This is a genomic window from Streptomyces sp. NPDC029041, assembly GCF_040637515.1.
Lineage (GTDB): Bacteria > Actinomycetota > Actinomycetes > Streptomycetales > Streptomycetaceae > Streptomyces.
Genome location: NZ_JBEZWO010000007.1, coordinates 115344 through 171144 on the forward strand (window position 1 = coordinate 115344; position 55801 = coordinate 171144).

The following is a 55801-nucleotide window of genomic DNA, read 5'->3' on the forward strand; positions in this document are numbered from 1 at the left end:
CCGCGGTGCTGCTCGGCGGCGTCGCCCTCACCGGCGGCTCCGGCTCGATCCTCGGCGTCCTGCTCGGCGTGCTTTTCCTCGGCGGCCTGCAGAACGGCCTGACCCTGCTGAACGTGCCGACGTTCTGGCAGCAGATGGCCCAGGGCACCGCGCTGGTGGCCGGCGCGGCCCTGGCGTACTTCGCACCCCGCACCGGCCGCTGATCCACCTTCCCCCTGAAATGAGGTCATCCGTGAGCGACACCGCGTCCGTGGACGCCACCGCCCCCACCCTCGTCCTGACCGGCGGGCAGGTCCTCACCGTCGACGCCGGGTTCACCGTCGCCGAGGGCGTGGCCGTGCGCGGCCGGGACATCCTGGCCGTCGGCAGCGACGCGGAGATGCGTGCCCTGGCCGGGCCCGGCACCCGGGTCGTCGAACTGGGCGGCAGGACCGTGCTGCCCGGCATCAACGACTCGCATCTGCACGGCGCCGCCTACGGCATGACGAAACCGCCGTTCGCCCTCGACGTCGGCCACCCGGCGGTCGCGTCCCTCGCCGACATCGCCGCGTCGGTCGGCCGGGCGGCACGGGAGACACCGGCAGGCGAGTGGATCATCGGCCTGGGCTGGGACCCCGGCTACCTCACCGAGTGCCTCGCCGATCCGGGCCGCTTCCCCCACCGGCGGGACCTCGACGCGGTGGCGCCCGAGCACCCGGTCTGCCTGACCGACTTCTCCTCGCACATGGTGTGGGTCAACTCCGCAGCCCTGCGCCGCTGCGGCATCGACGCCCGCACCCCGGCCCCGCCCGGCGGTGTGATCGACCACGACCCCGACGGCCGGCCGACCGGCATCCTGCGCGAAGCCGCCGGACGGCTCGTCCAGGCCGAACTCCCCGCACCGACCCGCGCCCAGCGCCGCCGGGCCATCCAGGGCGTGATCAGCGAACTGCACTCCCGCGGCATCACCAGCTACACCGAGCCCGGCCTCGGCCCCGGTGGCGCCGGCTCCCTCTTCGGCGGCCTGAGCACCGACAACTGGAACGCCTACGCCGACCTCGCCGCGAGCGGCGAACTCCAGGCCCGCGTCAGCGTTCTGCTCCTGCCCGCGCCCATGGGCGGCTCCGCCGCGGACGTCCGCGCGGGGCTGGCCGAACTGCGCCGCCCCCAGTCCGCCGACCCCCGGATGCTGCGGGCCATCGGCGTCAAGATCTTCGCCGACGGTGTCCCGCCCAACCGCACGGCGTTGATGAGCGAGCCGTATCCGGACGGCGGTCACGGCGCCCTGTGCGTGCACGGCGACACGCCCGCGCTCCAGGTCCACGAACTGAGCGAGATGATCAGGCTGGGCCACGAGGCCGGCTTCCAGCTCGGCGTGCACGTCACCGGCGACCGGGCCATCGACCTCGTGGTGGACGCCTTCCTCGCCGCGAACACGGCCGCGCCCCGCCCCGACGCCCGCCACTACGTCATCCACGGCGACTTCATCAGCCCGGGCAGCCTGGCCAAGCTCGCCGCGCACGGCTACGGCGTCAACATGAACCCCGCCATCAAGTGGACCATCTCCGACCTGATGGACGAGCTCGTCGGCCCGGAACGCTCCGCCTACCAGTGGCCGGTGCGCTCCGCGCTGGACGCCGGCGTACGCGTGTGCGCCAGCTCCGACGCGCCCATCACCGAGCCCGACTGGCGCCAGGGCGTGGCCGCGATGATGCTGCGCGAGTCCAAGGCCAGCGGCCGTGCCAGCGGTCCCGAGCAGTGTGTCCCGCTCGCCGACGCCCTGCGCGCCTATACCGCTACCGCCGCTTGGCAGGACTTCGCCGACGGCTGGAAGGGCACCCTCGAAGCCGGCCGGGTCGCCGACCTGTGCGTCCTGGACCGGCCGCTGCTGGACCTCGACCCGCACGACATCACCCGGGCGCAAGTGGATCTCACGGTGTTCGACGGGCGGGTGGTCTTCGAGCGGTGACGCGCACTCGGGGGCGAGCCGTGAGGCCCGGTCAGGTGCGAGCGGTGACACCCGCTCGGGTCGCCCGCACCGCCGCGCGCCGCGCCCCCCACCGCCGCTTGCGGTACCGGCCGGCCGCCCGGCACACCGCGTAGACGGTGAACGAGATCGTCGTGACGTAGGGGCTGATGGGGATGCTGCTGCCCAGGGCGAGCAGGATGCCGCCCTCGATGGAGACGACGGCGAACAGCACGCTCAGCGCGGGCAGCAGCACCGGCGACGCGGTGACGCGGGCGGCAGCCGCGGCCGGGGTGACGACCAGGGAGAGCACCAGCAGCGCGCCGACGATCTGCACGGAGAGAGCGACCGCGAGCCCGAGCACCAGCATGAACGCGAAGGACAGCGCACGCACCGGCACTCCGCGGGCCTGCGCCACGTCCGGATCCGTGCTGGCGAAGGCGAGCGGGCGCCACATCACCGCCAGGGCTGCCAGGACCAGGACGGACGTGCCCAGCAGCCAGGACATCTGCGGGGTGTCGACGGCGACGATCTGCCCGGTGAGCAACCCGAACTTGTTGGCCGCCCGGCCCTTGTACAGGGCGAGGAAAAGGACGCCGAGCCCCAGGCCGAACGGCATGATGATGCCGATCACCGAGTTGCGGTCCCGCGCCCGGGATCCGAGGACGCCGATGGCACCGGCGGCCAGCAGCGAACCGGCGATCGAGCCGACCACGATGTTCGCGTCCAGCAGCAGGGCCGCCGAAGCGCCCGCGAACGACAGCTCGCTGATGCCGTGCACCGCGAACGGCAGGTCCCGCATCAGGACGAACACCCCGGCCAGCCCGCCCACCAGGCCCAGCGCCACGCCCGCGACGAGAGAGTTGCGGACCAGGGCGAGGAGTTCGCCGTAGTCGGTGAAGTCGAAGATCTGGTGCCAGATCCCGTCGGCGAGTGTCATGCGCGCACTCCGTCCGTCTCGTGGGCCTGCTCGGGGTGGTGCGGCGGGCCGGCCGTCTCGTCGGGAGCTCCCGCGACCACCACCCGGCCCCGGACGCGGAGCACGTCGACCTGTGTGCCGTAGAGGCGGGACAGCGACTGTGAGGTCAGCACCTCGTCCGGGGTCCCGGACCGGTGGCCGCCGGGGGCCAGGTACAGCACGCGGTCGGCCATGCCCAGCACGGGGTTGATCTCGTGCGTCACGAACACCACGGCCGTGCCGTGGGAGCGGCGCCGGGCGTCGATGAGCCCGGTGACGGCCCGCTGGTGGTGCAGGTCGAGCGACAGCAGCGGCTCGTCGCACAGGAGGAGCCGGGGGTCGGTCGCCAGGGCCTGCCCGATGCGCACGCGCTGCCGTTCGCCGCCGGAGAGCATCCCGAGCGGGACGTCGGCGTAGGCCGTGGCGCCGACCGACTCGAGGATCTCGTCCACCCTGCGGCGGACGCCGCCGGTGCGCAGCCGCAGCCCGAAGCGGTGGCCGTCGATGCCGAACCGGACGAGGTCGCGGGCACGCAGCATGGCCTGGGCGGACAGCGCCGCCTGCTGCGGGACGTAGCCGATGTGCCGTGCGGCCTCGCGCGCCGGCCGGCCGAGGACGGTCAGCGTGCCGGCCGACAGCGGCCGGCGGCCCAGCAGCGCCCGGACGAAGCTGGTCTTGCCCGCGCCGTTCGGCCCCAGTACGGCCAGGAACTCCCCGGGCCGCACGTCGAGATCGAGACCGCTCCACACCTCGCGGTCGCCGTAGGACAGGGCGGCCGCGCGCAGGGTGATGACCGGCGTGCCGTCCTGCCGGGGTATCGGGGTCACTTCGCCAGCGCGCTCGCGAGCGCGTCGAGGTTGGAGGTCATCCAGCCGAGGTAGTCCTTGCCCTTCGGCAGGGTCTCGGTCACGGGCACGACGGGGATGCCGGCCGCCTTGGCCGCCGCCTCGGCCTTCTCGGTCTGGGGGCCGGAGGTCTGCTCGTTGTAGACGAGGGCCTTCACCTTCTTGTCGCCGAACAGCGCGAGGCTCTCCTCAAGGACGCGCGGGGAGACGTCGTCGCCCTCCTCGATCGCCTCGCTGAACTGCGCGGGCGTCCGGTTGACCAGGCCGCTCGCCTCGGTCATGTACAGCGGTACCGGCTCGGTGATGGCGATGCCCTCACCGCCGTGCGCCTTCTTGATCCGCGCTTCCCTGGCCTCCAGGGGGGCGAGTTTCGCCTTGAAGGCGGCGGCGTTCTTCGTGAAGGCCTTGGCGCCGCCCGGGTCGGCCTTCGCGAGGGCGGCGGATATCCGGTCGGCGACCTGGGCGACGGTGGGGAAGTCGTACCAGACGTGCTCGTTGAGCTCGCCGCCCTTCGGCGCTTTCTTGCCGGACACCTCGACCGCGTTGATCACCTCGGCCGAGTCGTTGTGGCCGCTCTTGAGCATGCGGCCGACGAAGTCGTCGTAGCCGCCGCCGTTCTCGACGACGACCTTCGCCTTGGACAGGGCGAGCTGGTTCTGCGGGTCGGCCTCGTAGGAGTGCGGGTCCTGGTCGGGGTCGCTGATGACCGAGGTGACGTCGACCCGGTCGCCGCCTATGCGCCGGGCGATGTCGCCCCAGACGTTCGTGGAGGCGACCACGGCCACGCGCGCCGGTGTGCTCGTGCCGCCGCCGGAGGCCGACCCGGAGTCCGACGAGCTGCCGCAGCCCGCGAGCAGGGCCAGTGACGCGCTGGTGAGCAGCGCGATGCGGCGGGACGTGGACAGGGACATGGCTCCTCCAGGACGGGCGTGCACAAAGGTCATCGGCAGGCATCACGCTAGATGGGGATGAATGTCAGAAGCGGGCCGCGGTCGAAGTCATGTGAAAACCATTGCCAACTGTTGGCGATTCTCTGGACTGCCTATCCAAGCGCTGGACTCCTGGTCTAAAGTGAGGGGTGTGAGAGAGGTGGGCATGGGCAACGATCCGAACGCCGAGCGGGACGCGATCCTCGCCGCACTGAAACCCGTCGTGGACGGGATCGCCGCGACCTTCGGGCCGGTCTGCGACGTCGTGCTGCACGACTACCGGGATCCCGAGCATTCGGTGGTCGCGGTGGCCGGAGCGGTGACGGGGCGCGCGGTCGGCGGCGCGATGAGCGAGATCGGCATGCGCGTCCTCGCCCGCGGCGACGAGGCGTCCGACGAACTGAACTACGTCACCCGCACCCGCAACGGCGCGGTGACGAAGTCCTCCACGATCGTGCTGCGGGACTCCACGGGAGCCGTGTTCGGCGCCCTGTGCGTCAACGTGGACGTCGGCGCGGTCACGCAGGTCCACGGCCTGCTCGGCGCACTCGCCGGAGTCGGCGCCGCCGCTCCGGCGGAGCTCCCGACGACCACCTTCGGCAACGACATCGACTCCGTGGTCGACGCCCTCGTCGACGCCCACCGCTCGCAGCAGCGGGGCAGCTGGGCGGAGCTCGACCGCGCGGAGCGGGTGGAACTGTTCGGCGGCCTGGACACCCGCGGGGTCTTCGCCGTGCGCGGCGCCGTCGAACAGGTCGCCGCCCGGCTCGGCATCTCCCGTGCCTCCGCCTACAACTACCTGTCCCGGGCCCGGGCCGCCCACGACACTCCCACCGGAGGATCCGCGTGACGACCACCACCCCGCCGGTCACCCTCGACGACGTCCGGGACGCCGCCGCCCGGCTCGAGGGCGTCGCCCACCGCACACCCGTGCTGCGCTCCCGCACCCTCGACGCGCTCGCCGGAGCCGAGGTCTTCCTCAAATGCGAGAACTTCCAGCGGGTGGGCGCCTTCAAGTTCCGGGGCGCCTACAACGCCGCCTCGCGCCTCACCCCCGAGCAGCTGTCCCGGGGCGTCGCCGCCTACTCCTCCGGCAACCACGCCCAGGCCGTCGCCCTGGCCGCCCGGGAGCTGGGCACCACCGCCGTCATCGTCATGCCGGAGGACGCCCCGCCCTCGAAGCGGGCCGCCACCGCCGGCTACGGCGCCGAGATCGTCACGTACGACCGCTACACCGGAGACCGCGTCGCCGTCGCGGAGGCCCTCGCCGCCGAGCGCGGCCTCGTCCTCATCCCGCCCTACGAGCATCCGCACGTCATGGCCGGGCAGGGCACGGCCGCCCTCGAACTCCTGGAAGAGGTGGGGGAGCTGGACGCGTTGCTGACGCCGGTCGGCGGTGGCGGGCTGATGGCCGGCAGTGCGACGGCGGCCAAGGGGCTGCACCCCCGCATCCGCGCCGTCGGTGTCGAACCGGAGGCCGGGGACGACACCAAGCGCTCGCTGCAAGCGGGCCGGCGCGTCAGCATCCCGGTCCCGCACACCATCGCCGACGGCCAGGCCCTGCACACGCCGGGAGAGCTGACCTTCTCGGTCAACCGGCGGCTCCTCGACGAGGTCGTCCTGGTCACCGACGACGAGATCCGGGACGCGATGCGTTTCGCCTTCGAGCGTCTGAAGATCGTCGTCGAGCCGAGCGGCGCCACCCCGCTGGCCGCGCTGCTCACCGGCCGGGCGGGCCCGCTTCCCCCTCGGGTCGGCGTCGTCATCTCCGGCGGCAACATCGACGCCGGACGCTTCGCCGAGCTCTGCGGCGCTGTCGCCCCCTGAATGGCGCTGCCCGCGGGGCGGACGGACGATGGAAGCAAACCCTCACCGAGGAGGAGCGTCATGCTTGAGGTGAAGACGCTCGACAAGCCGGACGAGCGGCGCGATTACCCCCGAGGCCACCTGGAAGCCGTCCACATGACGGGACTGGACTTCGCCGTGGCCACCTTCGAACCGGGCTGGCGGTGGTCCGAGTCCGTGGCCCCGATCGCGGGGACGGACAGCTGCCGGATCCACCACAACGGCTATGTCGTCTCGGGTCGTATGCACATCCGCATGGACGACGGCGCGGAGAGCGAAGTGGGACCCGGCGACGTGTTCGTCTGCGCGCCCGGCCACGACGCCTGGGTCGTCGGCGACGAGCAGTGCGTGGTGTACGACTTCGCGGGCAGCATGGCCAAGGAGTACGCCAAGAAGGACTAGCGCGGCCTCCACCTCCACCTTCTTCAGCCGGCCACCCGGCCTCCCTTGCCCTTGGAAACCGATCGGTTTACGCTTCCCGACACGGGAAACCGATCGGTTTCCAAGCTGTGCGACAAGGGAGATCCCATGACCGCCATCGAAGGTTCCGTCGCCCTGGTCACCGGCGGCAGCCGCGGCATCGGCCGGGCGCTGGTCGAGGCCCTGTACGAACGGGGCGCGCGGAAGGTGTACGCCACCGCCCGCGACCCGCGCACCGTCACGCACCCCGACGCCGTGCCGCTGGCCCTGGAGGTGACCGACCCCGCGTCCGTCGCGGCGGCGGCCGGGCGGGCCGGGGACGTCACCCTGCTGATCAACAACGCCGGCGCGTCGGTGAACGCGAACTTCCTCGACTCGCCCGTCGAGGACGTCCGGCGCGAGTTCGAGACCAACTTCTACGGGCCGCTCCTGGTGACCCGGGCCTTCGTCCCCGTCATCGAGGGCAACGGCGGCGGCCACATCCTCAACGTCCACTCCGTGCTGTCCTGGATCGGCCTGGCCGGGTCCTACAGCGCCTCCAAGGCAGCGTTCTGGTCGCAGACCAACTCGCTGCGCCTGGACCTGAAGCCGCGCGGAATCGACGTCACCGGCCTCCACGTCGGCTACGTCGACACGGACATGACCGCCGGGGTCGACGCCCCCAAGTCCTCGGCCCGCTCCGTCGCCGCCCAGGCCCTCGACGGCATCGCGTCCGGCGCCTACGAGGTCCTGGCCGACGACCTCTCACGGCAGGTCAAGGCCGGTCTCGCGGCCGACCCGGCCGCCCTCTACCCGCAGCTCGCCGCCGCCTGATCACACCGGCAGCAGCCGGGCCACCAGGGCGCTCAACTGCCGGGCGTTGCGGCACTCGTGCATCTCGACCAGCTCGGCGTAGGCGGGCGCGACGGAGTCGCCCGTGCCCCAGCGGGAGCGTTGCTCGGGGTTCAGCCAGTGGACGCGGCGGGCCCGCTCGGCGATCTGCCGCAGGGCGGGCAGATTCGGGTCGCTCCGGTTCGTACGGGCGTCACCGAGGACGAACACGGTCGTGCGGGAACCGGCCGCGTCCGCGTACCGCTCGGCGAACTCGCCCAGGGCCATGCCGTAGTCACTGCTTCCGTGATAGCCCGTGACGGCCGCCTCCGCCTGGATACGGGTGCCGAGCCCTTCCGGATCGGCCCGCCCGTGCTCCAGCAGACCGGTCACCTCGTCGATCCGGTTGACGAAGGCGAACACGCGCACCTTGCTGAACTGGTCGTGCACCGCCTGCACCAACAGCATCGTGAAGTCGGAGAAGCCGGAGACGGACCCCGACACATCGCACAGCAGCACCAGCTCGGGGCGTGCGGGGCGCCGTGCGCGCAGCACCGGCTTCATCGGCACTCCGCCCGTCGACAGCGAGCCGCGCAGGGTCCGCCGCAGATCGATCGCACCCCGGGAAGCGCGACGGCGCCGGGCCGCCAGCCGGGTCGCGAGCTTGCGGGCCAGGGGCTGCACCGTTCTGCGCAGCTCGGCGAGCCGGTCCTGCCCGGCGAACAGGAAGTCGACCCGGTCCGCGGTCGGGGCCACCGCCCGCCGGGCGATCTCGTCCCGGCCGCGCCGCTCGGCGACCCGCCGCCTCGCCTCAGCGGCCACCAGGGCGCGGAAGGCGTCGATGCGCCGCCGGATCTCGTCCTCCAGCAGCCGGTCCGCGAACCCCTGCCTCCCGCCCTGGCCCCGCATGTCGTCACGCACCCGGGCCAGCAGGGTCTGCGGCCGCAGCCGTTCGAGTGCCTGGTACGACGACCAGCCGTCCGACTCCGGCGAGGAACCGTAGCCGCCGAAGCCGTCGACCGCCTCGATCGCCAGCCGGCCCAGCATCGCCCGGTCGTCGGCGGCCAGCGCGTCGGCCAGCCGGTCCCGCAGGTCCTCGCGGCCCGCCGCCCGCTGCTCCGGGCCGCCGACACCGCGCGGGAAGTACAGGTCGAAGACCGGGTCGAACACCTGTCGTTGCGCGGGCCCGTGCAGCAGCGTCGCCGCGAGCCCCTCGCGCAGCAGCTCCCGGTCCGCGAGGCCGAGTTCCGCGACCGCCCGTGCCGCGTCGACCGTCTCGCCGGTGCCGATCCGCACCCCGTGCGCGCGCAGGGCCCCGACCAGCGACGTCAGCCGCTCGGCGACGCCCGCCGACGTCGTCACAGGGCGTCCAGGTCGAGCTTGGCGGACGCCTTGAGGACGTCGTCCTGATGCTTGAGGAGCACGCCGAGCGTGGCCTGCACGACCGTCTCGTCCAGCGACTCGGCGCCGAGTGCGAGCAGGGTGTGCGCCCAGTCGACGGTCTCGGCGACCGACGGCACCTTGCGCAGGTCCATCGCCCGCAGCGCACCCACGACCCGGACGACCGAGCGGGCCAGCGTCTCGTCGAGCCCCGGCACCTTCAGCCGTACGATCCTGCGCTCCAGCTCCTCGTCGGGGAAACCGATGTGCAGGAAGAGGCACCGGCGGCGCAGCGCCTCGGACAGCTCCCGGCTCGCGTTGGAGGTGAGGACGACGAAAGGCCGGCGCGTCGCGGTGATGGTGCCCAGCTCGGGCACGGTCACCTGGAAGTCGCTGAGCACCTCCAGCAGCAGGCCCTCCACTTCGACGTCGGCCTTGTCGGTCTCGTCGATCAGCAGCACCGTCGGGTCGTCACCGCGGATCGCGGTCAGCAGGGGCCGGGTGAGGAGGAACTCCTCGCTGAAGATGTCCGTACGGGCCTCGTCCCACGTCTCGTCGCGGCCCGCGCTGATGCGCAGCAGCTGCTTGGCGTGGTTCCACTCGTACAGCGCCCGGGACTCGTCGACCCCCTCGTAGCACTGCAGGCGCACCAGGCGGGCTCCGGCCACCTCGGCGACGGCCTTGGCGAGCTCCGTCTTGCCGACGCCGGCCGGGCCCTCCACCAGGAGCGGCTTGCCGAGGCGGTCGGCGAGGAAGACGGTCGTGGCGACGGCGGGGGAGGCGAGGTAGCCGGTCTCGGCGAGGCGTACGGAGACGTCGTCGACGGATGTGAACAACGGTGGCCTCCAGGACGGCGGCGGGGGTGGACGGGCAGGGCACTATCTAAGCGCTTGTTCACCCACGCTGTCACGGGGTTCCTGCCCGGGACCGACGGTAAAACCGATCGGTTTCCCGCAGGCGCGCGGCGCGCTACTCTCCCTCTATGGCCACAACCGACAAGGCGTCCACCCGGGACCGGCTCCTCGACGCGGCGGGCGAGCTGTTCTACCGCGAGGGCGTCTCCCTCGGCGTCGAGACCCTGTGCCGCAGCGCCGGGGTCTCGAAGCGGTCCATGTACCAGCTCTTCGGAAGCAAGGACGAGGTCCTCGCGGCGAGCCTGGCCCGGCAGCTCCCGGCGTACGAGGAGCGGCTGGCGCCCGGACCGCAGGAGGAGAGCGGCAGCCCCCGTGCGAGGATCCTGCACGTCTTCGAACGGCTGGAGAAGGCCTCGGCCGAGCCCGCCTACCGCGGCTGCCCCTATCTCGCCGCGCTGGTCGAGCTGAAGGACCCCGAGCACCCGGCGAGCGCCGTCGCCCGCGGAGCCAAGGAGGGGCTGCTGGGCTTCTTCCGTACGCAGGCCGCGGAGGGAGGGGCGCGGGACCCGGAGTTGCTCGCCCGTCAGCTGATGCTCGTCTTCGACGGGGCCAGCGCCCGGGCCGGGGCGGGGATCGAGACGCTGGACGGCCTGACCACGACCACCGTGACCGCCCTGCTGGACGCCTCCGGCACCGGCTGACAGGGCAGGACCGACAGCGACCCGATCCTGCCCCGAGCCCGGAGGCGGGGGTCAGTCCTCGCCGACCAGGATCACCTCCAGTGTGCGCGGACCGTGCACCCCCTCGACGCGGTCCAGTTCGATGTCACTGGTGGCCGACGGCCCGGAGATCCACGTCAACGGGCGCCCCGGATCGAGGCGTTCGAGCCCCTGCGGCACGGACGACACGACCTGGCCCGGCACCCGCACCACGCAGATGTGATGGTCGGGGACGAGAGTGATGCGGCGGCGGCCCTGGTCGGGCGAGCCGTCCAGCACGATGGTGCCGGTCTCGGCGATCGCCACCGCGCAGGCGGTCACCACGCTGTCCACCCGGTCCAGTTCGTCCGGGGTGCTCTCGGCCCGGTCGGGCACCCGCCTCACCCCGGTCGCCGTCAGCCACTCCTCGTCCAGCCCGGGCGGCACCAGCACCGACGCCGACCCGTGCTGCTCCAGCAGCCCCGCGATCAGGGCGGCCAGCCCGCCGGCGTCCGTGCGGTGCACGAGCGCCCGGTAGTCCGCCAGGTTCTCGGCGAGCAGCTCCACCGTCTCCGCGACGGTCCGCCGCCCGTGCTCGCGCAGGTAGTCCCGCGCGATCGGCGCCTCGTCCGCCGGTGCGTCCGCGAGCGCGCGCCGCACCCGTCCCAGGATCCGTTCCCTGCTGTTCACCTGTCCCCGTCCTTCCCGCCGTGAGTCCGCTGCCACCAGTCCCGGAACGGTTCGGCGGGCACCGGCGGCAGATCCCGGGTCCCGCTCCAGGCCCGGCCCGGGCCGGGCAGCGTCCGCGGGTGGAAGCGGCGGGTCCGGGAGGCGGCGCGCTGGCCGGCGCGCAGCGCCCCCGCGTGCGTGAACGCCCAGCGTGCCGCACGCATCGCCGCCCGCTCGGCGGCATGCCCCTTCGCGGGCCGCAGCACCACCTTGTTGCCCTGGCGCGTGACCTCGCCGCCCTGCACCACCCGCTCCCGCAGGTGCACCAGCACCTCGGGGATGTCGATGGCGACCGGGCACACCTCGTAGCACGCCCCGCACAGCGACGAGGCGTACGGCAGTGAGGCGTCGATCTCGCTGCCCGTGCCCCGCAGCTGCGGGCTGAGGATGGCACCGATCGGACCCGGATAGACCGAGCCGTAGGCGTGGCCGCCGGCCCGTTCGTACACCGGGCACACGTTGAGGCAGGCCGAGCAGCGGATGCAGCGCAGTGCCTGCCGGCCCACCTCGTCGGCGAGGGTGTCGGTGCGTCCGTTGTCCAGCAGCACCAGATGGAAGGTGCTCGGGCCGTCCTGATCGGACGTGCCGGTCCAGGTGGACGTGTACGGGTTCATCCGCTCCGCCGTGGAGGAGCGGGGGAGTGTCTGCAGGAAGACCTCCAGGTCCCGCCACGTCGGCACGATCTTCTCGATGCCGACGACCGAGATCAGCGTCTCGGGCAGGGTCAGGCACATCCGGCCGTTGCCCTCGGACTCCACGACGACCAGGGTGCCCGTCTCGGCGACCATGAAGTTGGCGCCGGAGATGCCGACCTTGGCCCGCAGAAACTTCTCCCGCAGGTGCAGACGGGCGGCCTCGGCGAGTTCGGCCGGTCGGTCGGTCAGGCCCTCGGGGGCGGGGCGGCCCCACTCGCTCATCTCACGGGCGAAGATGTCCCGGATCTCGCCCCGGTTGCGGTGGATGGCCGGGACCAGGATGTGCGAGGGCCGGTCCTTCCCCAACTGCACGATCAGCTCGGCCAGATCGGTCTCGTAGGCGTGGATGCCCGCGGCCTCCAGGGCCTCGTTGAGACCGATCTCCTGCGTGGTCATCGACTTGACCTTGACGACCTCCGACTCGCCGGTCATCTTCACCAGCCGGGTGACGATCTCGTTGGCCTCGTCCGCGTCGGCGGCCCAGTGCACGATGCCGCCCGCGGCCACCACCGACTCCTCCAGCTGCACGAGGTAGTGGTCGAGACGGCGCAGGGTGTGGTCCTTGATCCGTTTGCCCGCCTCGCGCAGCTCGGCCCAGTCGGAGACCTCCGCGACGGCCGCGGCCCGCTTGGCCCGGATGGTGTGCGTGGCGTGCCGCAGGTTGCCGCGCAGGGTCGGGTTCCCGACGGCCGCCCGCGCCGCCTCCGGAAACGCCGGCATACCGAGATACGTCCCGCTCATACGACCGGTTCCTCCTCCGTGCTCGCCAGGATCTCCGCGAGGTGCACCGGCCGCATACCGGTCCGCAGCCGGGTCATCGTCCCGCCGATGTGCATCAGGCAGGAGTTGTCGGCCGCGCACAGCACCTCGGCGCCCGTCGACTCGGCGTTGCGCACCTTGTCGGTGCCCATCGCCGCCGAGACGTCGGAGTTCTTCAGGGCGAAGGTGCCGCCGAACCCGCAGCACTCCTCCGCGCCCGGCAGTTCGACGAGCTCCAGCCCCTTCACCGCCTGCAGCAGCCGCCGCGGCCGCTCGCCGAGTCCGAGTCCGCGCAGCCCGTGGCAGGTCGGGTGGTAGGTCACCTTGTGCGGGTAGTACGCCCCGACGTCCGTCACGCCCAGCACGTCGACCAGGAACTCCGTGAGCTCGTACGTCTTCGGCACCACCGGCGCCAGCGTCGCCGCGAGGGTGTCCCCACGGCCTTCCGCCCGGGCCCGCTCGCCCATCCGCGGATACAGCTCCCGCACCATCGCCCCGCACGACCCGGACGGTGTGACGATCGCCTCGTACGCGCCGAATACATCGGAGAAATGCCGGGCGAGAGGCTCGGCCTCATGGCGGTACCCGGTGTTGTAGTGCGCCTGCCCGCAGCAGGTCTGCGCCATCGGGAAGTCGACTTCGACACCCAGCCTGGCCAGCAGTTTCACCACGGCGCGTCCGGTGGACGGATACAGCGTGTCGTTGACACAGGTCAGGAACAAGGCGACACGCATCGCGGCTCCTCGTGCTCGGTCATCGGATGAGTGCAGCGTAACCCGGGTGGGGAGGCCCACGGGAGCCCCCTCAGTTCGTGGTGAGCCGAGCCTGTGCGGCGCCCCACCGCTCGGTCCCGCCGCGCGGTTCGTACCGGGTGAGCGGCTGCGTGTTCACGAGCAGCCGCCGCATCCCGGCCAGGTCACCGACCAGGCCGTGCGCCCGCGCCTGCACCAGGACGTTCCCCAGGGCCGCCGCCTCGGTGGGTCCGGCCACCACCGGCAGGCCGCACGCGTCGGCGGTGAGCTGGCACAGCAGGGCGTTGCGCGTGCCGCCCCCGACCACGTGCACCACGTCGACCGGGTGCCCGGCGAGCCGCTGGGCGTCCTGGACGGCCCTGCGGTGCGCGAGCGCGAGGGAGTCGAGGATGCAGCGGGTCACCTCGGCCGGCGACTCGGGCACCGGCTGCCCCGAGACACGGCATGCCCCGGCGATCCGCTCCGGCATCCGGCCGGGCGCGAGGAACGCCGCGTCGCCCGCGTCCACGACCGACCGCAGCGCCGGAACCCTGGACGCCTCCAGCAGCAGCGCGCCGAGATCCGGGTCGCCCCAGGCCCGTACGCACTCCTGGAGCAACCACAGCCCCATGATGTTCCGCAGATAGCGGACGGTGCCGTCCAGCCCCAGCTCGTTGGTGAAGTTGGCGGCCCGGCTCTCCTCGGTCAGCACCGGCGCTTCCAGCTCCAGACCGGCCAGCGACCAGGTGCCGGTGCAGATGTAGGCGAACCGCTCACCCGCCGCGGGGACGGCGGCGACCGCCGACGCGGTGTCGTGCGACCCGACGGCCGTCACCGGCACGGGACCGCTCAGCCCGGTCTCCTCCAGCACCTCGGGCCGCAGCAGGCCCGCCGGATCGCCCGGTTGCCGCAGTGGAGCGAACAACTCCAGGTCGATGCCCAGCCGTTGCGCGATGTCGTACGACCATGTGCGGGTGCGGGGATCGATCAGCTGGGTGGTCGAGGCGTTGGTCAGCTCGGTGCCCTGCTCGCCCGTGAGCCAGTACGTGAGCAGATCGGGGATCATCAACAACCGCTGCGCACCCCTGAGTTGATCGGCGGCGAGCTGGTAGAGCGTGTTGAAGGGCGCGTACTGCAGGCCGGTTGCCGCGTAGAGCTCCGCTGCGGGGACGGTGGCCCAGACCTTCTGGGCGATCCCCTCGGTCCGGGAGTCCCGGTAGTGCACCGGGTTGCCGAGCAGAGCGCCGTCCGCGTCCAGCAGCCCGTAGTCCACGGCCCAGCTGTCGATCCCTACGGAGTCGACCTGCCCCGCGGCCCTCAGCCCGTCCAGGACACCGCCGTACAGCGAGAGGATGTCCCAGCGCAGGCCCTCCGGGACTTTGACCGGGCGGTTCACGAACCGGTGGGCCTCGGTCAGCTCCAGGCTGTCGGGTCCGACCCGGCCGACCATGACGCGCCCGCTGGACGCGCCGAGATCGACCGCGGCGTACGCCTTCACGGCCGCGCTCATCGCAGGAACGCGGCCGCGACGCCGGCGTCGACCGGGACGTGCAGACCGGTCGTGTGGGTGAGGTCCCCGCCGGTCAGCGCGAAGACGGCGTTGGCCACGTGCTCGGGGAGCACCTCGCGCTTGAGGAGGGTCCGCTGGGCGTAGAACTCACCCAGCTTCTCCTCCTCGACCCCGTACACGGCGGCCCGCTGGGCGCCCCATCCACCGGCGAAGATCCCCGAGCCGCGCACCACGCCGTCCGGATTGACGCCGTTGACGCGGATGCCGTGCTCGCCCAGCTCGGCCGCGAGCAGCCGCACCTGGTGGGCCTGGTCGGCCTTGGTGGCGGAGTAGGCGATGTTGTTGGGCCCGGCGAACACGGCGTTCTTGGAGGCGATGTAGACGATGTCGCCGCCCAGCTGCTGGGCGATCATCACCCGGGCCGCCTCCCGCGATACCAGGAAGGAGCCGCGGGCCATGATGTCGTGCTGGAGGTCCCAGTCCTCGGCGGAGGTCTCCAGCAACGGCTTGGAGACCGAGATGCCCGCGTTGTTGACGACGAGGTCGACTCCGCCGAAGGCCAGCACGGCCGCCCGGAACGCCCCGGCGATCTGCTCCTCGGAGGTGACGTCCACCGTCACGGCGACGGCCTTGTCGGGCCCGCCCAGCTCCTCGGCGACGGCGGCGGCGTTCTCACCGTTCAGGTCGGCGACGACGACACACGCGCCCTCCGCCACGAGCCGGTGCGCGATCGCCTTGCCGATTCCGCTCCCGGCACCCGTCACCAGCGCCACCCGGGTCGCCAGCGCCTTCGGCTTCGGCATCCGCTGCAGCTTGGCCTCCTCCAGCGCCCAGTACTCGATGCGGAACTTCTCGGACTCCTCGATCGGCGCGTAGGTGGAGACGGCCTCCGCCCCGCGCATCACGTTGATGGCGTTGACGTAGAACTCGCCCGCCACCCGGGCGGTCTGCTTGTCCTTGCCGAAGGAGAACATGCCCACGCCCGGCACCAGCACGATCGCCGGGTCGGCGCCGCGCATGGCGGGGGAGTCGGGCAGGGCGTGCCGCGTGTAGTAGGCGGCGTACTCCTCGCGGTACCCGGCGTGCAGCTCCCTCAGCCGGGCGATCGCCTCGTCGAGCGGCGCGCTCGGCGGCAGGTCCAGCACCAGCGGCCGGACCTTGGTGCGCAGGAAGTGGTCCGGGCAGGAGGTCCCGAGCGCGGCGAGCCGCGGGTGCTCGGCGCGCGCGAGGAAGTCGAGAACGGCCTCGGAGTCGTCGAAGTGCCCCACCTGAGGCCGGTCCAGGGAGGCGATCGCCCGCACGTACGGGGCGAGAGCGGCGGCCCGCTCCCGCCGCTCCGGGGCACTCGGCGCGGCATAGCCCTCGATCACCGGCCCGAAGGGCTCGGCCTTGCCCCGCTCGGCCAGGAACTTCTCGGCGGTCCGGATGATGTGCAGCGAGTTCCGCTCGCACTCCTCGGAGGTGTCACCCCATGCGGTGATCCCGTGCCCGCCGAGAACACAGCCGACGGCCCGCGGGCTGGCCTCCTTCACGGCGGCGATGTCCAGACCCAGCTGGAATCCGGGCCGCCGCCACGGCACCCAGACCACGCTGTCCCCGAAGCACTCGGCGGTCAGCTTCTCCCCGTCGGCGGCACAGGCCAGCGCGATCCCCGAGTCCGGGTGCAGATGATCGACGTGCGCGGCCCCGACCAGTCCGTGCATGGCGGTGTCGATGGACGGAGCGGCCCCGCCCTTGCCGTGCCGGCAGTAGTCGAACGCGGCGACCATCTCGTCCTCGCGTTCGACACCCGGATAGACGTCGACGAGCGCCCGCATCCGGTCCAGCCGCAGCACGGCGAGCCCTGCCTCGGTCAGCGTCCCGAGATCACCCCCGGACCCCTTGACCCACATCAGCTCGACGTCCCCACCGGTGACGGGGTCGGTCCCGGTGCCCTTGGCGGAGGCATTGCCCCCGGCGTAGTTGGTGTTCCGAGGATCGGAGCCGAGCCGGTGCGACCGGGCGAGCAGAGCGTCTGCTTCGGGATGAACAGCCATGAACAGTTCCTTTGCAAGGGAGAGTGTGTGTCTCAGGGGCGCGGGGAACTGCGCGATCGACCACGGTCGACCCGCACCCCGCAGGCAGCAGATCCAGGCGGACGCCTACGCGCCCCACCCCGCCTGCTGCCCGCCGACCCGCTCGGCAACGATCTTCTCGGCCCACCCGGACGCCTTGTACGCGGCGATCGGGTTCGCGTCCAACCCCATCTCGCCCCGGACCTCCGCGAGCAACGGCCGCACGTCCGTGTTGTACGCGTCCATGATCACGGCATTCGCCCCGAGCACGTCACCGGATGCCTGTGCATCGGCCAGAGCGACGCGGTCGATCAGCAGCGCCTTCGCCGTCGCCTCCTGCACGTTCATCACCGACCGGATGATCGCCGGGATCTTCGCCTCGATGTTGTGACACTGGTCGAGCATGAACGCGACCTCGGGCGAGAACCCACCGCCCCGCACGACCTCGTACATGATCCGGAACAGCTGGAACGGATCCGCCGCCCCGACCATGAGGTCGTCGTCCGCGTAGAACCGCGAGTTGAAGTCGAACCCGCCGAGCTTGCCCTCCCGCAGCAGCGTCGCCACGATGAACTCGATGTTGGTCCCCGGCGCGTGATGCCCCGTGTCGACGACGACCTGCGCCTTCGGCCCGAGCTTCAGGCAATGGGCGTAGGCGGTACCCCAGTCCGGCACGTCCGTCGTGTAGAACGCCGGCTCGAAGAACTTGTACTCCAGCAGCATCCGCTGCCCGTCACCGAGCCGCTCGTAGACCTCGGCCAGGCCCTCGGCCAGCCGGTCCTGCCGCCCCCGGATGTCGTCCTGGCCGGGATAGTTCGTCCCGTCGGCGAACCACAGCTTCAGATCCGTCGAGCCCGTCGCATCCATGATGTCGACGCACTCCAGCAGATGATCGACGGCCTTCCGCCGCACGGAGGCCTCCGGATGACAGATGCTCCCCAGCTTGTAGGCGTCGTCCTGGAACGTGTTGGAGTTGATCGCCCCGAGTTTCACGCCCCGCTGCTCGGCGTGCTTCGCCAGCGCCCCGTAGTCGTCGACCTTGTCCCACGGGATGTGCAGGGCCACCGTCGGGGCGACCCCGGTGAACTCGTGCACCTTCGCCGCGTCGTCCAGCTTCTCGAACGGGGTGCGCGGCACGCCCTGCTGCGCGAAGACCTTGAACCGCGTGCCCGAGTTCCCGTACGCCCACGACGGCGTCTCGACGGCCTGTGTCTTGAGAGCGGCCTTCGCCGCGGCGAGCTCGGTCACGTCAGGCTCCTGTGACATGGGGTCGTGACGACCACTGAATGAAACGATTCAGGACGCGAAGCTATGGGCCCCCCGTAGGGGTGTCAACCCCTCTGGTCGAGGTGTTTTCCCGTGACCCATGCGTGACCTTCTGTCCTCGAAACTTTTTCGACCAGAACCCATTGACGTGACATGCGCGGCCCGCCTAACGTCCCGGCAACCAAGTTGAAACCTTTCACGACGCCGAGAGGGCCGTCCCGCCGGCGTCGTCGAGGAGCCCTCATGACCCACCCGTCCACCACGGGTCCGGCCCCGGTTCTCGCTCTGAAGGACGTCTCCAAGTCCTTCGGCGCGGTCCGCGCACTGCGGGACGTCTCCCTGGAGCTCTTCCCCGGGGAGGTGCACGCGCTCGCCGGTGAGAACGGTGCCGGCAAGTCCACCCTCATCAAGACCCTCGCCGGCGTGCACCGGCCGGACACCGGCCAGGTGCTGCTCGACGGTGCGCCCGTCGCCTTCCACGGACCCGGTGACGCCCGCGACGCCGGCATCGCCGTGATCTACCAGGAGCCCACGCTCTTCCCCGACCTGTCGATCGCCGAGAACATCTACATGGGCCGCCAGCCGCGCCGCGCCCTCGGCCGGATCGACCACAAGGCCACCCACAACGCGACGGCCGCCCTCATGGAGCGCCTCGGGGTCGAACTCGACCCCGACCGGCCCGCCCGCGGCCTGTCCATCGCCGACCAGCAGATCGTCGAGATCGCCAAGGCCCTCTCCTTCGACGCCCGCGTCCTGATCATGGACGAACCCACGGCCGCCCTCACCGGCAGCGAGGTCGCCCGCCTCTTCGGCGTCGTCCGCACCCTGCGCGACCAGGGCGCCGCCGTGCTGTTCATCTCCCACCGGCTGGAGGAGATCTTCGAGATCTGCCGGCGGGTCACCACTCTGCGCGACGGCGCCTGGATCGCCAGCGAGCCCCTGGACGGCATGACCGAGGACGACCTCGTGCGCCGCATGGTCGGCCGCGACCTGGACGAGCTCTACCCCAAGCAGGACGTGACGCCGGGCGAAGTCGCCCTGAGCGTGCGCCGGCTGACCCGCGAGGGCGTCTTCACCGACGTCTCCTTCGAGGTCCGCCGGGGCGAGATCGTCGGTCTGGCCGGGCTCGTCGGCGCCGGGCGCACCGAGGTCGCCCGCGCCGTCTTCGGCATCGACCGCTGGGACGCCGGCGAGGTCTCCGTCCACGGCGAGGCCCTCGTCAACGGCGCGCCCTCGGCCGCCATGGCCGCCGGACTCGCCCTGGTCCCCGAGGACCGGCGCGCCCAAGGCCTGGTGATGGACATGTCCATCGAGCGGAACATCGGGCTGACGGGCCTGCGGACGACGGTGAAGGCCGGGCTGGTGGACCGCGGCGCCGAGCGCAGCCGCTCCCTCGACTGGGCCGTCAGGCTCCAGGTCAAGTACGCCCGGATCGCCGACACCGTCAACACGCTGTCCGGCGGCAACCAGCAGAAGGTCGTGCTCGCCAAATGGCTGGCCACCGGCCCCAAGGTGCTGATCGTCGACGAGCCGACCCGCGGCATCGACGTCGGCACCAAGGCCGAGGTGCACCGGCTGCTGTCGGAACTCGCCGCCGACGGCGTGGCCGTCCTGATGATCTCCTCCGACCTGCCCGAGATCCTCGGCATGGCCGACCGCGTGCTGGTCATGCACGAGGGCCGGCTCACCGCCGAGATCCCACGCTCCGACGCCACCGAGGAAACCGTGATGGCCGCAGCCACCGGGAGGGCCGCCGCATGACGGTCGTGACCCCGCAAGAGGCCCCCGTGGCCGACGTGCCCAAGTCGAGCGGCACCCGGCTGGCCGACCGCGTCTTCAGGATGCGCGAACTCGCCATCCTGGTCGTCTTCCTGGTGATGATCGGCGTCACCCAGGCCGGCAACAGCCAGTTCCTGTCCGAGCAGGGCATCAAGGACCTGCTGCTGAACGCGACGATCCTCGTCCTCGTCGCCACCGGCCAGTCCCTGGTCGTCATCACCCGCAACGTCGACCTGTCCGTCGGATCCACGCTCGGCATCAGCGCGTTCGCCGCCGGAACGTATCTCCAGGGCGGCGGCGACTCCGTCGTGGCCATCGCGCTGGCGGTGCTGCTCGGCATCGGATGCGGACTGCTCAACGGACTGCTCGTCAGCCTCGGCCAGGTGCCCGCGCTCGTCGTCACCCTCGGCACGCTGTACATCATCCGCGGCATCGACTCCATCTGGGTCGGCTCCCGCCAGATCACCGCGGCCGATCTGCCCGGCGGATTCGTCGACTTCGGCTCCGGCGGCATCTCGGCGGTGCCGTACCTGGCGCTGATCGCGCTGGCGGTGCTCATCGCCACCGCCTACTACCTCAAGCACTTCGCCAGCGGCCGTGAACTGTACGCGCTCGGCTCCAACCCCGAGGCGGCCCGCCTCGCCGGCATCCCCGTCCGCAAGCGGATCCTCGCCGCCTACACCTTCTGCGGCGCCCTCGCCGGACTCGCCGGCGCGATGTACCTCGCCCGCTTCGGCAACGTCGACTCCGGCACCGGAAACGGCTACGAACTGACCGTCGTCAGCGCGGTCGTGGTCGGCGGCGTCGTCTTCACCGGCGGCTCCGGCAGCGTCTACGGCGCGGCCCTCGGCGCGCTGCTGCTGACCTCCATCAACAGCGTGCTGCCCGCCCTCGGCGTCAGCTCCGTGTGGGTGCTCGCGATCAACGGCATCCTGCTCATCCTCGCCATCGCGGTCGACCGGATCGTAGCGCTGCGCGTGGCCTCCGCCCTGAAGAAGAGGAACGCCCGCCATGGCTGACATCTCCCTGAGCCGAGCGGTCCGCTGGTCCGCCTTGAAAAGGTGGGATTCCGCCGTGGGCGCCCTGCTCGTCGTGGTGCTGCTGCTCTCCTTCGGAGCCGTCGACGGGTTCGGCAACGCTCTCAACCTGTCCTTCCTGATCGGCAACACCCTGCCCATCGCGCTGATCGCGCTGCCGATGACCCTGCTGGTGGTCTCCGGCGAGATCGACCTGTCGGTCGCGTCCACGGCCGGTCTGTCCGGTGCCGTGATGGGCGCCCTGTGGAACCAGGGCATGGCCATCGAGACGATCATCCCGATCTGCCTGCTGCTGGGTGTGGTGTGCGGGCTGGTCAACGGACTGCTGGTGACCCGGCTGGGGCTGCCCTCCCTCGCCGTCACCATCGGCACGCTCGCCGCCTACCGGGGCATCGCGCAGATCGTGCTCGGATCCGACGCGGTGACCGACTTCCCCACGCAGTACCTGGACTTCGCCGCCGGGCGCATCGGTGACACCTTCATCCCCTACGCCCTGCTGCCCTTCCTCGTCCTGCTCGCCATCGCCGTGGTCGCGCTGCACGCCACGCCGTTCGGGCGGTCGCTGTTCGCGATCGGTGCGAGTGAGGAAGCCGCGCGGTTCGCCGGGATCCGGGTCAAGCGGCAGAAGCTGATCCTCTTCACGCTGACCGGGCTGATGGCCTCGCTGACCGGGATCTTCTGGGCGCTGCACTATGCGAGCGCGCGGTATGACAACGCCACGGGTCTCGAACTCTCCGTCGTGGCGGCCGTGTTGCTCGGCGGTATCGACTTCGACGGGGGCAAGGGCACGTTGGGTGGTGCGATCGCCGGGGTGTTTCTGCTCGGGGCGCTGCAGAACGTGATGAGCCTCCAGGATGTCTCGGCGCAGTCGCAGATCGTCGTGACCGGTGTGTTGCTCGTGCTTTCCGTGCTCGGGCCGCGGGTGGCTCGGCAGATCGCCGTTCTGCGTGCTCAATCGTCCGGCTGACCGGCCGGCCGTGGCTGGTCGCGCCCACGCGGCGGAGCCGCAAATCGGTACAGCCCCGCGCCCCTGAAGGGGCGCGTCCCTCAACCTCGTTCAAAGGAATTCGCCATGCGTAAGTCAACCCTCCGCCGCAGCTGCGCGGCCCTCGCCACCGCCACCTCTCTCGCCCTGGCCCTCACCGCCTGCGGCGGCGGCACCACCAAGAAGGACGTGGCGAACGAAGGCGCTTCCGCCGCCACCGCCGGCAAGGCCGACCCGAACGCCGCCACCAAGAAGGGCCTCACCGTCGGGTTCCTGCCCAAGCAGGTCAACAACCCGTACTTCACCAGTGCCGACAAGGGCGGCGAGAAGGCGCTGAAGGAGCTGGGGTCCGGCTACAAGGAGGTCGGGCCGTCCAGCGCGACGGACACCGCCGGGCAGGTCAGCTACGTCAACACGCTCACCCAGCAGCAGGTCGACGCGATGGCCGTGTCCGCGCAGGACCCGGGCGCGCTGTGCACCGCGCTCAAGCAGGCCATGAAGAACGGCATCAAGGTCGTCACCTACGACTCGGACACCACGCCCGGCTGCCGCAACGCCTTCGTCTCGCAGGCCTCCGCCGAGGACCTGGGCCGCACCGAGGTGCAGCTGCTCGCCAAGCAGATCGGCTACAAGGGCGAGATCGCGATCCTGTCCGCCGCGCAGACCGCGACGAACCAGAACACCTGGATCGACTTCATGAAGGACGAGCTGAAGAAGCCCGAGTACAAGAACATGAAGCTGGTCAAGACCGCGTACGGCAACGACGACGCCCAGCAGTCCTTCCAGCAGACCCAGGGCCTGCTCCAGGAGTACCCGAACCTGAAGGGGATCATCTCCCCGACCACCGTCGGCATCAAGGCCGCCGCCCAGTACCTCTCGGGCTCCAAGTACAAGGGCAAGGTCAAGCTGACCGGCCTCGGCACCCCCAACGACATGCGCAAGTACGTCAAGAACGGCACCGTCGAGGCGTTCGAGCTGTGGGACCCCGCGAAGCTCGGCGAACTGGCCGCCCGCACGGCCGTCGCCCTGTCCTCCGGGCAGATCACCGGCAAGGAGGGCGAGACCTTCAAGGCCGGCTCCATGGGCGAGTACACCATCGGCAAGGACGGCGTGATCAGCCTCGGCAAGCCGACCGTGTTCGACGCCAAGAACATCGACCAGTTCAACTTCTAGTCCTGGAGAATCGTTGATGCAGCGCGTGTGCTTCCTGCTGAAGGTCCGGGCGGACCGCCTCGACGAGTACCGCGAGCGGCACGCCGCGGTGTGGCCCGAGATGCTCCAGGCGCTCTCGCGGACCGGCTGGCACAACTACTCGCTCTTCCTGCGCGAGGACGGGCTGCTCGTCGGCTACCTGGAGACCGAGGACTTCGAGGCCGCCCGGGCCGGCATGGAAGCCACCGACGTCAACGCCCGCTGGCAGGCGGAGATGGCGCCGTTCTTCGAGTCGCTGGACGGCGCCCGGCCCGACGAGGCCATGAAACCGCTCACGGAAGTGTTCCACCTCGCATGACGATGGAGTCCACGAGATGCACAGACGTACCTTGCTGGCCGCCGCCCTCGCGGGAGCAGTGGTGACCCCCGCCTTCGCCGCCGGCACGGCACGGGCCGCCGATCCCGGCCCGTCGGTCACCCGGACCGGCACCACCACGCTCGACGCCCAGGCCCTCTTCTTCGTGTCCTACGACGGGCTGGTCAACAACAACGCGTTCCAGAAGAACGGCCTGCTGACCTACAAGGGCTACCAGTACGCCGTCTGGTACACCGCCGACCGCAACGCCGTCGTCGGCCGCCGCGCCCTCGGTGCCGGTTCCTGGTCGACCGTGAAGGTCGGGCACACCCTGCGGTACAACGACTCCCACAACGTCATCTCCATGGGCGTCTCCAAGGCCGACGGCCGCCTGCACCTCAACATGGACTCCCACAGCGACGGCTTCACCTACGTCAAGTCGGTCGCCGGGCTCATGGACAACCCCGGGGGTCTGAGCTGGACCGCGAGCCGCTTCGGCGCGCCCCAGTCCACGCTCGACGGCCTGGCGCTGACCTCACAGTTCACCTACCCCCAGTTCGTCTCCACCCCGGACGGCAAGCTCCAGCTGAGCTACCGCGTCGCCGTCTCCGGCAACGGCCGCAACGCCCTCGCCGAGTACGACGGCACGAAATGGACCAACCTCGGCGAGTGGTCCGCCTCCACCGGCACCTACACCAGCGAGCACGGCTCCTCCACCGCCCGCAACATGTACCTGCACGGCATCGACTACGACCGCAACGGCCGGCTGCACTCCTTCTTCACCTGGCGCGAGCAGAACGGCGCCGTGATGTGCAACGGCGGCGGCATCACCAACCACGACACCGGCTACGTCTACTCCGACGACCGGGGCCGCACCTGGCGCAACAACGCCGGAACCGTCGTCGGCGTCACCGGAGGCTCCGACAAGGTGTCCGTGACCGACGCCGGCCTGGTGATCGACCCGCTGAACCCGGACCACTCCCTGATGAACCAGGAGAGCCAGTTCACCGACTCCACGGGCCGGCCGCACGCGATCATCTCCTACGTCCCGGGCCGCTTCGGCCAGTGCACCACGAACTACGTGGCGGACCGGACCGCCAACGGCAGGGCCTTCCACGTCCGCAAGAACGCCTCCGGCACCTGGCAGAAGACCGAGATACCGGTCCCGCTCAACTCCAGCCAGCGCACCAAGCTGATCCTGGACAAGTACGACAACGCCTACGCGGTCTTCCCCTTCGGCCGGATCGCCGCGGCCTCCGCCGCCTCCGGGTACACGGACTGGAGGATCCTCTTCGACGGCAGCGGACTCAACGCCTTCGGCGAGGTCGTCATCGACGAGACGCGGGTCGCGCAGGACGGGGTGCTGTCCTTCATGTACCAGGAGAAGTCCAGCGGCACGACGCCCTCGGCGCTGCACGTGACGGACTTCCGCCTGCCCGCCTGACCGCATCCGGTTCCCGGGGCGGCATGCCGGTAATGTGAGGCCGCCCCGGCCGCCCCCTCGTCCCCCTCTGGAGGTCCCTGCCCGATGGCCCAGTCGGTGGGTATCAAGGACGTCGCCCGCGTCGCCGGAGTCTCCGTCGGCACGGTCTCGAACGTGATCAACCGCCCGGACACGGTCGCGACCGAGACCCGGGCCCGGGTGCTGTCCGCGATAGACCGGCTCGGGTACGTCCGCAGCGAGTCCGCGCGCCAGCTGCGCGCGGGCCGCAGCCGCATCATGGGGCTGCTCGTCCTCGACATGGGCAACCCCTTCTTCGTCGACGTCGCGCGCGGAGCCGAGCGCGCCGCCCGGCAGGCCGGACTCGGCGTCATGGTCTGCAACAGCGCCCAGAACCCGGGCGAGGAGGCCGAGTACCTGTCGCTCTTCGCCGAGCAGCGGGTGCGCGGCGTGCTGCTCACCCCGGCCGACGCGACCGGCCGCAACATCGAGACGTTCCGCCGGCACGGCATCCCGTTCGTCCTGGTCGACCGGGTCGCCGAGGGCACCACCGAGTGCTCGGTCTCCGTCGACGACATCGCGGGCGGGGCCCTGGCCGTACGCCACCTCGTCGACGCCGGGCACCGTTCGATCGCCTACGTCAGCGGTCCGCCCGGCCTGAACCAGGTCAGTGACCGCCGCACCGGCGCCCTCCAAGCGCTCGCCGAGGCCGGGCTCGGCCCCGACGCGCTGCGCGAGCTGCCGACCGAACGGCTGGACGTCGCCGCGGGACGGGACGCCGGGGCCCGGCTGCTCGGGCTCGCCGACCGGCCCACCGCCGTCTTCTGCGCCAACGACCTGCTCGCCCTCGGTGTCCTGCAGGCCATGTACGCCGCCGGTGTCGGCGTTCCCGACGACCTCGCCATCGTCGGCTACGACGACATCGAGTTCGCCGCCGCGGCGGCCGTCCCGCTCACCTCGGTGCGGCAGCCCGCCGTCACCATGGGTGCCCTGGCCGCCGACCTGCTCCTGGAGGAGACGGAGGAGGAGGGCGCGGCGCGCACACACGAACACCGCAGGGTCGTCCTGCAGCCCGAGCTGGTGGTCCGCCGCTCCAGCCTGTCCGCCCGCTGAGCCTGAACAGCCGTTCAGCAGGGTTTCATGATCGAGGGGCTCACTCACGGGCGATCCTTGTGATGAACTGGGACGCGGCCCGAAAATCCGTCCGTCCCGGGAGCCCTGTTGACCGTCAGCTACCGCCAGCCAGGAGTCCTCCTCACCGACCGCCGCTTCACCGTCCCCCTCGACCACGGCCGCCCCGACGGCGAGACGATCGAGCTGTACGCCCGTGAGGTCGTGGCGAGCGACAAGGCGTCCCAGGAACTGCCCTGGCTGCTCTACCTCCAGGGCGGACCCGGCTTCGGCGCCGACCGGTCCGTCGGACGGCCGGGCTGGCTCGGCAGGGCGCTGAAGGAGTACCGCGTCCTGCTCCTGGACCAGCGCGGCACCGGCCACAGCACTCCCGCGAACCGCCAGACCCTCCCGCTGCGAGGCGGCCCGGCCGAGCAGGCCGACTACCTCACGCACTTCCGGGCCGACGCGATCGTCCGCGACTGCGAGGCCGTCCGAGCGGAACTCACCGGCGGCGAGCCCTGGACCGTCCTCGGCCAGAGCTTCGGCGGCTTCTGCGTGACCTCGTACCTCTCCCTCGCCCCCGAGGGTCTGGCCACCGCTGTCATCACCGGCGGGCTGCCCTCTTTGGACGCCCACGCCGACGACGTCTACCGGGCCGCGTACCCGCGCATCGAACGCAAGGTCACCGCCCACTACGCCCGCTACCCGCAGGATGTTGAACGCGCCCGCCGTATCGCCGACCACCTGCTCCACCACGACGTGGTCCTGCCGAACGGCTACCGGCTCACCGTCGAGGCCTTCCAGTTTCTCGGCATCATCCTCGGCACCGGAGACGGCACCCACCGCCTCCACTACCTCCTCGAGGACGCCTTCGTCCGCACCCCGCAGGGCATGACGCTCTCGGACGCCTTCCAGGAGCAGGTGCAGGCCATGCTCTCCTTCGCCCGCCACCCGCTGTACGCCCTGGTCCATGAGTCGATCTACGGCCGGGACGCCCGGCCGACGGCCTGGTCGGCCGAGCGGGTCCGCGCCGAGTTCCCGCAGTTCGACGCCGCCAAGGCCCTCGCCGGTGACGAGCCCCTGCTGTTCACCGGGGAATCGATCCACCCCTGGATGTTCGACTGCGACCCGGCCCTGCGCCCGCTGCGCGAGACCGCCGAACAGCTCGCCGCCCGTACCGACTGGACGCCCCTGTACGACCCGGCTCGCCTCGCCGCCAACACGGTGCCGGTGGTGGCGGCCGTCTACCACGACGACATGTACGTCGACACGGCCCACTCCCTGCGCACCGCCCGCGCGATCCGGGGTGTGCGCACGTGGATCACGGACGAGTTCGAGCACGACGGCATCCGCGTCGGCGGCTCCCGCGTCCTGGACCGGCTGCTGGCGCTGGCGCGGGACGAGGCGTGATGCCGTGCCGTACGCCCCGTGACGCCGGTGGCGCGGACTAGTCTGCGGATATGACGACCACTCAACTCCAGCCCATGCCCGGCGACTGGCGGCGTGCCCTCGCGGTCGTGGCACACCCGGACGACCTCGAGTACGGCTGCTCGGCGGCGATCGCGGCCTGGACCGACGAGGGCCGTGAGGTCGCCTACGTCCTCGCGACCCGGGGCGAGGCCGGAATCGACACGCTGGAGCCCGAGCTCTGCGGGCCGCTGCGCGAGCGGGAGCAGCGGGCGAGCGCGGCGGTCGTCGGCGTGTCGGACGTGGAGTTCCTCGACCACAGGGACGGCGTCATCGAGTACGGCACCGCCCTGCGCCGCGACATCGCCGCCGCCGTCCGCCGCCACAGGCCCGAGCTGGTCCTCACGCTCAACCACCGCGACACCTGGGGCGGCGTCGCCTGGAACACCCCGGACCACGTGGCCGTCGGCCGGGCCACGCTCGACGCGGCCGGCGACGCCGGCAACCGGTGGATCTTCCCCGAGCTGATCGAGCAGGGCCTCGATCCCTGGGACGGCGTGCGCTGGGTCGCGGTCGCGGGTTCCAGCACGCCCACGCACGCGGTCGACGCGACAGCCGGGATGGAACGGGCCGTGCGCTCCCTGCTGGAACACCGCACCTACATCGAGGCGCTGACCGGCGAGGACCCGGAGACCTACGCGCGCGGCTTCCTGACACAGCACGCGGAGAGGACGGGGGAGCGGTTCGGGGGCCGCCCCGCGGTGGCGTTCGAACTGTTCAGCAGATGACCGGCGGTTGATCTACAGACGGGGGAGACCATGACGGGCGACGAGGAACTGGCGCGCCGTTTCGAGGAACAGCGCGGACACCTGAAGGCGGTGGCCTACCGCATGCTCGGATCGCTCTCCGAGGCGGAGGACGCCGTCCAGGAGACCTGGTTCAAGCTCAGCCGCACCGACACGGACGACATCCACAACCTCGGCGGCTGGCTGACCACGGTGACCGGCCGGGTCTGCCTGGACATGCTCCGCTCGCGCACCGCCCGCCGCGAGGAGCCGATCGGCGACACCCAGGACACGGCGCGGGCCTACGTCCCGGACCCGGTGCTGCGCCCCCTGTCCCACGTCGATCCGGCCGAGGAGGTGCTCCAGGCCGACTCGGTGGGCCTGGCCCTGCTCGTCGTGCTGGAGAACCTCACGCCCGACGAGCGGCTCTCGTTCGTCCTGCACGACATGTTCGCCGTGCCGTTCGACGACATCGCGCCGATCGTGGAGCGCAACCCGGCCGCCACCCGGCAGCTCGCGAGTCGCGCCCGCCGCCGGGTGCGCGCCGCCACTCCGTCGGCCGAACCGGACCTCGGCCGGCAGAAGCAGGTGCTCGACGCCTTCCTGGCCGCCTCCCGCGCAGGTGACTTCGAGGCGCTGGTGGCCGTCCTGCACCCGGACGTGCTGCTGCGGGCCGATGCGGGCGCGCTCGTGCGGGGGGCGGCCGCCTCCAAGCTCGTCCAGGGCGCGAAGGCGGTGGCGGAGCAGGCGCTCATGTTCGCCCCCTTCACACAGGCCGCGGAGCTGGTCCTGGTCAACGGCTCGGTCGGGATGGTCAACGCGATCGAGGGCCGCGTCCAGTCGGTCATGGGCGTCACGGTCGTCGACGGCCGCATCACGGACCTGTACATCCTCGCCGACCCCGAGCGGCTGGAGCGTCTGGAGGTGCCCGGACCGGCGGTGTGACCGCGACCGGCCCGTCACTTGTCGTTTCGTATGCTGAACGCCATGCGAGAACAACAGACCGGGCGGGCAGGCCTGCGCGGCGACTGCGAGCGGTGCTTCGGCCTGTGCTGCGTCGCCCTGCCCTTCGCCGCCTCGGCCGACTTCGCGGTCGACAAGGCCGCCGGCACGCCCTGCCGCAACCTCAGGGAGGACCACCGCTGCGGCATCCACGCCCGGCTCCGGCAGAAGGGATTCACCGGCTGCACGGTCTACGACTGCTTCGGCGCCGGGCAGCGGGTCTCGCAGATCACCTTCGGCGGACAGGACTGGCGGCCCGGTCCGCCGGAGCGGGCCCGCCGCATGTTCGACGTGTTCCCGGTGGTCCGGCAGCTGCACGAGCTGCTCTGGTACCTGACCGAGGCGCTCACGCTGCCGGCGGCCCGCCCCGTCCACGCCGAACTCCGCGAGGCCCTGGAGAAGACCGAGGAACTGGCCGGCGGAACCCCCGAGGAGCTCGCCGCCCTGGACGTGGCGGCCCACCGCCAGGACGTCAACGTCCTGCTGCTGAGGACGAGCGAGCTGGCCAGGGCCGGTTTCAAGGGCCGCAGGAAGGACCGCCGGGGCGCGGACCTCATGGGCGCCCGCCTCAAGGGCGCCGACCTGCGCGGTGCCTGCCTGCGCGGCGCCTATCTCATCGCCGCCGACCTCACCGGAGCGGATCTGCGGGGAGCCGACCTCATCGGTGCCGACCTGCGCGACGCGGACCTCACCGACGCCGACCTGACCGGGGCGTTCTTCCTCACCCAGCCACAGCTGAACGCGGCGCGGGGAAGCGCCGGTACCCGGCTGCCCGGGTCAGTCACCCGCCCCGGGCACTGGACGGCGCAGATCTGAGGCGGGCTCCCGCGCCGGGCTGCGGCGCTCCGGGTACAGTCGCAGGCCCTCCGGCATCAGCGTCAGCCGTTCCGTGACGCGCAGCCGGTAGGCCGGGTCGGCCCGCAGGGCGTAGCGCCGCAGCAGCAGCCCGAGCACCAGCGTGGCCTCGTGCAGCGCGAACTGCCGCCCGATGCACGCCCGCGCGCCCGTCCCGAACGGCTTGAAGGTGTGCGGGGGGCGGGCCCGCACGGCTTCGGCGTCGAAGCGGCCGGGGTCGAACCGTTCGGCGTCCTCGCCCCACACCTCGGGGTCCCGGTGCAGCATCGGCGTCAGCACCAGCGCCCACGCCCCGCGTCGCATGGGGTGCTCCCCGGCCAGCACCGTGTCCTCGCGGGCCTCCCGGGAGAAGGCGGGCGCGGTGGGCCACAGCCGCAGCGACTCGTCCAGCACCCGGCGGACGTAGCGCAGCCGGGCCACCTGCTCGTAGGCCGGTTCCGCCGTCTCTCCCCACACCCGGTCCACCTCGGCCCGGGCCCGGGCCGCGACATCGGGGTGGCGGGCGAGGTAGTGCAGCGCGAAGGAGAGCGCGCCCGAAGTCGTCTCGTGACCGGCCACGAGGAACGTGATGACCTGGCGGCGGACGTTCTGCGGCGCCAGCCGCTCCCCGGTGCGTGGATGGACCGTCTCCAGCATGCGGTCGAGCAGATCGCCGTCACCGCCGCCGGCGGCGCGCCGGGCCCGGACCAGTTCGTCGACCGTGTGGTTGAGATGGGCGATGTCGGCCGCGTTGCGGCGGCTCGCGCTGCGCAGCAGCAGGGGCGCCAGCGGGAACGGCACGGTGTTGAGCCGCTGGGCGTAGGTCAGCGTGCCGACCATCGCGGTGGCGAAGGGATGCGGCCGGGAGCGTTCGAACGAACCGAAGTCGTGCCCGAAGCCGGTGCGCGCGATCGTCTCCAGCGTCAGCTTGGTCATGTCGCCGGGCACGTCCACCGTCCGGCCCGTCGCCGCCGCCCGGTCCCAGTGCTCCGTCAGCCGTTGCGCGACCGACAGCATCATCGGGTGGTAGCCCGCCATGGCGTCACGGCTGAACCCCGGGGCGAGGATGTCGTGGGCCAGCTGCCAGTTGGGCTCGTGGTTGTACGCCGTGAACAGTCCGTCCCCGGCGACCGGCCGCAGGTTGGCCACGCCGAGCCCCACGTGCTTGGCGAACCGCGACTCGTCCGCGAGGTCGGCCGCGTGCCGGGCACCCCACACGAACACGAACTCCTTGCCGAACGCCTTCCGCCGGAACACCGGCCCCAGTGCGCGGGCGTAGCGCAGCGAGTCCTGCAGGGGAGTGCGCCGGTTCACCCCCACGACGTCCCCGAGCAGCGGGATCCGGCGCGGGGGGTGCGGGATGCGGTCCAGCTCCGGCCAGCCCAGCTCGGCACTCCGGAAACCCTTGGGCTCCCGGGTCCGTGTCGGCGCCTCCGTCATGACCGATCTCCCTTGATCAGGCGGCGGGTTCGCAAGTGTTGTACGTGGGTTCAATAGCGCGGTTCAGTGTGGGCCCGTTGTTGAACCGGCGTCAAGTAAAGTGCGGGCATGGCTGCGAACCAGGGCCGGCGCACGCGCCGCCGGCTCAGCACCGAGGAGCGCCGGGAGCAGCTCCTGTCGGTCGGTGCGCGGCTGTTCTCGGAGAGCCCCTACGACGACGTGTGGATCGAGCAGGTCGCCGAGATCGCCGGGGTGTCGCGCGGGCTGCTCTACCACTACTTCCCGACCAAGCGGGACTTCTTCGCGGCGGTCGTCGAGCGCGAGAGCGAGCGCATGCTGCGCATGACGGCGGCGGTGCCCGGCGTCCCGGTCCGCGCGCAACTCGGGGCAGGTCTTGAGACGTTCCTGGAGTACGTCCAGGCGCACGCGCACGGCTATCGCGCTTTCCATCGCGCCGACGCGGCAGGGGACCAGGCGGTGCGGCGCGTCTATCAGCGGGCCCTGGCCGCGCAGGAGCGGCAGATCCTCGCCGCGCTCGCCGAGGATCCCGAGTTCGGCCCCGCCGTCGAGGGGCGGCCGGAGGTCAGGCTGGCCGTGCGCGGCTGGCTGGCGTTCACCACGGCCGTCTGCCTGGAGTGGCTGCGCGGCACGGAGTTGGGCCGTGAGCAGGTGCGCGAGCTGTGTGCGCGCGCCCTGCTGGGCGTTCTCACGCCCTGAAAGGTCTCGTAAAGGCCGCCTGGCGCGGTTGGCGTGCACCCTGATCTTCGGTAGGTTAGGTGAGGCTTACCTAAGGAGGTCTGGAATGGGTGACGACAGCCACAGCTGGACGGCGGCTCCCGCCGCGGCGGAGCGGGCGCGCTCGGTGCTCGCCGCCGCGTGGTCGTGCTCCGTGACCGCGGAGGGCACACGGGAGGAACTGGTCGGCGCGCACAGCGTGGACGAGGACGGCCGGGTGCTCGTGGACGTGCCCGAGGACAGCGCCCTGCTCGCGGCCGCGATCTGCGCACCGCGCGGCGAGCCGTCCGCGGTGCTGGAGTTCGCGGACGTCGCGCCCGTCCCGGTCCGCAACCGGATCCGCGCCCGGCTGTGGCTCGCGGGCTGGTTCGCCGTCGAGGGGGAGAGGCTCGCCTTCACGCCCACGCGTGTCGTGCTGCGGCGGCCGTCCGGCTCCGTGGTGGTCGACCTCGCCGAGTTCGCCGCCGCAGTGCCCGACCCGCTCACCACGGCCGAGGCCCAACTGCTGACCCACCTCGCGGACTGCCACGCCGACGCCGTCGAACGGCTCACCCGGCTCGTCGACCCCGACAGCCTGCACGGCGCGGTGCGCGTCCGGCCGCTCGCCGTCGACCGGCACGGCCTGACGCTGCGCATCGAACGGGTCCGCGCCCACGGCGACGTACGCCTCGCCTTCCACGCGCCCGCCGACGGCGTCGCGCAGCTCACCGAACGCATGCACGTCCTGCTCGGCCAGGCCGCCTCCGTGTCCTGCCCACGGGCCCTACAGCGGCAGCGCACAGACGGCGACGGGTGAGGGGAACGATCCTTCCGTGCGCCGCAGTTCGCCGTTGCCCTCGTTCACGTGGAAGACGGTGACGGTGGAGGACTTCTGGTTCGCCGCGAACAGCAGCGTGCCCTCCGGTGAGAAGGCGATCTGCCGGGGGAAGTCCCCGCCCACCGGCACCGTGTCGAGCAGCCTGAGCCGGGCGCCGTCGGCCTCGACGGCGTAACGGGTGAGGCTGTTGTGGCCGCGGTTGGCCAGATAGGCGTACCGGCCGTTGGCCGTCACCAGGATCTGCGCCGGGTAGTTCGTGCCCGAACCCGTGCCGGTGGACTGTGCCTCGCCCACGGTCAACCGGCCGGAGGCCTTGTCGTAGGAGCAGACCGCCACCGTGTTGTCGACCTCGTTGGCGAGGTACGCGTACCGGCCGCCCGGGTGGAACGTCAGATGGCGCGGTCCGGCGCCCGGCCTGGTGTGCGCCTGCCCGACCTCGGCGAGCGTGCCCGCCTTGTCGTCCAGCCGGTACGTGTAGACGGTGTCCGTCCCCAGGTCGACGGCGAGCACATGGCCCCCGTCCGGGCTCGTGACGATCTGGTGGGCGTGCGGGCCCTCCTGGCCCGGGCCGGGCGGGGGAGTGGAGTGACGGACGAGGGCGGTGCGCTCGCCGAGGGCGCCCGAGGTGTCGATCGGATGCACGGCCACGCTGCCCGACCCGTAGTTCGCGCTGAGCAGCCAGCGTCCGCCCGGATGCACCGACAGATGGCAGGGGGCCGCGCCGCCGGTGCTGCGGCTGCCCAGCACCTTGCGGTCGGACAGCCGGACGGCGGTCACGGCACCGTCGTCACGCTCGTCCACCGCGTACAGCGTGCCGCGGTCCGGGTGGACGGCGAGGTACGACGGGTCGCCGACGCCGCCGATCGTGCCGACGGCGGTGATCTCACCCGTCGCCGCGTCGTACGTGGCCAGGCCGATGCCCTTGCCGCCGCCCTCGAGGGACGTGTAGGTGCCCAGGTGGAGCGGTCGGGGCCCGGAGGGGCGCCCGGCCTTGCGCGAGGGGCTCGTACCCGCCTCGGGCGTCGAGGCCGGGGCGGACGGGGGCGCGGGCGCGTTGTCGCAGGACGGCAGCGCCGCCATGGCGGCCCCGCCCGCCCATACGCCGACGAACCGGCGCCTGCTCCAGCCACCACTGCTCATGTCGCCCCTCAGGTCGTCACTCGTCCTGTCGTGACTGCCACCTTGGCGTTTGCGGGCACTCGGGTGCAACAAACGGCAGCGGGTGTTGCGCGAGGTGCAACACCCGCGTGCTGGTGCTGAAGGTCCCCGTCCTCGGGGGCCCACGGGCACCGTCCCCGTCCAGTGGGCCCGGCCGGCTACCAGTCGCCGTCCGCGACCGGTCGGCCCGGGGCGTCCTTGAGCTGCTGCGTCTGCCCCGATGTGGGCTGCTGCCAGGGCTCGTGGTCGTCGCCGAGCCAGTCGCCGACGGGCTTCACGGCCTGGAGCGTGTCCGTGGGGGCGAGGTCATCCGCGTCCTGGTCGAAGTAGTCGAACCAGGGCAGGCCCGCGCGGGTGTAGGCGGCCCGGTCCACCGGCGACGGCGGCGCGGCCTCGCCGGTGATGCGGCGCCACTCCGGCGGCGTCACCAGGTGTACGAACACCCGCCCCGCGGGCTGGTCCGACCAGTCCGTAAGCGGCCGGTCGTCCTGGTAGACCTCCTGCCGCATGGAGCCGCCGACACCCAGACCCATCGCGGCGGCCGCGCGCGGCGGGCTCGGCGGAGCGCCCGCAGCCGCGGGTGCCGGAGCCGAGCCGGGGGCGGACGGCGTGGGGAACGCCCCCGGTGCCGGTGGGGCCGCCATGGGCATCGCGGCGCCGTAGCCGCCGGACGCGGCAGCGGGCAGGCCACCCGGCATCGCGGCGCCGTAGCCACTCGGCGGCGCCATGAACCGCGTCCGCTCCGCCCGCTCCCGCTCCTCCGCCCGCCAGCGCGCCAGCTCCCGGTCGTTCAGCGCGAAGGACTGCAGCTGTACGCCGCCCCACACCTCCTCACCCGTGACCTGCCCCTCGACGGTGGCGCCCAGACCGAGCGGGACGGCCACGAACTGCCGGACCGTGCCCGTGCCGGAGTTGATGCCGTCCAGCCAGGGCTGACGGGGGAGCACCACGTAGTTCTGCGGACCGCGAGCCGGCCGGTCGCTCCAGGGCCGGCCCGAGACCGCGCACACCTTGCCGACACCGACCTGGAGCGCGGCCGGCTCCGAGGTGCCCGCGAAGCTCAGCCACATCGCCTCGCGCAGATACACCGGCAGCATCACGCCGCCGCGTGCCCGCCACTCTTCGGGGACCCGGTCCGCGTGGTCCGCGACGCGCCGTACCGGGAACTCGCCGAGGCCCGGCGGCAGCGGATGCGTCCCCGTCTCCGGCAGGCGCAGCGTGCGGATGAACCGCACGGCGACCCCGCCGGGGAGCCGCAGTGTGTTCCCGTCGATCCGCACGGTCGTGTCCGCCATGGCCCGCTCCTCGCCTCAGGTGCCGGCCCCCTGCCGGCGTTCCCCTCAGCGAGAACGCCCGTCGAACCCCGCGCGGTTCCGCCACATCTGCTCCGTGACGCCCAGCCGCTCCCGCAGTCGTGTCAGACGGGGCATCCTGGCCCGCTGCTCGCGCGAGACGCGGTCCAGTTCCTCGAACAGGCGGCGGGTGCGGTGCTCGGTGTCGAGCTCGTCGAGGATGCGGTTGACCTCCGTCAGGATCGCTCCCGGCAGCTGCCAGAGCCGCGGGTCGCGCTCGGCCTCCTCGCGCAGCAGCAGGGCCAGCTTGTCGCGGGTGCCGGCGGCGGTGCGCAGTTCCGCGGCGAGCCGTTCCTCCGCCGACTCGGCGCTCGCGCTCAGGTGCGTGGTGACCAGCACCGCGAAGCTCACCACGGCGTCGGCGATCTCGGACAGCAGCTGTGCCAGGGCGGCGCCCGTCTCGGCCTCGAACGGCGGCTCGGGCTCGCGCTCCTTCGCGAGGTCGGTGAGGGAGCGGGCCAGCACGCGCAGGACGACCGTGCAGATCTCCAGCGTGTCCAGGCCGGTGCGCAGCACGACCCGGTGCAGGACGCTGTCCTGCACGCGCGGGTTGAGCCGCAGGCTGTCCTCGGCCTGCCGCAGCGCCGCGTCCACCTCGACGATGTCGTGGTCCAGGCGGCGCGCCTCGTGCAGCTGACTCTCCGCGCGGTCCACGGGCGTGCCGCCCGCGGCCTCCTCGCCCATCCGCAGCATCAGCTGCCGCAGCCGGCGCGACAGGCCCTCGATCGATTCGCCCGCCTCCTCCACCCACACCGGCGGAGCCAGCAGCAGGTTGCAGGCGAGCCCGACGGACGCGCCGATCAGGGTCTCCACCACCCGGGCCCAGGCGGTGTCTCCCACGGTGGTGACACCGAGGACGAGCATCGCGCTGATCGCGACCTCGGGTACGTACTCCTCCACCCGGACCAGCCGTCCCACCGCCAGCGAGGCCACCAGGAGCAGTGCGAGGCTCCACCAGGTCAGACCCACCAGCAGGCTGAACGCGATGGCGACGAGCACGCCCGTCACCACGGCGTTCACCCGCCTGAAGCCGTTCGTGATCGTGGCGTACAGCGTCACCTGGACGACCAGCAGGGCCGTCAGGGGTGCGGTGAGAGGAGCCGGTTCGGGGCTCAGCCGGAGCGCGATGACGTACGCGATCGTCGCCGCCGTCGCGGACCGCAGGGTCTGGACGACCACCGGATCACGACGCTTCCTCACGATCCGCTCGGCGCGCGCCGTCCACTCACGTACCTCTCGCATCCTCGGGCTGTTCCCCTTCCCCGGCGCATCGAACGCATCCGTCGAACACGTCCGTCAAAGACGTTCATGAAGGACGTTAGTGCCGGGGCAAACCGGGGGCGACCGAGGGGTCAGGCGCGCACCTTCGCGAGGAAGGCGTCCAGGTGGCTCCTGGTCCGGGCGATCTGCTCCTCCAGGGTGAGGCTCTCCTCGAACCGGGACCCGGCCTGCGGCGCCTTCTTCCCGCGTACGTACAGGGAGCAGGCGAGGTCGGTGCACATGTACGCGCCGACGGAATTGCCCTCGCGCCCGGCCGGCCCGGCCTTCCGCGCGGTCATCAGCGAGACCCCGCCCCGCGGGTGCGTCGTCAGGCACAGCGAGCACATGCTGCGGTGCAGGAACCCGCGCTGCGCGGCCTGGAACCGCATCGACAGCCCGACGAGCCGCCCGTCCCGCTCGGCCACCAGATAGCTCCGGTCCGGCGCCCCCGGATCCCGCCACCCGAGAAAGTCGAGATCGCCCCAGGGCCGCCCGTCGAGATCCCGGGGCACGGCGAGCCGCTTGGCCTCGCCCTTGGAGCAGTTGACGAACGAGTTGCGGATCTCTTGTTCGGTGAGTGATCTCATGGCAGGGCTCCCTGGGCCTCGTCTCCCGAAACCTAGGGGCCCTAGGTTTCCGGGACAGGTTAGGCATCATCGGCGAGAGGGAGCCAATGGATTTCCGCGAGGTCGTCTCTTCGTGCGCGAGAACGGCGCTTCGTCATGTGGCGGGGCGCTCGACGGGACCGGCCGTCGATCCGGGCCTGCGTATCACGCTGAACTTCCACCCGGACCGGACCTCGCACGGCCGGTCCGTCCTCACGGCGCTGGCTCAGGACGGTGCGTACCACTCGCAGTTCGTCACGGGCACCAGCAACGGCGGTCTCACCGCGCACCCCGGAGGCGACCGGTGGCGCTGGGAAAGCCGGATCTTCGGCGGGGCGTACGACGCAGCGGCCGGGCACGAGAGGCCCGTGTACGGCGCGCTGAACTTCCGCCGGCAAGTGGTCGGAGCGGCACCCCGCTTCGGTTCCTCACACTTCCGGCTGCGGGCCGGGGCCCTGCACCGCGCCACGTTCTGCTACCCCGACAGCGCCGCCGAGCCGGCCGCCTTCGGTGTCGCGGCCGGGATGTCACTGGTCGCGCTGGCCGAGGCGGACGAGCGCGATGCCCTGAACGACTACATCGAGGCCCATGTGCACGGCGGGGTGGACCTCGCCCACGACGTGGAGGCGCTCGTACTGGACGCCTGCTATCGCGGCACGCCCGTCGAGACGGCGGCCCGGGAACTGCCCTGTGCGCTCGAGTGGCACCCCGGCTACCGGCTGACCGTGGCCGGGCTGCGACGCCGTGCGCGGTACCGCGGCCCGGAGTACGCCGCACTGGGAGCCCGCATCGCCCGCGACGGTCTGCTCGATCCGAGGGTCATAGGTGATGCCGCCCGGACAGGCCGCCATGCGCTGCAGGACCTCAAGATGGTCTGGCACACTCTCGCCCGCTTCGGCGCCCCGCCGGGGGCGGGCACCGCCTACTTGGCCACCGAGGCCTCCGGCGGCCAGACGCCCGGCCTGAGCACCCCCAGCGCGTAGGCCCTGGCCACCAGCTCCGTGCGGTTGGACGCGGCCCAGCGGGACGACAGCCGGCGCAGGTGGTAGGTCACGCCGTCGGTGGTGAGGCCCGTCTCCCGGGAGGCCCGGGCCGTGGTGGCGCCGGCGGCCAGGAGGCTCAGGATGCGGGCCTCCGTCGGGGTGACCCGGGCCTGTTCCGCGGGAGCGGCGGGGGAGGGGGCGCGTTCGGGGTCGATCCGGAGCATCACCAGCAGGGCCGGGGTGTCCTCCGCCGTGTCGCTGACCGGATCCGCCGTCAGTTCGCCGGTGCGCTCCGTGCCGCACGGGGCCCGCCAGCGCACCGACACCTGGTAGCGCGAGCGGTGCCGCAGGCGCAGCGCCTCGGCGATGCGTTCCACCTGCGTCGCCTCCCGCGGGCTGAACAGCTCCAGCACGTCGCGGCCGCGCAACCGTCCCGGCGACCTGCCGCACTCCGCCGCCATCGCCGGATTGGCCAGCAGCACCGCCCCGTACACGTCGCACACCGCGACCGGCATCGCGACCCGGTCGAACAGGAGCAGGGCGCGGTTGCGCCACGTCACGGCCTCGTGCCGGGCCGGGTCCACGAGCTTCTCCTGCCACGCCGGGCCGCTCCCGCGCAAGAGCGGCAGATCTGCTTGCACTACACAATCATGTAGGGCGAAGGTGTCGCCTCCCGGGCCCGGTGGATCACGCTGGAGCGCAGTACTTCCGTACCGCGAAAGGCAGTTGCCGCGTCATGCCCCCCACCGGACAGACCCCTCCGACCGCCGGCACCCTCCCCGGCGTCCCCGTCGCCGACATTTCCGCCACCGGACCCGGCGGTGCGCCCATCCAGCAGGTCATGGACCTGATGCGCGAGCACGGGCCCGTGCTGGTGCGGCGGCTGTACGGGCGGGACACCCTGTTCGTGGGCGACCTGGACTTCGTGACCGAACTCGCCGACGAGCAGCGGTTCGCCAAGCACATCGGGCCCGGGCTGGGCAATGTCCGCGAGTTCGCCGCCGACGGCCTGTTCACCGCGTACAACGACGAGCCCAACTGGGCCAAGGCGCACGACATCCTCATGCCCGCCTTCGCGCTCGGCTCCATGCGCACCTACCACCCCGTGATGCTGGAGGTCGCCCGCCGGCTCATCGCGTCCTGGGACCGCGACGCCCGCGCCGGGCGGCCGGTGAACGTGCCCGACGACATGACCCGCATGACCCTCGACACCATCGGACTCGCCGGCTTCGGCTACGACTTCGGTTCCTTCGAACGGGCCGAGCCGCACCCCTTCGTCCAGTCGATGGTCCGCTGCCTGGAGTGGAGCATGACCCGCCTGGCACGCGTCCCCGGCCAGGACTACGCGGAGCAGGACGCGGCCTTCCGCGAGGACTCCGCCTACCTCGCCCGGGTCGTCGACGAGGTCATCGCCGCGCGCACCGGCACCGGCCAGGGCGACTGGGACGACCTCCTCGGCCTGATGCTCACCGCCGAGCACCCGGCCGACGGCACCACGCTGGACACCGCCAACATCCGCAACCAGGTCATCACGTTCCTGATCGCCGGCCACGAGACCACCTCCGGCGCCATGTCCTTCGCGCTGTACTACCTCGCCAAGCACCCCGCCGTGCTCCAGCTGGTGCAGCGCGAGGTCGACGCACTGTGGGGCGACCGGACCGACGTCGAGCCGACCTTCGACGAGGTCGGCCGGCTGGCCTACACCCGCCAGGTCCTCAACGAGGCGCTCAGGCTGTGGCCCACCGCCGCCGTGTTCTCCCGGGAGGCCCGCGAGGACACCCTGCTCGGCGGCCGCATCCCGCTGCGCGCCGGGCAGGGCGTCCTGGTCCTCACGCCGATGCTGCACCGGCAGCCGGTCTGGGGCGACAACCCGGAGCTGTTCGACCCCTCCCGCTTCACGGCCGAGGCGGAGGCGCGGCGGCCGGTGGACGCCTTCAAGCCGTTCGGCACCGGCGAGCGTGCGTGCATCGGACGGCAGTTCGCGCTGCACGAGGCGACGATGCTGCTGGCCATGCTCGTCCACCGCTACCGGATGGGCGACCACGCCGACTACCGGCTCGACGTCAAGGAGACCCTCACCCTCAAGCCCGAGGGCTTCACCCTCGCGCTGACGCCGCGCACCTCCGCCGACCGCGTCCACAGCCCGCTGCCCGGAGCCGCCCCGGCCGAGGAAACCGCCGCGGCCGAGCCGCAGGACCTGCCCGCCCGCGTCCGCCCCGGCACCGCCGCCCTCTTCCTGCACGGCAGCAACTACGGCACCTGCCGTGACGTCGCGGGCCGGCTCGCCGAAGAGGCCGCCGCCCTCGGCTGCGCGACCGAGGTGGCCCCCCTCGACGCCTACGCGGATGGCCTGCCCACCGACCGGCCCGTCGTCATCACCGCCGCCTCCTACAACGGCCGCCCCACCGACGACGCCACCGCCTTCGCCGCCCGGCTGGAGGAGAACCACGACCGGTCGGGCGTGACGTACGCCGTCCTCGGCGTCGGCGACCGCAACTGGGCCGCCACCTACCAGCACGTCCCCACCCGCATCGACGAGCGGCTCGCCGGGTCCGGCGCCGCACGGCTGGTGGAGCGCGCCGCCGCCGACGCCTCCGGCGACCTCACCGGCACCGTCCGCGCCTTCACCGCCTCCCTGCGCACCGCCCTCCTGGAGCGCTACGGCGACCCGGACGCCACCGCCCTGGGCCCCGAGCCCGCGAACGCCTACGAGGTCCGCACCCTGACCGGCGGACCGCTGGACGCCCTCGCCGAACGGCACGGCCTCGTCCCCCTGCGCGTCACCGAGGCCCGCGACCTCACCGCCCCCGGCCACGCCCGGCGCAAGCGGTTCCTGCGCATCGCCCTGCCGGACGGCGTCACCTACCGCACGGCCGACCACCTCACCGTGCTGCCCGCCAACGCCCCCGGCCTCGTCACCCGCGCGGCCGCCGCGCTCGGCGCCGACCTCGGCACCGTCCTGGACATCCGCGCCACCCGCCCGCGCCGCGACGGCATCGCCGTGGACCGGCCCCTGACGGTACGGCAGCTCCTCACCCACCACGTGGAGCTGCAGGAGCGCCCGAGCGCCGGGCAGCTGGCCGCGCTCGCCGCCGCCAACCCGTGCCCGCCGGAGCGCATGGCCCTGGCCGCCCTCACCGACGATCCGCGCACCCTCGTGGAGATCCTGGAGGACCACCCGGCCCTGCGCGGCGCCCTGGACTGGCCGCAGCTCCTCGACCTCCTCACCCCGCTGCGCCCGCGCCACTACTCCATCTCCTCCTCGCCCGCCGTCGACCCCGGTCACGTGGACCTGATGGTGTCGCTGCTGGAGGCGCCCGCACGCTCCGGCAAGGGCGTCTACCGGGGCACCGGCTCCGGCCACCTCACCACCGTCGAGCCCGGCGACACGGTCTACGCGCGCGTCCAGCCCTGCCGGGAGGCCTTCCGGATCGACGTCACCGGCGACCCGTCACCGGTCGTCATGGTCGCGGCCGGCACCGGCCTCGCCCCGTTCCGCGGCACCATCGCCGACCGTACGGCCGCCCTCACGACCGGCACCGAACTCGCCCCGGCCCTGTGCTACTTCGGCTGCGACGCCCCCGACGCGGACTTCCTGCACGCCGAGGAACTGCGCGCCGCCGAGACCGCCGGCGCCGTCTCGCTGCGCCCCGCCTTCAGCGAGACGCCCGAGGGCGAGGTGCGGTTCGTCCAGCACCGGATCGCCGCCGAGGCAGAGGAGGTCTGGGGCCTGCTGGACTCCGGAGCGCGGGTGTACGTCTGCGGTGACGGTTCCCGGATGGCGCCCGGGGTGCGGGAGGCGTTCCGTACCCTGTTCCGCAAGCACACGCCGGGCGCCGGCGAGACGGCCGCCGAGCAGTGGCTCGACGGACTGATCGCGGACGGACGTTACGTCGAGGACGTGTACGCGGCCGGCTGACCGATGCGGCAGGGGAGGGGTGGGCACACGGTGGTGGACTCCTGGGAACGGGCCCGGCACGTCCTTCGGGCGGCGGGCCTCGACCCCGGCCGCCTCGCCCGCCTCACCCCGCTGACCGGCGGCACCTACAACACCGTCGAGGAACTGCGCCTCACCGACGGCAGCCGCTACGTACTGAAGGTCCCGCCCCCCGCTGTCGTCCCCGGCCTGCGGCACGAGCGTGGACTGCTGGTCTCGGAGGCCGAGTTCTACCGCTCGGCCGCCCGCGTCGAGGTCACCGCACCGCAGCTGGTGTCCAGGGGCGACGGCTTCCTGCTGATGACGGCCTGCCCGGGCGAGCCGTGGGACGGCACGCTCACCGACGCGGAACACGCGTCTGTGCGGACCGAGCTGGGACGCCAGGTGGCCCGGCTGCACCGTGTGACGGGGCCCGGCTTCGGCTACCCCTCCGGCGCCCTCGGCCCGCTCGCCCTCGACTGGCGGACGGCGTTCACGGGGATGATCGACGCCGTCCTCGACGACGCCCGGCGCTACGGCGCCCGGCTGCCCCGGCCCGTCGACGAGGTGGCCCGGACCGCCGCGTCCGCGTACGGCGCCCTCGACGAGGTCACCGTCCCGTGCCTGGTCCACTTCGACCTGTGGCCGGGCAACATCCTCGTCGACCGCGCGGACGGCGCGGCCCGCGTCGGGGGCCTCATCGACGGGGAGCGCATGTTCTGGGGCGACCCCCTGGCCGACTTCGTCTCCCTGGCACTGCTGGGCGACATCAGGAATGACGGGGAGTTCCTGGCCGGGTACCGGGAGGCCGGCGGCCGGGTCCGCTTCGACACGCCGGCCCGTCTGCGCCTCGCCCTGTACCGCTCCTACCTGTACCTGATCATGCTGACCGAGACGATTCCCCGCCGGGTCGGCGAGGAGCAGGAGCGATGGGTGCAGGAGAGGGTGGCCCCGGAACTCCTCGCGGCTCTGGACGAGATCGCGGAGGCCGCCGGGTCCACCGGTTAGCTCACATCGTGAAATAAGGGGTGGAGGAATGTCGCGCCCGGCCCCAAGCCGACGGTATGTTGCAGGTCGGACAGGGGACGCGAAGGGAGCCACATGGCTGCGCGGAACGGGCGCACGGTACGCGATCTCAGGCGGGCCAACCGTACGGCCGTGCTGCACAAGCTCTACTTCGACGGCCCGCTCAGCCGTTTCGAACTCGGCCCGGCGACCGGCCTGAGCTCCGGTTCCGTCAGCAACGTCGTCGGCGACCTGGTCGCCGACGGGCTGGTCGAGGAGGCCGGCAGCGTCGACTCCGACGGCGGTCGCCCCCGCACCCTGCTGCGCGTCGCACCCGGCAGCGGCCACATGATCGGAGTCGACGTCGGCGAGACCAGGGTCCGGGTCGAACTCTTCGACCTCACCCTCACCGAACTGGCCCGCGCCGACCACCCGCTGTCGCCGCAGCGCTACGAGGTCGAGGCCATCGTCGGCAACATACGCCAGGGGGTCGCCGAGGTGCTGGACACCGCCGGCCTCGCACCCGGGCGGCTCCTCGGCGTCGGCATCGGCGTCCCCGGCATCGTCGAGCACACCGCGGACCGCGGCGCGCTGGTGCACGGACAGACCATCGGCTGGGACGCCGTCCCACTGGAAGCGCTGCTCCGCGCGGGGTCCCCGCTGCCGGACACCGTCCCGTACTTCATCGACAACGGCGCCAAGACGCTGGGCCAGGCCGAGATGTGGTTCGGCGCCGGCCGCGGCGCCGGCAACGCCGTCGTGGTGCTGTTCGGCTCCGGCGTCGGCGCGAGCCTCGTCACCCCCGACGTGGAGCAGGGCCGCGCGGTCGAGTGGGGGCACCTGACCGTACGGGTCCGGGGCCGCCGGTGCCGGTGCGGGGCGCTCGGCTGCCTGGAGGCGTACGCGGGTGCCGAGTCGCTGCTGGCCCGCTGGCGGGAGGAGGGCGGCCGGGTCCCGGACGGCGCCGACGAGGAGAGCGCCCTCACGGCGATGCTCGCCGCGGCCCACCCGCCCGAGGGCGGTACGGCCGACCCCGTGGCGCTGGCCGTCCTGGAGGAGACCGCCGAGTACCTCGGGGCGGGCCTGTCCGATCTGATCAACCTCTTCCAGCCCGAGCGCATCCTCATCGGCGGCTGGGCGGGCCTGGCGCTCGGCTCGCGCTTCCTGCCCGCCGTACGCCGCTACGCCCTGTCGTACGCACTGCGGCACCCGGCGGGGAAAGTGACCGTGGAGCTCGGCCGGCTCGGGCCGGACGCCGTCACCGTGGGCGCCGCCATCCTGCCGCTCGCCGACTTCTTCGCACGCGGCGGACGGCGCCCCGACCCGGCACCGGAGTATCCGCTCCCGGCCTGGCGCACGGCGCTTCAGGAGCGGATCCCGCGCTGAGGTTTCGCCGATCACCGCAGAGGTACTCGCGTGGCGCCCGGACCACAGAAGGGAGCACGCCGTGACCGACCACCGCCTCGAAGGACCCGGCGAGAACGGTGAGCCCATCCCGCGGGACATGCCGGACCAGCAGGCCGACGACGGTGAGGACCCGTGGGAGGTCGCCCCGCGCTTCACGGGCACCGGCGAGGGCGGGAAAGCCGAGCGCCGGAGTGACGAGGAGACCGACGAGCCCACCGGTGACGTCCCCGACACGGACGAAGCGGGGACGGGCCGGCAGGGAGCACCGCACTCGGGAGCGGTTCACCCCGAGCACCCGGTGCCGGACGAGCCCTCCGCCTGAGGAGGGCATCCCGGCGAGGGCCGCAGCCGACTGTGGGGGTCGGCTGCGGCCCTCGCGCATGTCCGGGCCGTCCCTCGCGCAGGTCCAGGGCAGGTCCACCCGTGCGTGCGGCGTCACCCCGTCCGCCCGAGCTGGGCCCGCCCGGTCGGGCCCAGCGCGACCGGATCAGCCCACCTTGCGCCCCCGCAGTGGCTCCGTCGGCGCCCCCGCCCCCTGCTTCAGACCCAGCAGGAACTCCTCCAGCACCTCGGGCGCCGTGTGCTCAGGGCGCCAGCCGAGTTCCGTACGCGCCCGCGTGCAGTCCATGAGCGGCAGCCGCAGCACCGCGTCGAACAGGTGCGGGGAGGCGGGCAGCAGATGCAGGCCCCAGGCGGCGGCGATCGCCGACCGGGCCGCGCCGCGCGGCAGCCGCACGGTCCGTGCGTCGAACATCTCGCCCAGCAGCCGCGCGTCGAGGGGCGGGTCGGCCGCGAGATTGAAGGCGCCCCGGACGTCGGAGCGCAGCGCCAGCCGGTACGCGTTCGCCGCGTCGTCCGTGTGCAGCGCCTGCACCCGCAGCCCCGGGATGTCCGGCAGGAAGGGCAGCAGCTCCGGGCGGGCCAGCGGGCCGGGCAGGAACCGGCCGCCGAAGATGCGGCGCTGCTCGCTCGCGGACTCCCGCTGGAAGAGGAAGGCGGGCCGCATCCGCACCACCCGAGTCCCCGGACGGTCCCGCTCGAACGTGTCGAGCGCCCGTTCCAGGTAGGCCTTCTCCCGGCAGTACGCGGCGTCCGGCCAGCCGTGCGTCGGCCAGGACTCGTCCACCATCTCGTCCTTGGGGCCGGGCGAGTACGCGCCGACCGACGAGGCGTGCACCAGAACCGGGACGCCCGCCTCGGCCACCGCCTCGAAGACCCGCATGCTGCCGAGCACGTTCGTGCGCCAGGTCGTCGCCGGGTCGTGCGTCGGCTGGAACGCCCAGGCCAGATGAACCACCGCGTCGGCGTCCGTGAACCGCTCCACCAGGCCGGACCGCTCGGAGGCCAGATCGACGGCGGCCCAGTCCGTCTTCGGCGGCGACCAGTCGGGGATCCGCCGGGCCATACCCAGCACCGAGGCGACCTCCGGATCCTCGGACAGCAAGCGCACCACGCTCGTGCCGACGTTGCCGGTGGCGCCCGTGACGACGACCCTCATGCCCGTTCCGCTGCTCACTTCGTGCTCCTCTCGGCCGCCCGGTTCCACCAGAGGTGACCGAGTACCCGGGACGCACGGAATGCACGACGTGGGGAGAGGAAAGCCCCGGCCGGACGGGGGAATCGCGGCCGGGGCGGCTCAAGGACGGATCCTGCCGGGATCCACATCCTGTTCAACGGACAACTGGCTAGGGGGGTTCCCCGCCCGGAACCCTTACTCGCAGTGGTGGGTCACTGCTCCTGGTCGTCCGGGACGGTCTCGGCCCACAGGTTCTCCGCCTGCAGGAGCAGCGTGCCCAGGACGGCGGTGTGCGCTGCCCCCTCCCCGGCGTGCCGGCGCAGTCCGTCCTGCAACTCCTCGTGCAGCTCCCGCATGGCCTTCTCGGTCTCCTCGCCCGGCCGGGCGGTCACACTGCCGTCGAGCAGGCTGTCGGCCTCCGTGCACAGGGCGTCCCCGATCAGCTCCAGCAGGCGGGCGTACGAGCGCAGGGCCTCGCCCTCGGGCGGGGCGGGGGTGCGCTTGTCGTCCACCGACACACACAGAGCCCGGGTCAGCGTGGCGACGTGCCCGGTGACCCTGCTGAGCCGCTCGTCCTCCTCCACCGACGGCAGAACACCCTCGTGCGGCACCCGGTGCAGTGCGCGCAGCGGGGCGTAGGTCAGGCGCAGGCTCTCCTGGCTCCACCGGCGGGCCGAGCGAAGCGCCTTCAGACGGTGGTCCAGGCGGTTCGAAGCGGTGACCCAGCCGGCGGCGGTCTTCCCGTCCCACTCGCCCTGGCGCAGATCGCCGGCGACGAGGTGCAGCACGTCCCCCGTCTCCCGCGCGAGCGCCGCCAGGTTCGTCCGTACGTCCCGCAGATGGATCGGCGGCAGGACGAACGCGTTGACGGCGACGCCGATGACGGCGCCGATCGCCGCCTGCCCCACCCGGTGCCCGACGGCGGACAGACTCACCATGCCCGAGGAGATGGTGAACAGCGCCGTGGTCGCCGCGTAGATGCCCTGGTCGCCGAAGCGGGGCCAGTTCGCGAGCAGCATCAGCACCGGTACGGACAGGGCGATCGCGCCCAGCGTGTCGTCGGTGACCGCCTGCGCCGCCGAGGCCACCAGCGTGCCGACGCAGATGGCCCCGAACTGCCGCGCCCCCTGCACCAGGGAGCTGAAGACGGTGGCCTGCACCAGCACCAGCGCCACCCAGGGCGCCATCAGCGCCAGCGGGTCGCCCATCCAGACGCCGCCCACCAGCCAGGCGAGCACGGCCGCCCCGGCCGCCTTCAGCGACTGGACGACCAGATCCCGCTCCCGGCCGGGCCCGCGCCAGGCGGCCCGCACGGCCTCCCAGGCCGACCGCGAATCCCGCCGCACGGCATCCACCGGACGCACGCTCCGCGTTCTCTGCTGCAGATCCGCGAGCCGCCCCTGAGCCGTCTGTGCTCCCCGGGGCCGCGCGTTCGAGGCCGCCCCCGTGTCTTCGTTCATGTCCCTCCGCCCGCGGAAGGCTCCCGCCCCCCGTCCCTCACCGGTCACACGCGTCATGCCCTGTGGGTATCCGCCTGACCGGCGGTTTCACATCCTTCACGCCAGCGGGCTGTCGTCGAGGGCCGACAGCAGGTGAGCGGGGTCGGCGTAGACCGCCTCCGCGCCGGACTCGGCGAGGTCGGCGCGCGGGATGCCGCCGCACAGGACGCCCACACAGCGCACCCCGGCCCTGCTGCCCGCCCGCATGTCCCACACGGTGTCGCCGACGAACACGGCCCGCTCGGCCGGCACCCCGGCCAGATCCAGGGCGTGCTCGACCGGCTCGGGGGAGGGCTTGCCCTCGTCCACGTCGTCGGCGCTCGCCGTGGCGGCGATGGCCTCGTCCGCGTCGATCGCCCGGCGCAGCGCGCCCAGCTCGGCGCCGCCCGCCGAAGTGGCCAGCACCACCCTCCAGCCGTCCCGGTGCAGCCGCCGCAGCAGCGCCCCGGCCTCCGGCAGCGCGGGCAGCCGGTCGAAGTACTGCCCGTACAGCGCCTTGTGGCCGGCGCTGATGTCGGCGTCCTGGCCGGTGTCCCGGTCGTCGCCCAGCAGATGGGCGACCAGGTCCGTCGACGGCAGGCCCACGGCCCGGTGGATGGCGTGCATCGGCACCTGGTGGCCCGCCTGGCGGAACGCCTCCCACCAGGCCACGACATGCAGATGGTTGGTGTCGACCAGCGTGCCGTCGACGTCGAACACAGCCGCCCGTTCCGCGCGTTCCATAGGTGCAGTCCCTTTCTCTCCGGCCGCGCGGGTACCACGTCAGCCGCCGGCCACGCCGGACGGCAGCCGCCGCTCACCGGTCCAGGCCAGCAGTTCGCCGAGGGACCACGTGGTCACCACCCGCTCGGGCGGTACCCCGCACTCCTCCGCCCGTGCGCATCCGTTGATCTGCCAGTCCAGCTGTCCCGGCGCGTGCGCGTCGGTGTCGACGGAGAACAGCACCCCCGCGTCCACGGCCCGGCGCAGCAGCCGCCGCGGCGGGTCCAGCCGCTCCGGCCTGCTGTTGATCTCCAGGGCCGTGCCCGTCTCGGCGAGCGCGGCGAACACCTCGTCCGCGTCGAACTCCGACTCCGGCCGACCCCGCCCGCTCACCAGACGCCCCGTGCAGTGCCCGAGCACGTCCGAGTGCGGATCGCGCACGGCGGCCACCATCCGCCGGGTCATCGACCTCGCGTCCATGCGCAGCTTGGAGTGCACCGACACCACCACCACGTCGAGCCGGTCCAGCAGCGCCGGCTCCTGGTCGAGCGTGCCGTCCTCGAGGATGTCGCACTCGATGCCGGTCAGCAGCCGGAACGGTGCCCAGGTCTCGTTCAGCTCCGCCACCACGTCCAGTTGCTCCCGCAGCCGCTCGGGCGACAACCCGCGCGCCACCGTCAGCCGCGGGGAGTGGTCGGTCAGCGCCGCCCAGTCGTGGCCCAGCTCGGCGGCGGCCCGCCCCATCTCCTCGATCGGACTGCCGCCGTCCGACCAGTCGGAGTGCAGATGGCAGTCCCCGCGCAGCAGCGCCCGCAGCTTCTCGCCGCCCCGCACGGCGGGCTGTTCCTCCGCCTCGCGCTCCAGCTTGTCCAGATAGCCGGGGACCTCGCCGGCCAGCGCCTCCCGCACCACCTGGGCGGTCTTCGGGCCGACGCCCTTGAGCTTCTCCAAGGAGCCGTCCGCCGCCCGCCGGCGCACCTCGTCCCCGCCCAGGTCCTTCAGTACACGGGCGGCCGTACGGAAGGCGCGCACGCGGTAGGTCGGTGCCAGGGACCGCTCCAGCAGAAAGGCGATCCGGTCCAGTGCCTCGACGGGATCCATCGCCACCTCCACCTCAAGGGTTGCCCAGCGCCCGGCGGGCCGCACGACGGGCGACCGGTTTGCCCGGTATCCCTCCGGGTACTGCGATGCCTCGCCCCCGCCCCTCGACGAGGAGACCCGCCATGTCCGACCCCACCGCGCCCACCAGCAAAGTCGCCGTGATCACCGGCGCCGACTCCGGCATCGGCCGCGCCACCGCGGTCCACCTCGCGCAGGCGGGCATGGACGTCGGCATCACCTATCACACCGACCGCAAGGGGGCCCAGGAGACGGCGGACGAGGTGCGTGCGCACGGGCAGCGGGCCGAGGTCGCCCGGATGGACCTCACCCGGCTGCCCGACGCCGCCGACACCGTCGACGAACTGTGCGAGCGGCTGGGGCGCATCGACGTGCTGGTCAACAACGCGGGCACCGGCACGATGACGCCGTTCCTCGACCTGGAGCTGTCCGACGTGCGCGAGGTCCTCGACGTGGATCTCGTGGGGCCCTTCCTGTGCGGGCAGAAGGCGGCCCGGCACATGATCGGGCACGGTGAGGGCGGCCGGATCATCAACGTCACGTCCGTCCACGAGCACCAGCCGCGGGTGGGCGCCGCGCCCTACTGCGCGGCCAAGGGCGGGCTCGGGCTGCTCACCCAGGTCATGGCACTCGAACTGGCCGAGCACCGCATCACCGTCAACGCCGTCGCCCCGGGCGAGATCTCCACGCCCATGACCGGGCAGGAGGACACCGACCCGCACACCGAGAGCCGCCCGGGCATCCCGCTCGGCCGGCCCGGTGACGCCCGGGAGGTCGCCGCGGTCATCGCCTTCCTCGCCGGTCCGGACGCCTCGTACGTCACCGGCGCGTCCTGGAGTGTCGACGGCGGCATGCTGCGGATGGGCCCGCAGGCCGGTTCCCACCTGACCGGCCACGACTGGCGCCGCCCCTGAGCGGCCGGACGGTCCGGCGCGCGTCCTGGAACCGCGCCGGCGCCGGTCGCGTTCTAGGCTCGATGCATGACCGAAAGCGCGAGCCCGTACATGTCGCACCCGCGGATCCTCGTGCTCGGCGTACAGCCGGGCACCCCGCCGTTCCGGATCGTGCAGATCGACGGCCAGGTGGTCGGGGAGGCGCGGGCCGTCACCGACGTGCTGGCGGCCGCGGCCGCGTACGGCATCCCCGTGCACGACATGGACGATCCGGACGTGGTCCGCTGGGTGGGCGGAGACAAGTTCACCTGGACCGTGCACTAGTACCGCACGCGGCGCGTGCCGCTAGACCTCGCCGGCCGACGGCTTCCGCTCCGCCCGGCCCGGGCGGGGCTTGCGTGCGTGGACGGCCCTGCTGAGGCGGCGGCCCAGGAGCAGGTAGCCGATGAGCGCGCCCGTCGTGTTGAGGATGACGTCGTCGATGTCGAAGGCGCGGCCGGTGACCAGGGCTCCCTGGGCGAATTCCACCAGGAGCATCACGATCGCGGTCAGGAGCAGTACGCGCAGGATGCCGCGGGTGCGGGGGGCGACGACGGGCACCAGGACGCCGAAGGGGATGCCGAGCAGGATGTTGCCGCCGATCTGCTTGAACGCGTCCCGCAGTTCGGGCTGGCCGAGATAGGCCTTCAGGGAGTCGCCCGGTTGCAGATTGGTGTGGGTCAGCGCCTCCGAGGCGGGGGAGGGCTGCAGGGTGAGCCGGGCCAGCACCACGGCGAAGGCGACCATGAACGCGAACGCGCACAGCATCGCCAGCAACCGGACGGGCCACGGGAGCGGGCGTCGCTCGCTCCCGGGCCCGGCGGTCCGGGGACGTGAGGCAGCACTGGCCATGGGGGGTTCCTCCACTCTTCAATTTCCCTGCGTGACAGGGCGGTTACCCCCGGGCGGGCCGACGATGCCGTGGGGGGCGTTCCAGGACACGGTCCCGGACGGTGTCGCCCGGGACCGCTCCCACCCTCGGTTGCCCCGCCTCCGGCCCGGGCACTCCCCCCTGGCACGGTGCCCGGAAACCGGTCAGCTCCCGTACGACACGCGCACCTCCTTGAAGCCCAGCGAGCGCAGCAGGCCTTCGAGCATGCCGGTGGTGTTCGCCTCGGCGCGTGCGGTCAGTTCGCTCTCCTTCGCCGCGTCGCCGATGTGGCGCACCGCGAGCTTCTGCACGGCCTGCTCTCCGTTGGGGTTGTCCGAGAAGAGGTCGCCGAGACGGTCGAAGAGACCGCGTTGCTTGGAGACCGCGTAGGAGCGGTCGGGGTCGAGGGCGGGCTTGCCCAGTTGCGCGTGGGGCAGCCGGAGCGTGGCGGACGTGCGGTCGCCGTTGACCCGCACGTCGTTCTCGCCGACCTTGCCCAGGTCGACGTAGGCGTCGACGGTGCCCGCGCCGACGTACAGGGTGCGGGTGCCGCGGATCGCGTCGGGCAGGAGCTTGGCGTCCTTCTCCAGGTCCACGACGACCTGGAAGTTGCCGGAGGCGGCGTCGTAGCGGCTGATGTCCTGGATGGACTTCAGCAGCGCGGGGCCGGACCGGTCCTGGGTCTCGGTGCCGAACAGGTCCTTCAGGCCCGGGATCACGCTCAGCCGGAGCCCGGCGAAGAACACGACGAGCAGCAGCACGAGCGCGGTCACCACTTTCGCCCAGCCGGGCATGCGCCCGGGGAGGCGCTTGACGGGAGTCGTCATGCGACGGCCCTCCTTCCTACTGACCGGATGCCCGCCCCACCCCCCTGCCAGACCCGCCGAGTTCGAGTGGGAGTGACCCCGGCGGAGGGGCGCGGGGCGCAGACCCGTCATGGACGGGACGTCGGCTCCGGCTGCTCCAGCGCCGCCTCCAGCGTGGGCTGCGGAGGCAGCAGCCGGGACAGGCCGGTGATCCGCAGGACGCGCAGGGTCAGCGGGTGCGCGCAGACGAGGACCACCTGGCCCCGCCGTTCGAGCACCCGGCTGCGGGCGCGGTACAGCAGCCGCAGTCCGGAGCAGTCGAAGAAATCGATCCCGCCGAGGTCGATGACGACCCGGGCGGCCGGGCGCCCCGTCTCCCGGTCCAGGTGCGGTGCGATCTCCGCGGCCGCGGCGAGGTCGATCTCGCCGCGGAACTCCAGCACCGTGTGTCCCCGTTCCCGGTGCACGCGCAGATGCCGGGTGAGCGGTGCAGGTTCCTGCCGCACGACGAGATCGCCTCCAGCCTGCTCCGTGCGTGGGGAGGGGCTACGGCCAACGCCGTTCCCCGCCCTGCAAGTTACCCTCCATCGAGTGAATTTGAGCATGTTCGATTGACATATGTCTTTGAATTCCCGCTGAGTTGGCCGAGGTTCGCGCCGGGGCGTGCGCGGGTGCGGCTCAGGGGGCGCGCCGTGACGGCCCGGCGGGGCTAGGACAGGGCGTGCCAGGCCTGGGTGAGCGCCCGGCGGAACTGCTCGGCCTGGCGTGTGGTGAGGTCGCGCACCATCCGCTCCTCCAGCTCCCGGACCGGCCCGGAGTGCCGGGCGAGCACCTCGCGGCCGGAGTCGGTGAGCAGGATCAGCAGCTCCCGGCGGTTGCGGGGATTGCGCTCCCGGCGCACCAGTCCGCGGCCTTCCAGGGAGCGGACCAGATCCGCGATGGACTGGGCGGTGACGAAGGAGTCGCGCGCCAGCTGGGCCGCGGACAGTCCGTCGTGCCGTTCCAGCACGGTCAGGGCCGTGTACTGCAGAGCGGTGATCCCGGAGGGTCTGACCAGCTCGTCCAGATGGGACCGCACGACGAGCTCGACCTGTTTGACCATGTAGAGCAGGGAAGGGGGCGCCTTGGTCACCTGTGCGTCCAGCATGGAGGCAGGCTAGAGCATTGACAGGATTCCTGTCTCTCATGAGACTGCGCACAGACAGGAATCCTGTTTGTTGAACTTGGCAGAACATGGCGACGACGCTGAGGAGTGGCGATGACCGCCTTCGAGAGCGCACCCGGGCAGCTGTTCATCGGGGGGCGGTGGCGCGAGGCCGCCGACGGGGCACGCACCGGAGTGATCGATCCGTCCCGGGGAACGGTCGTCACCACCGTCGCCGAGGCGGGCGCCGCCGACGTCGACGCGGCCGTCCACGCCGCCCGGGAGGCCTTCGACGACGGCGCCTGGTCCGGTCTGAGCGGCCGCGAGCGGGGCCGGGTCCTGCAACGCGTCGCCCAGCTGATCCGGGACAACGCCGACGAACTCGCCGCGCTCGAGAGCCTGGACGTCGGCAAGCCGATCACGCTGTGCGGCGCGGTCGACGTCACCAACGCGGCCAACGACTACGAGTACTACGCGCATCTCGCCCAGAGCCAGGACGGCGCCCTGCGCGACCTCCCCATGAACGCACTGGCCTACACCAAGCGCGAACCCCTCGGCGTGGTGGCCGCGATCACCCCGTTCAACTTCCCCCTGATCCTGGCCGGTTCGAAGATCGCTCCGGCGCTGGCCGCCGGCAACACCGTCGTCCACAAGCCAGCCGACGAGACTCCGCTCAGCGCCCTGTACATGGCCCGGCTTCTTCAGGAGGCGGGAGTCCCCGACGGCGTGGTCAACGTCGTCACCGGCAGCGGCGCGGTGGCGGGCGAGGCGCTGCTGCGGCATCGCGGCGTCGACAAGGTCGCCTTCACCGGCTCCACGGCGATCGGCCGGCACGTGGCGAGCGTCGCCGGCGAGGCGCTCAAGCCCGTCACCATGGAACTCGGCGGGAACGCCGCCCACATCGTCTTCGAGGACGCCGACCTGGAGAAGGCGGTCGGCGCGGTCATCAAGGGCTTCGTCTTCAACACCGGCCAGTTCTGCATGGGCGGCCCGCGCCTGCTGGCGGCCCGCTCGGTGTACCCGACGCTGCTCGGCATCCTCGCCGAGGCCGTGCCCGGCGTACCCGTCGGCGACCCGCGCGACCCGGCCACGGTCGTCGGCCCGATGGCCGCCGAGAAGCACCTGAAGAAGGTCGAGGAGTACGTCGCCCTGGCCCGCATGGAGGGCGCCCGCATCGTCTGCGGCGGCGAGCGGCTCGACCTCGACGGCGGCTACTACTACCGGCCCACCGTCCTCGCCGGCCTGGCGAACGACTCCCGCGTAATTCAGGAGGAGATCTTCGGCCCCGTCCTCACCGTCCAGCCCTTCGACGACGAGGACGAGGCCGTCGCCCTCGCCAACTCCACGCCCTACGGTCTGGCCGCGGGCGTACAGACCGGCAACCTCGCCCGCGCGCACCGGGTCGCCGGCCGGCTCCAGGCCGGCATCGTCTGGGTCAACGACTGGGCGATGCTCGACCCCGCGGTGCCCTTCGGCGGGGTGAAGGACTCCGGCCACGGCCGCGAGTACGGGCCCGAGGCCCTCGCCGGTTACACCAAGGTCAAGTCCGTCGTCGTCTCGCTCGACTGAGACCGTCAAGGAGTCATCGCGATGCCCATCACCACCCGTGCAGCGGTCGTCGAGTCCGGCGGCGCGCCCTTCACCCTCTCCGACGTCGTCCTCGACGCCCCCGGGCCGCACGAGGCGCTGGTCCGCACGGTCGCCACCGGCCTGTGCCACACCGATCTCGGGGTGGCGAGCGGCGGACTGCCGTTCCCGCTGCCCGGCGTGCTGGGCCACGAGGGCGCGGGCGTCGTCGAAGCCGTCGGCCCCGCCGTCACCGGCATCGCGCCGGGCGACCACGTCCTGCTCTCCTTCACTTCCTGCGGCGACTGCCGCAACTGCCGCGGCGGGCACCCGGCGTACTGCGCGACCTGGCTGCCGCTGAACCTGCTCGGCGGGAGCCGGGCCGACGGCACCAGCACCATCAGCCGGGGCGGCGAGGCGCTGGGCGGCCATTTCTTCGGCCAGTCCTCCTTCGCCGAGCTGGCGCTCGCCGACGAGCGCAGCCTCGTCAAGGTCGACCCGGAGGTGGCGCTGGAGTCGATCGCCCCGCTGGGCTGCGGCGTCCAGACCGGCGTCGGGGCCGTGTGGAACGTCCTGCGGCCGGAGACGGGCGGAACGGTCGTCGTGCTGGGCGCCGGAGCGGTCGGCCTGTCGGCGGTGATGGCGGCGGC

54 protein-coding genes (2 of these 54 only partly in view) are annotated in these 55801 nt (G+C 72.4%); 29 read left to right on the forward strand and 25 right to left on the reverse strand.

From position 1 onward, the window contains the following. A protein-coding gene (locus tag AB0F04_RS19170) for an ABC transporter permease (protein ID WP_362043006.1) crosses the window boundary here: on the forward strand, nt 1–203 show its 3' portion. It extends 781 nt beyond the left edge of the window; 203 of the gene's 984 nt are visible here — the last part of the coding sequence; the start codon falls outside the window, past its left edge; it ends in the stop codon at nt 201–203. 47 nt (nt 204–250) lie between these two features. Then, nucleotides 251–1948, forward strand: a complete 1698-nt coding sequence (locus tag AB0F04_RS19175; protein WP_362043518.1) for an amidohydrolase — start codon at nt 251–253, stop codon at nt 1946–1948. 31 nt (nt 1949–1979) lie between these two features. Here AB0F04_RS19175 and AB0F04_RS19180 read toward each other — a convergent pair whose 3' ends face one another. From AB0F04_RS19180 to AB0F04_RS19190, 3 genes are read right to left on the reverse strand one after another with little or no spacing between them, the layout of a single operon-like run. Continuing rightward, nucleotides 1980–2885, reverse strand: a complete 906-nt coding sequence (locus tag AB0F04_RS19180; RefSeq protein ID WP_362043007.1) for a metal ABC transporter permease — start codon at nt 2883–2885, stop codon at nt 1980–1982. Continuing rightward, on the reverse strand, nt 2882–3730 hold the full coding sequence (locus AB0F04_RS19185) for an ATP-binding cassette domain-containing protein (protein ID WP_362043008.1): 849 nt from the start codon (nt 3728–3730) through the stop codon (nt 2882–2884). Before AB0F04_RS19185 ends, AB0F04_RS19180 begins: the two co-directional genes overlap by 4 nt. Next, nucleotides 3727–4659, reverse strand: a complete 933-nt coding sequence (locus AB0F04_RS19190) for a zinc ABC transporter substrate-binding protein (RefSeq protein WP_362043010.1) — start codon at nt 4657–4659, stop codon at nt 3727–3729. Before AB0F04_RS19190 ends, AB0F04_RS19185 begins: the two co-directional genes overlap by 4 nt. Before the next feature lie 184 nt (nt 4660–4843). Between AB0F04_RS19190 and AB0F04_RS19195 the strand changes: the two genes are divergently transcribed. The 4 genes from AB0F04_RS19195 to AB0F04_RS19210 all read left to right on the forward strand — a co-directional run bounded on the left by AB0F04_RS19195 (nt 4844) and on the right by AB0F04_RS19210 (nt 7755). Continuing rightward, on the forward strand, nt 4844–5527 hold the full coding sequence (locus tag AB0F04_RS19195) for a helix-turn-helix transcriptional regulator (protein ID WP_362043519.1): 684 nt from the start codon (nt 4844–4846) through the stop codon (nt 5525–5527). Beyond that, nucleotides 5524–6504, forward strand: coding sequence for a pyridoxal-phosphate dependent enzyme (locus AB0F04_RS19200; protein WP_362043012.1), 981 nt, complete (start codon nt 5524–5526; stop codon nt 6502–6504). Before AB0F04_RS19195 ends, AB0F04_RS19200 begins: the two co-directional genes overlap by 4 nt. A 60-nt stretch (nt 6505–6564) precedes the next feature. Beyond that, the gene (locus AB0F04_RS19205; RefSeq protein WP_053673613.1) at nt 6565–6924 is read left to right on the forward strand and encodes a cupin domain-containing protein; all 360 of its coding nucleotides are present in this window, start codon (nt 6565–6567) and stop codon (nt 6922–6924) included. A gap of 126 nt (nt 6925–7050) precedes the next feature. Further along, on the forward strand, nt 7051–7755 hold the full coding sequence (locus AB0F04_RS19210) for an SDR family oxidoreductase (RefSeq protein ID WP_362043014.1): 705 nt from the start codon (nt 7051–7053) through the stop codon (nt 7753–7755). Here the strand turns inward: AB0F04_RS19210 and AB0F04_RS19215 are convergent, their stop codons facing one another. After that, nucleotides 7756–9114, reverse strand: a complete 1359-nt coding sequence (locus AB0F04_RS19215) for a VWA domain-containing protein (RefSeq protein ID WP_362043015.1) — start codon at nt 9112–9114, stop codon at nt 7756–7758. Next, on the reverse strand, nt 9111–9968 hold the full coding sequence (locus AB0F04_RS19220; RefSeq protein ID WP_362043017.1) for a MoxR family ATPase: 858 nt from the start codon (nt 9966–9968) through the stop codon (nt 9111–9113). Before AB0F04_RS19220 ends, AB0F04_RS19215 begins: the two co-directional genes overlap by 4 nt. A 146-nt stretch (nt 9969–10114) precedes the next feature. Between AB0F04_RS19220 and AB0F04_RS19225 the strand changes: the two genes are divergently transcribed. Further along, entirely contained in the window at nt 10115–10687 is a 573-nt protein-coding gene (locus AB0F04_RS19225; RefSeq protein WP_362043019.1) for a TetR/AcrR family transcriptional regulator, read from the forward strand. Nucleotides 10688–10738: 51 nt separating this feature from the next. Here the strand turns inward: AB0F04_RS19225 and AB0F04_RS19230 are convergent, their stop codons facing one another. The 6 genes from AB0F04_RS19230 to rhaI form a co-directional block, all read right to left on the reverse strand. Continuing rightward, nucleotides 10739–11374: a lactate utilization protein C gene (locus tag AB0F04_RS19230; protein ID WP_362043021.1), complete on the reverse strand. Its 636-nt coding sequence runs from the start codon at nt 11372–11374 to the stop codon at nt 10739–10741. Then, complete coding sequence (locus tag AB0F04_RS19235; protein WP_362043023.1) at nt 11371–12849, reverse strand: LutB/LldF family L-lactate oxidation iron-sulfur protein; 1479 nt, start codon at nt 12847–12849, stop codon at nt 11371–11373. The genes AB0F04_RS19230 and AB0F04_RS19235 overlap by 4 nt, the downstream gene beginning before the upstream one ends. Beyond that, nucleotides 12846–13601: a (Fe-S)-binding protein gene (locus tag AB0F04_RS19240; RefSeq protein WP_362043025.1), complete on the reverse strand. Its 756-nt coding sequence runs from the start codon at nt 13599–13601 to the stop codon at nt 12846–12848. The genes AB0F04_RS19235 and AB0F04_RS19240 overlap by 4 nt, the downstream gene beginning before the upstream one ends. A 70-nt stretch (nt 13602–13671) precedes the next feature. Beyond that, entirely contained in the window at nt 13672–15108 is a 1437-nt protein-coding gene (locus AB0F04_RS19245; RefSeq protein ID WP_362043027.1) for a rhamnulokinase family protein, read from the reverse strand. Next, a complete protein-coding gene (locus AB0F04_RS19250; RefSeq protein ID WP_362043029.1) occupies nt 15105–17144 on the reverse strand; it encodes a bifunctional aldolase/short-chain dehydrogenase in 2040 nt (679 codons plus the stop codon). Before AB0F04_RS19250 ends, AB0F04_RS19245 begins: the two co-directional genes overlap by 4 nt. A 105-nt stretch (nt 17145–17249) precedes the next feature. Then, nucleotides 17250–18410, reverse strand: coding sequence for an L-rhamnose isomerase (rhaI, locus tag AB0F04_RS19255; protein ID WP_362043031.1), 1161 nt, complete (start codon nt 18408–18410; stop codon nt 17250–17252). 261 nt (nt 18411–18671) lie between these two features. Between rhaI and AB0F04_RS19260 the strand changes: the two genes are divergently transcribed. The 11 genes from AB0F04_RS19260 to AB0F04_RS19310 all read left to right on the forward strand — a co-directional run bounded on the left by AB0F04_RS19260 (nt 18672) and on the right by AB0F04_RS19310 (nt 30300). Beyond that, nucleotides 18672–20189, forward strand: a complete 1518-nt coding sequence (locus tag AB0F04_RS19260) for a sugar ABC transporter ATP-binding protein (protein WP_362043033.1) — start codon at nt 18672–18674, stop codon at nt 20187–20189. After that, a complete protein-coding gene (locus AB0F04_RS19265) occupies nt 20186–21226 on the forward strand; it encodes an ABC transporter permease (RefSeq protein ID WP_362043035.1) in 1041 nt (346 codons plus the stop codon). The genes AB0F04_RS19260 and AB0F04_RS19265 overlap by 4 nt, the downstream gene beginning before the upstream one ends. Further along, the gene (locus AB0F04_RS19270) at nt 21219–22211 is read left to right on the forward strand and encodes an ABC transporter permease (protein WP_362043037.1); all 993 of its coding nucleotides are present in this window, start codon (nt 21219–21221) and stop codon (nt 22209–22211) included. Before AB0F04_RS19265 ends, AB0F04_RS19270 begins: the two co-directional genes overlap by 8 nt. A gap of 105 nt (nt 22212–22316) precedes the next feature. After that, entirely contained in the window at nt 22317–23402 is a 1086-nt protein-coding gene (gene rhaS / locus AB0F04_RS19275) for a rhamnose ABC transporter substrate-binding protein (protein WP_362043039.1), read from the forward strand. Between the two features lie 16 nt (nt 23403–23418). Then, nucleotides 23419–23739, forward strand: a complete 321-nt coding sequence (locus AB0F04_RS19280; protein WP_362043041.1) for an L-rhamnose mutarotase — start codon at nt 23419–23421, stop codon at nt 23737–23739. 16 nt (nt 23740–23755) lie between these two features. After that, entirely contained in the window at nt 23756–25180 is a 1425-nt protein-coding gene (locus tag AB0F04_RS19285; RefSeq protein ID WP_362043043.1) for a BNR repeat-containing protein, read from the forward strand. An 84-nt stretch (nt 25181–25264) separates the two neighbouring features. Next, nucleotides 25265–26290, forward strand: a complete 1026-nt coding sequence (locus AB0F04_RS19290) for a LacI family DNA-binding transcriptional regulator (RefSeq protein WP_362043045.1) — start codon at nt 25265–25267, stop codon at nt 26288–26290. Nucleotides 26291–26398: 108 nt separating this feature from the next. After that, the gene (locus AB0F04_RS19295) at nt 26399–27700 is read left to right on the forward strand and encodes an alpha/beta fold hydrolase (RefSeq protein ID WP_362043047.1); all 1302 of its coding nucleotides are present in this window, start codon (nt 26399–26401) and stop codon (nt 27698–27700) included. A 50-nt stretch (nt 27701–27750) separates the two neighbouring features. Then, nucleotides 27751–28485, forward strand: coding sequence for a PIG-L deacetylase family protein (locus tag AB0F04_RS19300; protein ID WP_362043048.1), 735 nt, complete (start codon nt 27751–27753; stop codon nt 28483–28485). 30 nt (nt 28486–28515) lie between these two features. Then, on the forward strand, nt 28516–29427 hold the full coding sequence (gene sigJ / locus AB0F04_RS19305) for an RNA polymerase sigma factor SigJ (RefSeq protein WP_362043050.1): 912 nt from the start codon (nt 28516–28518) through the stop codon (nt 29425–29427). A 30-nt stretch (nt 29428–29457) separates the two neighbouring features. Next, nucleotides 29458–30300, forward strand: a complete 843-nt coding sequence (locus tag AB0F04_RS19310; protein ID WP_362043052.1) for a pentapeptide repeat-containing protein — start codon at nt 29458–29460, stop codon at nt 30298–30300. Here the strand turns inward: AB0F04_RS19310 and AB0F04_RS19315 are convergent. Beyond that, nucleotides 30262–31758 carry a cytochrome P450 gene (locus AB0F04_RS19315; RefSeq protein WP_362043054.1) on the reverse strand — a complete coding sequence of 499 codons (1497 nt, stop codon included), beginning with the start codon at nt 31756–31758 and terminating at the stop codon, nt 30262–30264. The two genes, AB0F04_RS19310 and AB0F04_RS19315, sit on opposite strands and share 39 nt — an antisense overlap. Nucleotides 31759–31866: 108 nt before the next feature. Here AB0F04_RS19315 and AB0F04_RS19320 point away from each other — a divergent pair, with 108 nt between their 5' ends. After that, entirely contained in the window at nt 31867–32475 is a 609-nt protein-coding gene (locus tag AB0F04_RS19320) for a TetR/AcrR family transcriptional regulator (RefSeq protein WP_362043056.1), read from the forward strand. Between the two features lie 85 nt (nt 32476–32560). Beyond that, nucleotides 32561–33289, forward strand: a complete 729-nt coding sequence (locus AB0F04_RS19325; RefSeq protein ID WP_362043058.1) for a DUF2470 domain-containing protein — start codon at nt 32561–32563, stop codon at nt 33287–33289. Here the strand turns inward: AB0F04_RS19325 and AB0F04_RS19330 are convergent. The 4 genes from AB0F04_RS19330 to AB0F04_RS19345 all read right to left on the reverse strand — a co-directional run bounded on the left by AB0F04_RS19330 (nt 33257) and on the right by AB0F04_RS19345 (nt 37667). Next, nucleotides 33257–34450 carry a lactonase family protein gene (locus AB0F04_RS19330; protein WP_362043060.1) on the reverse strand — a complete coding sequence of 398 codons (1194 nt, stop codon included), beginning with the start codon at nt 34448–34450 and terminating at the stop codon, nt 33257–33259. The two genes, AB0F04_RS19325 and AB0F04_RS19330, sit on opposite strands and share 33 nt — an antisense overlap. Before the next feature lie 176 nt (nt 34451–34626). Then, entirely contained in the window at nt 34627–35763 is a 1137-nt protein-coding gene (locus tag AB0F04_RS19335; protein ID WP_362043062.1) for a hypothetical protein, read from the reverse strand. A gap of 45 nt (nt 35764–35808) precedes the next feature. Then, the gene (locus AB0F04_RS19340) at nt 35809–37062 is read right to left on the reverse strand and encodes an FUSC family protein (protein ID WP_362043063.1); all 1254 of its coding nucleotides are present in this window, start codon (nt 37060–37062) and stop codon (nt 35809–35811) included. A gap of 110 nt (nt 37063–37172) precedes the next feature. Then, nucleotides 37173–37667: an FBP domain-containing protein gene (locus AB0F04_RS19345; protein ID WP_362043065.1), complete on the reverse strand. Its 495-nt coding sequence runs from the start codon at nt 37665–37667 to the stop codon at nt 37173–37175. A gap of 86 nt (nt 37668–37753) precedes the next feature. On the opposite strand from AB0F04_RS19345, the gene AB0F04_RS19350 reads away from it, so the two are divergent. Next, nucleotides 37754–38668, forward strand: a complete 915-nt coding sequence (locus AB0F04_RS19350; RefSeq protein WP_362043067.1) for a DUF3626 domain-containing protein — start codon at nt 37754–37756, stop codon at nt 38666–38668. Here AB0F04_RS19350 and AB0F04_RS19355 read toward each other — a convergent pair. After that, the gene (locus AB0F04_RS19355; protein WP_362043520.1) at nt 38608–39252 is read right to left on the reverse strand and encodes a PAS domain S-box protein; all 645 of its coding nucleotides are present in this window, start codon (nt 39250–39252) and stop codon (nt 38608–38610) included. The genes AB0F04_RS19350 and AB0F04_RS19355 overlap by 61 nt on opposite strands. A gap of 152 nt (nt 39253–39404) precedes the next feature. On the opposite strand from AB0F04_RS19355, the gene AB0F04_RS19360 reads away from it, so the two are divergent. The 4 genes from AB0F04_RS19360 to AB0F04_RS19375 all read left to right on the forward strand — a co-directional run bounded on the left by AB0F04_RS19360 (nt 39405) and on the right by AB0F04_RS19375 (nt 45318). Next, a complete protein-coding gene (locus AB0F04_RS19360) occupies nt 39405–42587 on the forward strand; it encodes a cytochrome P450 (protein WP_362043069.1) in 3183 nt (1060 codons plus the stop codon). Between the two features lie 30 nt (nt 42588–42617). Beyond that, a complete protein-coding gene (locus AB0F04_RS19365) occupies nt 42618–43592 on the forward strand; it encodes an aminoglycoside phosphotransferase family protein (protein WP_362043071.1) in 975 nt (324 codons plus the stop codon). A gap of 93 nt (nt 43593–43685) precedes the next feature. Beyond that, nucleotides 43686–44975 carry an ROK family transcriptional regulator gene (locus AB0F04_RS19370; RefSeq protein ID WP_362043073.1) on the forward strand — a complete coding sequence of 430 codons (1290 nt, stop codon included), beginning with the start codon at nt 43686–43688 and terminating at the stop codon, nt 44973–44975. A gap of 61 nt (nt 44976–45036) precedes the next feature. Next, nucleotides 45037–45318, forward strand: coding sequence for a hypothetical protein (locus AB0F04_RS19375; RefSeq protein ID WP_362043075.1), 282 nt, complete (start codon nt 45037–45039; stop codon nt 45316–45318). A 165-nt stretch (nt 45319–45483) separates the two neighbouring features. Here AB0F04_RS19375 and AB0F04_RS19380 read toward each other — a convergent pair whose 3' ends face one another. From AB0F04_RS19380 to AB0F04_RS19395, 4 genes are all read right to left on the reverse strand, one after another. Next, nucleotides 45484–46512, reverse strand: coding sequence for an SDR family oxidoreductase (locus tag AB0F04_RS19380; RefSeq protein WP_362043076.1), 1029 nt, complete (start codon nt 46510–46512; stop codon nt 45484–45486). 212 nt (nt 46513–46724) lie between these two features. Continuing rightward, nucleotides 46725–47876: an FUSC family protein gene (locus AB0F04_RS19385; RefSeq protein WP_362043078.1), complete on the reverse strand. Its 1152-nt coding sequence runs from the start codon at nt 47874–47876 to the stop codon at nt 46725–46727. A gap of 192 nt (nt 47877–48068) precedes the next feature. After that, nucleotides 48069–48734 (reverse strand): HAD family hydrolase, encoded by a 666-nt coding sequence (locus AB0F04_RS19390; RefSeq protein ID WP_362043080.1) that lies wholly within the window; start codon nt 48732–48734, stop codon nt 48069–48071. Nucleotides 48735–48773: 39 nt separating this feature from the next. Beyond that, a complete protein-coding gene (locus AB0F04_RS19395) occupies nt 48774–49814 on the reverse strand; it encodes a PHP domain-containing protein (protein ID WP_362043082.1) in 1041 nt (346 codons plus the stop codon). 122 nt (nt 49815–49936) lie between these two features. On the opposite strand from AB0F04_RS19395, the gene AB0F04_RS19400 reads away from it, so the two are divergent. Together AB0F04_RS19400 and AB0F04_RS19405 are read left to right on the forward strand one after the other, a co-directional pair. Next, nucleotides 49937–50746, forward strand: a complete 810-nt coding sequence (locus AB0F04_RS19400; RefSeq protein WP_362043084.1) for an SDR family oxidoreductase — start codon at nt 49937–49939, stop codon at nt 50744–50746. 66 nt (nt 50747–50812) lie between these two features. Continuing rightward, nucleotides 50813–51049, forward strand: a complete 237-nt coding sequence (locus AB0F04_RS19405) for a hypothetical protein (protein WP_362043086.1) — start codon at nt 50813–50815, stop codon at nt 51047–51049. Nucleotides 51050–51070: 21 nt separating this feature from the next. On the opposite strand, the gene AB0F04_RS19410 is transcribed toward AB0F04_RS19405, so the two are convergent. The 4 genes from AB0F04_RS19410 to AB0F04_RS19425 all read right to left on the reverse strand — a co-directional run bounded on the left by AB0F04_RS19410 (nt 51071) and on the right by AB0F04_RS19425 (nt 53588). Continuing rightward, a complete protein-coding gene (locus AB0F04_RS19410) occupies nt 51071–51616 on the reverse strand; it encodes a VanZ family protein (protein ID WP_362043088.1) in 546 nt (181 codons plus the stop codon). Between the two features lie 183 nt (nt 51617–51799). Continuing rightward, nucleotides 51800–52462: a DUF4230 domain-containing protein gene (locus tag AB0F04_RS19415; protein ID WP_352100940.1), complete on the reverse strand. Its 663-nt coding sequence runs from the start codon at nt 52460–52462 to the stop codon at nt 51800–51802. A 107-nt stretch (nt 52463–52569) separates the two neighbouring features. Further along, nucleotides 52570–52947 carry an anti-sigma factor antagonist gene (locus AB0F04_RS19420; protein WP_362043091.1) on the reverse strand — a complete coding sequence of 126 codons (378 nt, stop codon included), beginning with the start codon at nt 52945–52947 and terminating at the stop codon, nt 52570–52572. 203 nt (nt 52948–53150) lie between these two features. Then, entirely contained in the window at nt 53151–53588 is a 438-nt protein-coding gene (locus tag AB0F04_RS19425) for a MarR family transcriptional regulator (RefSeq protein WP_362043093.1), read from the reverse strand. A 111-nt stretch (nt 53589–53699) separates the two neighbouring features. Here AB0F04_RS19425 and AB0F04_RS19430 point away from each other — a divergent pair, with 111 nt between their 5' ends. Further along, nucleotides 53700–55154 (forward strand): aldehyde dehydrogenase family protein, encoded by a 1455-nt coding sequence (locus AB0F04_RS19430; RefSeq protein WP_362043095.1) that lies wholly within the window; start codon nt 53700–53702, stop codon nt 55152–55154. Nucleotides 55155–55175: 21 nt separating this feature from the next. After that, nucleotides 55176–55801, forward strand: partial view of an NAD(P)-dependent alcohol dehydrogenase gene (locus AB0F04_RS19435; RefSeq protein WP_362043097.1) — the 5' portion only. The gene runs 481 nt beyond the window's last position; only the first 626 of its 1107 coding nucleotides appear in the window; the start codon lies at nt 55176–55178; its stop codon lies beyond the right edge, outside the window.

What these genes read in the sequence shown, in the direction of transcription:
- AB0F04_RS19325 (WP_362043058.1), top strand. Translation starts at nt 32,561, where the DNA reads ATGGGTGACGACAGCCACAGCTGGACGGCGGCTCCCGCCGCGGCGGAG.
- AB0F04_RS19425 (WP_362043093.1), bottom strand. Translation starts at nt 53,588, where the DNA reads ATGCTGGACGCACAGGTGACCAAGGCGCCCCCTTCCCTGCTCTACATG.
- AB0F04_RS19395 (WP_362043082.1), bottom strand. Translation starts at nt 49,814, where the DNA reads ATGGATCCCGTCGAGGCACTGGACCGGATCGCCTTTCTGCTGGAGCGG.
- AB0F04_RS19180 (WP_362043007.1), bottom strand. Translation starts at nt 2,885, where the DNA reads ATGACACTCGCCGACGGGATCTGGCACCAGATCTTCGACTTCACCGAC.
- AB0F04_RS19390 (WP_362043080.1), bottom strand. Translation starts at nt 48,734, where the DNA reads ATGGAACGCGCGGAACGGGCGGCTGTGTTCGACGTCGACGGCACGCTG.
- rhaS (WP_362043039.1), top strand. Translation starts at nt 22,317, where the DNA reads ATGCGTAAGTCAACCCTCCGCCGCAGCTGCGCGGCCCTCGCCACCGCC.
- AB0F04_RS19315 (WP_362043054.1), bottom strand. Translation starts at nt 31,758, where the DNA reads ATGACGGAGGCGCCGACACGGACCCGGGAGCCCAAGGGTTTCCGGAGT.
- AB0F04_RS19205 (WP_053673613.1), top strand. Translation starts at nt 6,565, where the DNA reads ATGCTTGAGGTGAAGACGCTCGACAAGCCGGACGAGCGGCGCGATTAC.
- AB0F04_RS19210 (WP_362043014.1), top strand. Translation starts at nt 7,051, where the DNA reads ATGACCGCCATCGAAGGTTCCGTCGCCCTGGTCACCGGCGGCAGCCGC.
- AB0F04_RS19290 (WP_362043045.1), top strand. Translation starts at nt 25,265, where the DNA reads ATGGCCCAGTCGGTGGGTATCAAGGACGTCGCCCGCGTCGCCGGAGTC.
- AB0F04_RS19370 (WP_362043073.1), top strand. Translation starts at nt 43,686, where the DNA reads ATGGCTGCGCGGAACGGGCGCACGGTACGCGATCTCAGGCGGGCCAAC.
- AB0F04_RS19405 (WP_362043086.1), top strand. Translation starts at nt 50,813, where the DNA reads ATGACCGAAAGCGCGAGCCCGTACATGTCGCACCCGCGGATCCTCGTG.
- AB0F04_RS19195 (WP_362043519.1), top strand. Translation starts at nt 4,844, where the DNA reads ATGGGCAACGATCCGAACGCCGAGCGGGACGCGATCCTCGCCGCACTG.
- AB0F04_RS19410 (WP_362043088.1), bottom strand. Translation starts at nt 51,616, where the DNA reads ATGGCCAGTGCTGCCTCACGTCCCCGGACCGCCGGGCCCGGGAGCGAG.
- AB0F04_RS19350 (WP_362043067.1), top strand. Translation starts at nt 37,754, where the DNA reads ATGGATTTCCGCGAGGTCGTCTCTTCGTGCGCGAGAACGGCGCTTCGT.
- AB0F04_RS19240 (WP_362043025.1), bottom strand. Translation starts at nt 13,601, where the DNA reads ATGCGTGTCGCCTTGTTCCTGACCTGTGTCAACGACACGCTGTATCCG.
- AB0F04_RS19270 (WP_362043037.1), top strand. Translation starts at nt 21,219, where the DNA reads ATGGCTGACATCTCCCTGAGCCGAGCGGTCCGCTGGTCCGCCTTGAAA.
- AB0F04_RS19280 (WP_362043041.1), top strand. Translation starts at nt 23,419, where the DNA reads ATGCAGCGCGTGTGCTTCCTGCTGAAGGTCCGGGCGGACCGCCTCGAC.
- AB0F04_RS19360 (WP_362043069.1), top strand. Translation starts at nt 39,405, where the DNA reads ATGCCCCCCACCGGACAGACCCCTCCGACCGCCGGCACCCTCCCCGGC.
- AB0F04_RS19250 (WP_362043029.1), bottom strand. Translation starts at nt 17,144, where the DNA reads ATGGCTGTTCATCCCGAAGCAGACGCTCTGCTCGCCCGGTCGCACCGG.
- AB0F04_RS19430 (WP_362043095.1), top strand. Translation starts at nt 53,700, where the DNA reads ATGACCGCCTTCGAGAGCGCACCCGGGCAGCTGTTCATCGGGGGGCGG.
- AB0F04_RS19245 (WP_362043027.1), bottom strand. Translation starts at nt 15,108, where the DNA reads ATGAGCGCGGCCGTGAAGGCGTACGCCGCGGTCGATCTCGGCGCGTCC.
- AB0F04_RS19260 (WP_362043033.1), top strand. Translation starts at nt 18,672, where the DNA reads ATGACCCACCCGTCCACCACGGGTCCGGCCCCGGTTCTCGCTCTGAAG.
- AB0F04_RS19415 (WP_352100940.1), bottom strand. Translation starts at nt 52,462, where the DNA reads ATGACGACTCCCGTCAAGCGCCTCCCCGGGCGCATGCCCGGCTGGGCG.
- AB0F04_RS19330 (WP_362043060.1), bottom strand. Translation starts at nt 34,450, where the DNA reads ATGAGCAGTGGTGGCTGGAGCAGGCGCCGGTTCGTCGGCGTATGGGCG.
- AB0F04_RS19225 (WP_362043019.1), top strand. Translation starts at nt 10,115, where the DNA reads ATGGCCACAACCGACAAGGCGTCCACCCGGGACCGGCTCCTCGACGCG.
- AB0F04_RS19235 (WP_362043023.1), bottom strand. Translation starts at nt 12,849, where the DNA reads ATGAGCGGGACGTATCTCGGTATGCCGGCGTTTCCGGAGGCGGCGCGG.
- AB0F04_RS19190 (WP_362043010.1), bottom strand. Translation starts at nt 4,659, where the DNA reads ATGTCCCTGTCCACGTCCCGCCGCATCGCGCTGCTCACCAGCGCGTCA.
- sigJ (WP_362043050.1), top strand. Translation starts at nt 28,516, where the DNA reads ATGACGGGCGACGAGGAACTGGCGCGCCGTTTCGAGGAACAGCGCGGA.
- AB0F04_RS19320 (WP_362043056.1), top strand. Translation starts at nt 31,867, where the DNA reads ATGGCTGCGAACCAGGGCCGGCGCACGCGCCGCCGGCTCAGCACCGAG.
- AB0F04_RS19335 (WP_362043062.1), bottom strand. Translation starts at nt 35,763, where the DNA reads ATGGCGGACACGACCGTGCGGATCGACGGGAACACACTGCGGCTCCCC.
- AB0F04_RS19400 (WP_362043084.1), top strand. Translation starts at nt 49,937, where the DNA reads ATGTCCGACCCCACCGCGCCCACCAGCAAAGTCGCCGTGATCACCGGC.
- AB0F04_RS19345 (WP_362043065.1), bottom strand. Translation starts at nt 37,667, where the DNA reads ATGAGATCACTCACCGAACAAGAGATCCGCAACTCGTTCGTCAACTGC.
- AB0F04_RS19300 (WP_362043048.1), top strand. Translation starts at nt 27,751, where the DNA reads ATGACGACCACTCAACTCCAGCCCATGCCCGGCGACTGGCGGCGTGCC.
- AB0F04_RS19265 (WP_362043035.1), top strand. Translation starts at nt 20,186, where the DNA reads ATGACGGTCGTGACCCCGCAAGAGGCCCCCGTGGCCGACGTGCCCAAG.
- AB0F04_RS19285 (WP_362043043.1), top strand. Translation starts at nt 23,756, where the DNA reads ATGCACAGACGTACCTTGCTGGCCGCCGCCCTCGCGGGAGCAGTGGTG.
- AB0F04_RS19310 (WP_362043052.1), top strand. Translation starts at nt 29,458, where the DNA reads ATGCTGAACGCCATGCGAGAACAACAGACCGGGCGGGCAGGCCTGCGC.
- AB0F04_RS19340 (WP_362043063.1), bottom strand. Translation starts at nt 37,062, where the DNA reads ATGCGAGAGGTACGTGAGTGGACGGCGCGCGCCGAGCGGATCGTGAGG.